This window comes from Cohnella sp. OV330, assembly GCF_900112065.1.
In the GTDB taxonomy this organism is placed as follows: Bacteria; Bacillota; Bacilli; order Paenibacillales; family Paenibacillaceae; genus Cohnella.
The window spans coordinates 1-57468 of the sequence record NZ_FOKE01000015.1 but is presented as its reverse complement, the minus strand read 5'-3'; the positions used below and the strand labels follow the sequence as shown (position 1 = coordinate 57468).

Below are 57468 nucleotides of genomic sequence, written 5' to 3'. Positions count from 1 at the left end.
CAGCTCGGCGAGGCGTCGCTGCGGTAAAAGCCGGGCACCGTCTCGACGGCGCCGTCCGGCGTCCGTACAGTCGCCCGAACGTCGACCTCCTCGGGGTCGAAGGGGTTGGCGTACGCGCTGCTCAGGTTGAAGGCGAGCTCCAGCTTGCCGTTCTGCGCAGGCGCGGTCGTGTTCAGCGTCACGTCGCGAATCTCGGTCGGCGTTGCGACGACCTGCTGCGCGAGCGAAACGGCGGAGGCTGCATTGACGAAGTCGACCGGCGCCGCCGGGGAAGCGCTTACGGCATTGGCCGAAAGGGACCACGCCAGCGCAAACGCGAGCAGCGCGACAGCTAGCCGCAGTGCAGCGCGAGGGGGGAGCGGCTTGCGGCCCCTTTTTGTGCGCGTCGCTTCGAGGGGAGGATGGTGCGGAGTGCTGCTTGGCATAGTGAGCATGAACCTCCTTGGTCGCAAGTGGACCGGTTTCCCCTCATTCTCGGATCAACCGGCCTCGGCGACAACCTTGCAAGTCCGAGATTAACACCCTTCTAATGCGAGATCGGCCATGAAAAAACCGCCAGGGCGTGCACCCTGACGGCTTGGATGGGCTTCTTGCCGCAGTTTTTGCGGTTGCAGCTTTACTTCGCTTGCTGTGCCGGCCTGTAACCGCAGTTTTTGCGGTGACAGCCCCGTCACCCATACACTTCGTCTCAGTAACGTTGCTTTTCTCGCTTACAGCGCTGCGCCGCCGTCGCAGCGTTGAATTTCCTCGCTTACAACATCCGCAGTCGCCTCTCTCATCTTGCCGGCGCCAGGTAGCCGGCCTCCAGCTCCCCCGCCGGCATCGGCCGGTCGATATAGTAGCCCTGCGCGATGTCGCAGCGCAGCTCCCGCAGGCGCGCCATCTGCGCGTGCGTCTCCACGCCTTCGGCGATGACGCGGAGCTCCATTCCCTGCGCCATCTGGATGATCGCCCGCGTGAGCGCCTCGCTTTTCGGGTCCGTGGTCAGCTCGGCCAGGAAGCTCTTGTCGATCTTCAATATATCGATGGGCAGCTGCTTCAAATAGCCGAGCGCCGAGTAGCCTTTGCCGAAGTCGTCGATCGCGATGCGGAAGCCCGCCGCCTTCAGCTCGCGCAGCACGGCGATCACCGGCTCCATATCCGTGATGCCGAAGCTCTCCGTGATCTCGAGCACGAGCTGACGCGGGTCGCAGCCCGCCTCGCGAACGATGCCGCGGATCGTCTCCGCCAGGTCCGGCGCCATGAACTGTCTGCCGGACAAATTCACCGCGACCGCAGGCACCGTCCTCGACTCCCGGTCCCATTCGCCAAGCTGCCTGCATGCCTCCCCGAGCACCCAGCCCCCGATTTCCCGGATCAAGCCCGTCTCCTCCGCGATCGGGATGAACTCCGAGGGCGGGATCATGCCCAGTTCCGGATGCCGCCATCTCAGCAGCGACTCCATGCCCTCCAGCCTGCCGCTGACCAATCCGATCTGCGGCTGATAGACGAGCTGAAGCTCGCCGCGTTCGGCCGCGAACCGAAGCTCCCGCTCCAGGCGAAGCTTGCGCAGAAAAGCGCTGCTGATCCCCTCGTTGAACACCTGCGCGCCCGTGCCGAGCGACTTGGCCTCGTACATCGCCAGGTCCGCATGCCGCATCAGCGATTCCAGGTCTTTGCCGTGATCCGGATACAGGCTGATGCCGATGCTGGCCGTCATGTAGATCTCGTTGTCCGCCCCGTCGAACGGGCGCTCCATCAGCTCCGTGATCCGCCGCGCCGACTCCAGCGCTTCTTCGAGGCGCTTCAGGCTCCGAAGCACGACGATAAATTCGTCGCCGCCGAGCCGGGACACGACGTCCTCCGCGCGGACCGCCCGCTTCAGGCGCTCCCCCATTTGCCGCAGCACCTTGTCTCCCGCATCGTGGCCAAGCGAATCGTTGACGGACTTGAACCGGTCCAGGTCGATAAACAGCACGCCGAGCCGCTCTCCCTTTCTCCGGCAGCCTTCCATCACGTCCGGCAGCATCTCCTGCAGCAGCGTCCGGTTGGGCAGTCCGGTCAACGTATCGTAGTGGGCGAGATACTTCAGCTTGTCCTCCGACTGCTTGCGCTCGGTGATGTCCTTGAACATGCCGATGTAGTTCGTGACTTCGCCATGCTCGTCGCGCAGCGTCGTGATCGTGAGGAACTCGGGATAGAGCTCCCCGCCCTTGCGCCGGTTCCAGATCTCTCCTTGCCACCTGCCGGTGCCGCGGAGGCTCTCCCACATGCGATCGTAAAAGTCGCGCCCGTGCCTGCCGGACCGAAGCAACGCGGGCGTATGCCCGCAAGCCTCCTCCTCCGTATAGCCGGTGACTAAGGTGAAAGCCTGGTTGACGGATAAAATCTTGAGCGAGGTATCCGTAATCATGATCCCTTCGCTCGCGTGGCTGAACACCTGCGCGTGAAGCCTGAGCTTGGAGGCGGCGCTCTTGTACTCGCTCAGATCGAGGAACATCGCCATATAATTTTGAAGCTGCCCGGCCTCGTCCTTGACGGCGGAGATCGACAGCCATTGCGGGTAAACTTCGCCGTTTTTGCGGCGGTTCCAGATCTCGCCCTTCCATTTGCCGTCGAGATGAATCGCCGCCCACATCCGCGCGTAAAAATCGGGCGACTGGCAGTCGGACTTCAGCACGCTCGGCGTGAGCCCGACGACCTCGCTCTCGTCGTAGCCCGTAATTCTGGAGAAGGACGGATTCACTTGAATGATTCGGGCGTGCCCGTCCGTGATCATGATCGCTTCCTGCGAATCGCGGTAAATTCGGGCATAGAGGGGCCATAAGGACTCGTCATGCTTCATGCCGCCCGCCGATGCCAAATATCCGCTCATGCCAATGCCTCCCTGATGCCGCTTCCCAATGTGGTTTTAACGCGAGGCCAATCCGACTGCGCCGAGCTTCGGCCCCAGCCAAGCGCCCGCGTTTTTAATCTCGAAAGTCGCTCCGATGTCTGCGGACAGATTTCTCAAAGCCAGCAGCAGGCCGAGCCCCGAGCTGTCCAGATCCGCGACCTCGTCCATCCGAAGCAAGACGCCCAGGATCCCCGCCGTTAACTCAGGGAACAGCCTATGCCGGAGTTCGACCGCTTCGGCTACGCCGATCCTGCCCGACAGCACGACCGTGACCGTACCGTCCTCTCGCCTGATATCGCACTTCATGACGAACCTCCCGCGGGCGTCGACAGCCGTGTGACCCGAACCGACAGACACCGGCATAATTAGGTAACTTTTTCTTATATACACCCAGCCGGGAGCGCTGTATGTGACAAAAATCACACTCATGATTCTTCCAATCGACACGGGTCGGCGGCAGCAGGTAGAATTGTAGCAAGAGCATGATCGTTGAAAAAGAAGGAGTCGGAACGATGAAACTGGCGTCATGGAACGTGAACGGGCTGCGTGCCGCGGTGAATAAAGGGTTTGGCGAGTACTTCGAAGCGCTGGACGCGGACCTGTTCTGCGTGCAGGAGACCAAGCTTCAAGAGGGCCAGCTCAGCCTGGATCACGGAGAGCGGTACACCCAATACTGGAATTATGCGAAGCAAAAGGGTTACTCGGGCACCGCCGTGTTCACGAAGCGCAAGCCGCTGTCGGTGCGGTACGGGATCGAGGAGGATGCCGAAGAGGAGGGCCGGATTCTGACGCTGGAGTTCGAGGGGTTTTACCTGGTCAACGTATACACGCCGAACGCCCGCCGGGACCTGTCTCGGCTGGAGATGCGCATGACTTGGGAGGACCGCTTCCGCCGTTATCTGACGGAGCTGGACGCGGTCAAGCCCGTCGTCGTCTGCGGCGACCTGAACGTCGCGCACGAGGAGATCGATCTGAAAAACCCGAAGCCGAACCGCGGCAACGCGGGCTTCACGGACGAAGAGCGCGCTAAAATGAGCGAACTGCTGGAAGCGGGATTCATCGATACGTTCCGCCATCTGTACCCGGACCGGGCCGACGTGTACTCCTGGTGGTCATACATGCCAGGCGTCCGCGCGCGCAACGTCGGATGGCGCATCGACTACTTCCTCGCATCCGCGCGGCTCGCCCCCTTCGTGCGGGAAGCCTCGATCGACTGCGCCGTCATGGGCAGCGACCACTGCCCCGTGCTGCTGGAGCTGGACGATGCGGTCTGGGACGGCATCTGACAAAGCCGCCGCCTTGCTACGCCGTGATCTCGACGGAAAAGCTGACGATTTGCACCATCACGGGCGTGCCGGCCAACAGCGTCGATCCGTCGAGGTCGATCGTCACGGCCGTGGAGGTCAGCGCGTAGAGGTCCTGTTCCTGCGGCACGCCGTTTAGGTACAGCATGGAATAAGCGTTCGGGCCGAGTCCCTCGAAGCCCGCCGCAGGCGCGCCGTTGACCGTGAATTCGCCGGCGTCGATCGTGACCGGGCCGCCGCTCGTATCTTCTTGCATAAAAGCAAGATACAGCGCGCTGCTCGGAAGAACGGCGATGCCGGCGGGCAGCGGACCAGCGGGCCCGGGCGGACCGGCAGGGCCTGCCGGACCCGCGGCGCCTGTCTCTCCCATCGGCCCTGCGGGACCTGTCGCACCGGTTGCCCCGGTCGCACCGGTCGCACCCGCAGCGCCTTGAGGGCCTTCAGATCCTGCCGTGCCTGCCGGCCCCACCGGACCTGCCGGACCTGGCTGACCTATCGGCCCCGCAGGTCCCGTTGGCCCGGCCGGCCCAACCTCCCCCCGAACGCCTTGAACGCCCTGCGGTCCCAAATCCCCTTGCGGGCCTCGCCCGCCGAGCTGCCCTGGCAATCCGTGTGCTCCCGGCACCCCGGGAGTCCCCTGAACGCCGTGCGTGCCGCTTTCTCCCTGCGCCGGCCCCCGCCTGCCTCTGCCTTGCGCCGACCTCCGCCTGCCTCCGCACGGCGTTCGCGCCGCTTGCTTTCCAGGATCCGTGCCGTGCAGACACTTCGCGCCGTGCCTGTCTTTTTTGCGGCAAGGCCGCCCTGCCCTGTCCCTCTTGCCGCCGCACGCGCCGCGAGAGCGGAGGCGACGCCTTCTCCGTGAGGCGCGGCCGACCGCTTTCGTGACGCGCTTGCACCGGCTGCCTATCATCCCCATCGGAATCCCTCCTCCCGCTAATCGCCGCAGCGATATTGCTTTCGTCAGCGCTCAATATTACCCGCATCTTGCCGTTAAGCCTATCATATGCCGCGCCCGCCGATTCGCATTGGGCCGCTGGCCGGGTGGTCGCGCGATTCGCCTCTTTCCTTCGTCAAGTTGAGCCGGATGACGCAGTCGATGCGCCGTACCGCATCGGCTTGCAGAAGCATGTACTATATGGAGAGCCGAGGCTCCCAAGCAGTCCGCTCGGCACGGGGAGGTGAATGCGCATGCCCGTCATTAAACCGGTTATTGTCGCGGTCTCCAGCGCGCCGGTCTCCACCGGCGGCGTCATCGCGACGACCGTCAGCCCGACCGTGGCCCGTTTCTACGCCGCGATCACCGCCGCCATGATCGCTGGCGGCGTGACGACCATTCCCGCAGCCAGCTTTCTCGACGACGCCGACGCGCCTGTGGCCGCACTGCCCGTGCCGGCAGCCAACGGCTACTACAACGTCTACATTAACGGAATCCTGCAGCAGGGAGGCTTGTCTACGTTGACTGCCGTCAGCCTGGCGCTCGCTTCGGGGGATTTCGTGGAAGGCACGCCCGTCCTGCTTGAAGTAGGCACTTTCGGCGGCGACTCGACACTGACGACGCAGCCGACCATATCGGCGCCGACGATCACGATCATCTCCTGATCCAAAGCGCGCAAAAAAGGCCGGAGCCCTCAAGGGGCCGGCCTTCTTGCCTACATACAAAGTCGAGCGAACGGCTGCGTCCGACGGTGGTATTCCGCGCAGCCGAAGGAGCCGCTAGCGCTTCTCCTTGAAGTCCAGATGCATGTATCCCCATCCGCACATCGTGGTTAGTACTTGATCCAGCGTCTTGCCGTGATCGGACAGCGCATATTCGACCTTCGGCGGGATCTCCGCGTAGACCCGCCTGTCGATGAGGCCGTCGCGCTCCAGCTCCCGCAGCTGGGCTCGTCAGCATGCCTTGCGTGACGTCCGGCAGCCTTCTGCGCAGCTCCCCGAATCGCTTCGTGCCCTCCTCGAGCAGCAAAAACAAGATCAAAGGCTTCCACTTGCCCCCGATCGCGCGCAGCGTCGCCGATATACCGTCGGTGGCAACTTCGCGCCGCTTGTCGTCGGTCATCGTCGGCGCCCCTTTCTTTGCTTCCTTTGAACACGTCTTTTTTCCACTTTAACAGAGGACACGGAGGAGCGATAGGGGCCCGCCGAGCGAGCAGACTCCGGGTCAGTACGGTTTAACGGACTATGTACGAAAAAACGGCGTACTGTGCAGTCGGATGCGCGCGGTCCATAATGAAAGAGCCATCCGGATGAGCGACAGACGAAGGAGAGAACGCAACAGATGAACATTTCGTTAAAAGGCAAATCTGCCGTAGTCACGGGTGCGAGCCGCGGTATCGGACTGGCGTCCGCGAAGCTGCTGGCCGATTCGGGGGCCGGCGTCGTGGCTGTCGCCCGCAGCGCGTCGGACGAGTTGAGGACGCTCGCCGCGGCGTATGCCGTGCATCCGGTCGAAGCGAACGCGGCTACCAGCGAAGGGGCTAGAGCGGCTGTCGAAGCCGCAGTCTCGCGATATGGGAAACTGGATATTCTCGTCAACAACATCGGCGCCACGGACGCGCGCGCCGGGGAAGGCTTCCTGAAGCTGTCCGACGACGATTGGGCGGAGATGTTGGAGGTCAATCTGATGAGCGTCGTGCGGTCGACCCGCGCCGCTCTTCCGCACATGCCGGCGGGAGGCGCTATCGTCAATATTTCGTCGATGAACGCGGTCATGCCGAACGCACGCATCATCGCTTACAGCGCATCCAAGGCCGCGGTGACGAACCTGTCGAAAAATCTGGCGCTTGCCTACGCGCCCCAAGGCATACGCGTCAACACCGTGGCGCCGGGCCCGACGGAGACGGCGATGTGGGAGGGCCGCCTGCCCGCCGACGAGGAAGAAAAGGGCCGGATGGCCAAGGAAATCGGCATCGCGCTCGGCCGGTTCGCGCAACCGGAGGAGGTCGCGGAGCTCGTCGCTTTCCTCGCGTCCGACCGCGCTTCGATGATTACGGGCGCGGATTATATCATCGACGGCGGCTTGGTGAAGACGATTCACTAAAGGGCGCGGGCGCTGAACGCAAAAAGAAGGTGCAGCTACCTCAGAATATGAGGTACTGCACCTTCTTTTAAGGCTTCTTCGCTATCAGGGACTGATGAATTGCTGCGTCCAATAGCTGCGGTAGTCGGAGTCCGTATAATAGGCGTAACCGATGCCGATCTGGGCGTAGTCGCCCAGCATGTTGGCCAGATGTCCCGGACTCTGCTCCCAGCCGGCCACGACGGCCTCGGGCGTCTCGTGTCCCGCGGCGATATTCTCCGCCGCCGCCCGGTACGCGATCCCCTTGCCGCGCATCATCTCGAACGGATCGCCGTACGTCGGCGATTCGTGATCGAAGTATCCTTGCTCGCCCATATCCGCGGACTTCAGGCGCGCGACGAGCGACAGCGGCACGCTGAGCGCGAACGGCTTGGTCTTGCCGTGCCGCGCGCGCAGCTCGTTCGTCCGGAAGAAGACTTCGATCTCCTCGTTCGACAGCTGGAACAGCTCGCCCGCCAGCGCGTACTGCTTGAACGTCATCTCCGGCTCCGCGCCCGCGTCAGGCTGCGAGATGACGGCGGTCCTGGAAGCCTGCCGCCATTCGAGCGCATGCCCCGTCAGCTCCGCGCTCGCCCGCAGCGGAATCATCGTGCTGTCCGACAGGAGCTGCGCGGCCACGTCCAGCTTCACGACGTAATCGGACGTCTTGCCGGAAGCGTCCGTCATCGTCCGCTGAACGTACGGCGAGCCGATTTTCAGCTTCAGCACGGTCCCGCCGCCCTTCGCCTCCTGCATCGTCGCCGTCACGACTCGCGCGTCCGGGTCCCACGTCATGCGCGCGCCCATCGCTTCGAGCAGCGCGCGTGCGGGCACGAGCATGCGCCCGACCTTGATGACCGGCGCCGCCTCCGCGAAGACGACGGGCTTGCCGTCTACGATCGCGTTCGCGGCGGCCCCTGCCGCAGATACGGAACCAACGCTTCCGGGGGCCGGCGCAGCCAGCCCGATCGCCAGCAGCGGCGCCAGTCCCGCCTTGCTCATCCAACCGTATCGCCTCATCCGGATCGCCTCCCTCTATGGTGTCTATCTACCCGTTTGCTAGAAGGCCCTATCCCGGATCGCGCTTCTACCGCTCGCCCAGCAGAATCCGCGTATACGGCGAATCCGCGGGCAGCATGATGACCGGCTCGCCCTTGAACGTCGTCGTGTAGCTCTGCAGCGTGCGGTACAGCTTGTAAAACTTCGGATCCTTGCCGTACGCCTCATTGTAAATGCGCGCCGCTTCCTTCTCTCCCTCGGCCACGATCTTCTTGGCGTCCGCCTCGGCCTGCGCGATCAGCTCTTGCGCCTGACGGTCCGCGTTGGAGGTAACCTTGCGCGATTGCTCGTCGCCCTCGGACAGGTAGCCGGCCGCGATCGACTGGCGATCCGAGATCATGCGGTTATACACGCTCTGCTTGTTCTCCTCGGGCAGGTCCGTCTTCTTGATGCGCACGTCGATGATCTCGATGCCGTAGCTCTGATTTTCCGCGACGTCCCGGACGATCTGGGTGATCTCGTCGTTGATGTCGCCCCGCGACGTCGTCTCGCTGATGATGCTGCCGTATTCGATCTCGGACAGCTTGCGCCGAACCGCATTATAGACGGCATCGCCGATGCGCCCCTCGGCCGCCGACACGGTCTGCAGCGAGCGCAGGAAGCGGTGCGGGTCGTCGATGCGCCAAACCGAATAGTTGTCGACGATGATCGGCTTCTTGTCCTTGGTCAGGATCGTCGTCGGCTGGCTGTCGTAGATGCGTTGGTACTTGGGGAGCGTGCGCACGGATTCGATGAACGGGATTTTAAAATGAATGCCTGGCGACTGATGGATGCGCGTCGCCTCGCCGAATTTGAGCACGACCTTGTACTGTCCCTCGCCGACGACGAACATGGAGCCGGAGAGGAGGATGATGAGCAATAGCGCGCCTGCGCCGGTCAAGATCCATTTGCGGGTATTCATTGTCCGGCACCTCCCTGAGCTGCATTAGGCTGTGTCGTCGTACCGCTCGGAGTGGTCGTCTTCGCGCCGCTATTCTTGAGGAAACTGTCCAGCGGCAGGTAGTTCACCGTGTCTCCGCTCCCGTCGGTCACGATGACCTTCGCGTTCGGCAGAATCTGCTCGAGCGTCTCGAGCACGAGGCGGTCGGCGGTGACTTCCGGATTTTTAGCATATTCATTGTAAACGGCATTAAATTGCGCGACGTCGCCCTGCGCGTTCAGGATCCGCGACTTCTTCTGCGCCTCCGCCTGCTCGATGAGCGCCTGCGCCTCGCCCCGTGCCTTGGGCAGCCGGTCGTTCACGTACTTTTGCGCCTGGTTGATCTTCGTGTTCTTCTCCTCGCGCGCGTTGGTGACTTCCTTGAACGCCGTCTGAACCTGGCCCTCGGGCGGCTCGATGTCCTGGAACTTCAGGTCGATGATCTGGATGCCCGTGCCATACTTCTCCTGAATCTCTTCGAGCTTCTTTTTGACGTCGGTCTGGATGACCGTCTTGCCTTCGGTAATCGCGTAGTCCAGCTTGGTCGCGCCCATGACCGAACGGATCGCCGCGCTGGCCGAGTTCCTGAGGAACTGTTCCGGATCGTCGATGTTGTACAAATAGTCGCGGATATTAGCCACCTTCCACTCGATGACGGCGTCCGCGGACACGATGTTCTCGTCGCCCGTAATCATGAGCGCCTCGGACTCGACCGGCGTCACCTTGCCGCCGCTGTCCTCGCGGTAGCCGATATGCAGCTTCTGCGTCAGGTTGGCCGGCACCTTCACGACCCGCTGGATCGGCGAAGGCAGCTTGAAGTGCAGGCCCGACTTCTCCTGCGTCGCCGTGTATTTGCCGAACGTCAAGATCGCCGCCTGCTCCTGCTCCTGCACCGTGTAAAACGTCGTCGAGCCGATCCAGATCACGATGACCGCCGCGATGCCGATGGCGATGAGCCGCCAAGTTCGCTTGGGCAGCTTGGGCATCTGGTAAACCTTTTGCGTATTGCCGCCTTGAAAGACTTCCATGCGCAATCCCCTCCCATAGGTGTGTAGGAGTACATACGCCGAAAGACGTAAGCGGTTGCTAAGGATTGCGGGGCCGGCTGAAGTTATTGGAGTGGGAGCGGCTCGGAAATGCGCTTGGCGGGGTGTTACGGCGGAATAGCGATGTGGAGCAACCTTATTTACATAAAAACCAAGCATCCTGGCGGATGCTTGGTCCCACACCTATTATCCGAGCTAACCCTCAGACCGTCTCTCGCTTCAGATCGAGCCAATCCATCTCTTCCCTCGTCAGCGCGAGACGCATCGCTTCGTCGCACGAGCGGAGCTCCTCCGCGTTACGGGCGCCGATGAGCGCGCAGGCGGGGAATGGCTGGTTCAGCACGTAGGCAAGCGCGATCTGGATCGCGGTCACGCCCTTGTCGGCGGCGAGCCGTTCGGCGCGCGCGAGACGCTCCCAGTTGTCGTCGCTGTAGAATACGCGCACCAGGTCGGCGTCGCTCCGGTCGTCCGGCGAGAAGCGTCCGGTGAAGAAGCCGCGCGCCTGCGACGACCAGGAGAGCAGCGGAAGCTGGTGCTTCTCGTGCCAATCGATGGTCGCTTGATCCGCGGAGACCGCGTCCTTCCAATACGGCTCCTTGGCCTTCGCGAGACTCAGGTTCGGGCTGCTGAAGGTGAAGCCGACAAGGCCGTGCGCCGCGGCGTACTCGTTGGCCTCCTGAAGCCGCTGCCACGTCCAGTTGGAGCCGCCGATCGCCCCGATCGCGCCGGATTCGATATGCGCGTTCAGCGCTTCGACGATGACGCCGACATGGACGTCCGGATCGTCGCGATGCAGCGCGTACAGCTCGATGTGATCCGTCCGCAGCCGCTCGAGGCTTACTTGCAGATCGTCGGCGATCGCCTGCTTGTTCACGCGCGGGCCGTCCTTGTCATGGTGCGCGCCCTTGGTCAGGATCGCGATCCGGTCCCGGTTGCCTCGCTCCTCCATATACCTGCCGAGCACTTCTTCGCTCTGCCCGCCGCAGTAGATGTGCGCGCTGTCGACGGCGTTGCCGCCGAGCGCCAGATAGGCGTCCATATTGGTCGCCGCCAGCTCGTACGAGTGGTGGTAAAAGTAGTCGGTTCCCTTGATCAGGCGGGACACGGGCAAGCGCGATCCCGGAATGTCGATGTAATCCATGCGTGCAGCCTCCTTCGATTAAATGACGATGCGCGCGCGTTCGGATGCCGACCGCAGCACCGCGTCGATGACCTTCATGTTGCGCACCGCGTCCTCCGGTTCGAACGCCGGCGCCTCGCCGTCCAGTACCGTCCTGGCAAATTCGTCGCCTTGCAGCGCATATTGGTTGCCGCGCGGCACCTCGATCTCCCGTCTGCCGTCTTTGGAGACGACGAAGAAGTTGTATCCGCCGTCCGGTCCCGAGACGAAAGCCGACGGCACTTCAATGCTCGCCTTGGTGCCCAGCACCTCGAGCGTATTGCGCGAGGACGCCCACATGCCGCAGTCGAAGGTCAGCGCCGCGCCGCCCGCGAACTCGACCAGACCGGACGCCATCATATCGACGCCGTCGTGCTCGGGCGAAAAGAAAGCGTGCGCCGTCGCCGCCTCCGGCTCCTGCCCGAGAATGAGCCGCGCCGCACTGATCGGATAGCAGCCGACGTCGTAGACCGAACCGCCTCCCCAGTCGCGCCGGTAGCGGATATTCGTATGGTTCGCCGCGTTGTTGAATGTAAAGGTGCCGTGAATCCCCCGTACTTCGCCGATCTCGCCGGATTCGACCATTTGCCGGATCAGCCGGTAGCGCGGATGATGACGGTACATGAACGCCTCCGCCAGATGAACGCCCTTGTCTTGGCAAGCTTCGACCATGCGCGCGGCTTCGGCCGCGTCCAGCGCGATCGGCTTTTCGCAAAGGATGTGCTTGCCCGCCTCCGCGGCGCGGATCGTCCACGGCAGATGCAGATGATTCGGCAGCGGTATGTAGACCGCGTCGATCGTATCGTCCGCGAGCAGCGCCTCGTAGCTGCCGTAGGCGCGCTCGATGCCGAGTCGCTCGGCCGTTTCCTTTGCTTTGTCCGCATCCCGGCTCGCGATGGCCGCCACGACGTTCCGCTCCGACTGCTGCAAACCGGGAATAACCGCGCGAACCGCGATGCCCGCGCACCCTAGAATGCCCCATCTCAACTTGCGTTCCATTTGACCGCAGCCTCCTTGCCTATACTTGATTGATAAGATATTGTCAGTATAATAACAACCAAATAAAATGAAAATGACAGCTTATTGGCCATCATTAAAACAATATTGTCGCAGAGGAGACGGACTGTGAGAAGACAAGCGCATCTGCTGACGCTAGCCGGCAGCCCGTATCTCGTCATGCCTGAATCGGTGGGCGCCTACCGCGATTTTCCCGACCATTCGGTGCTGCGGGAGGCCGGCGTGCTCAACAATTTCAACATCCATTATGTCGCGGGAGGCAAAGGCTACGCGGAGACCGAGACGGGCGTGCACGAGCTGCGGGCCGGCGATGCCGTCCTGTATTTCCCGCTGCAGCGACAGCGCTACTATAGCAGCGAGGACGAGCCGTGGGACGTGCGGTGGGTTCACTTTTACGGGGAAGAGCTGCGCGACTATCTCGTGCGCCTTGGCTTCCATCAGTCGGCGGTATGGTCCCTCCGGCAAAGGGAGGCTTGGGAATCCGCCCATCTGGCGCTGCTTGAGGAGGCGGAGGCGCATCAACTGCTGCGTCCGGTGCGCTTGTCCATGCTGACCTACGCCCTCTTCTCGGAATTCGTGCAGCAGGCCGTCCCGGTCTCCGACGTCAAGTCGGCGGGCACCGGCCGCCGTATTCTGGACCTGCTGCCCGACATGCAGCGGGAGGCTTGCGCGCCCTTCGTTCTCGAGGATTGGGCGGCGCGCGCGGGCGTGAGCCGTCATTATTTTTGCAAGCTGTTCCGGCAGGCGATGGGCTTCTCGCCCATGGACTTCGTCACCCGCTGCCGGCTCCAGGCGGCCAAGCAGTGGCTGCTCGAGCACCCTGCGCTGCCCGTCGGGCGCATCGCGGAGGACGCCGGGTATCCGAGCGCGAGCTACTTTAACAAGCGTTTCAGCGAGCATGAAGGCGTCACGCCGACGGAGTATCGGCGGCTGTTCGGGAAGGCTTAGGAGGATCGCAAGGATCGCAGCCCCGATGTATGCCCAAGCTGCAACGCACAAAGGCCGGAAGCCCCAACGAGGCGTTCCGGCCTTTTTTGCGCAGAAGCAGTACGAGAACCTCTTCCTGTTCGTCAGCCGTGCGAGGCGTCTTGGTGCAAGGCATCGTACGCTTCCCGCGCCTCGCTTACGGACGCATAGTGTGCCGAAGACCATTCCTTCAGCATCCGCAAAAAGGGAAGAAGCGTCATTCCTAGCGGCGTCAGCGCGTATTCCACGACGGGCGGGACGACAGGCGTTACTTTTCGAACGACAAGGCCGTCGCGCTCCAGCTGCTTCAGCGTCTGGGTCAACATTTTCTGCGAAATGTCCGCGATCCGGCTCTTGATCGAGCCATACCGGATCGTTCCGTCTTCCAGGGCGTAGATGACGAGCGCCGTCCATTTGTTCGAGACGATCTCCAGCACCCGCCTGTAGCTGCATTCCACGATCGAGATATCGGGCTCCCTCACGCCGCTGCCTCCTTTACGCACCCTGAGGTTCGCATACCACGTCAAAGTGCCTTCTTACTTAATTTTAGTAAATCAATTATGGTATGTCTATTCCCATCTCAAGGAGAGTGGCATTCATGAAAGCATATGTCGTTCGAGGCGGCTTCGGCCTTGATCATGTCGTACAGGTCGACCGTCCGATTCCCGAGCCGGGTCCGGGCCAGGCGCTCGTCCGGCTCAAGGCCTTGTCCTTGAATTCCCGCGATATCGGCGTCATCGAGGGCTTCTACAATCCCGAACGCACCGAAGGCCTGATTCCCGTATCCGACGGCGTCGGCGAGATCGTCGCCTTGGGCGAAGGGGCGGCCCGGTTCAAGCTCGGCGACCGCGTTTGCGGCATCTTTACGCAGAGCTGGATCGACGGCGAGCCTACGCCGGCGAACTGGACGTCGACGCTCGGCAGTCCGCTGGACGGCCTTCTGGCCGAGTACGCGGTGCTGCCGGAGGAAGGGCTCGTCCGCGTCCCCGATCATCTGAGCGACGCGGAAGCCGCGACATTGCCGTGCGCGGCCGTCACCGCCTGGCATGCCGTCGTCGAGGAAGGACAGGTACGCGCCGGCGACACGGTCGTCGTGCAGGGCACGGGAGGCGTCTCCATGTTCGCGCTGCAATTCGCCAAGCTTCAGGGCGCGCAGGTCATCGTCACCTCCGGCAGCGGCGAAAAGCTTGAACGCGCGTTGGCGATGGGCGCCGATCACGGCATTCATTATACGGAAAACGCGGATTGGGAAAACGCGGTGCTGGCTTATACGCAAGGGCGCGGCGCGGACCATATCGTCGACGTGGGCGGCGCGGCAACGCTGAACCGGTCGGTAGCGGCGCTGAGGGTCGGAGGCAGGATCAGCATCGTCGGCTTGCTGTCCGGCGCGGCCGTCGAAGATTTCGCGATCGTCCCCGCCATTCTAAAGAAGGCCAGGCTGCAAGCGATAAACGTCGGCAGCCGCGCGATGTTCGAATCGATGAACCGCGCGATCGCACATAACGGGCTGCGTCCGGCCATCGATAGCGTATTCCCGTTCGCCGAGGCGGTCGACGCGCTTCGGCGCTTGAAAACGGGATCGTACTTCGGGAAGATCTGCATTACGCTTTAAAGAATGCCGTAAGCATGGGAGTCGCTTCTTTAGAGCGCAGCGGCGAGTTGCCGCCGATCCCGGCTGGGGAGGCACGGTCATACCGCAAGCGTCAGTCCGCAGCCCCCGCCGGGATCAGCGATGCAGCGCGTAGCGGTTCGCCTTGCTCGCACCGCGGATCGCTACGAGCTCCGCGTCCGAGAGCGGCGGCACCTCGGCGGCCGCGAGATTTTGCATCAGCTGCTCGCGGCTGCTGGCTCCCGGGATCGCCGCGGCGACCGCCGGATGCCCGAGCGAGTAGCGGATCGCGAGCTGCGAGAGGCTGCGCGCCGGCGTCGTCAGCCGCTGCAGCTCGCTCCGCAGCGTGACGAGCTCGTCCAGCTCGTAATCGAGCACGCCTTTCGCCGGCTCGCGTCCGTCCGCCAGCGCCCCGCTCGCGACGGGTCCGCGCGCGATGACGCTGATCCCCTTCTCCTCCAGGAGCGGAAGCACCGTCTCTTCGGCCCGGCGGTCGACGATGCTGTATTGGTTCATGACGCTCGCGATCCCCGAGCGCGCGGCATACTCGCGGATGACGTTCGGCCGGATCGAGGAGATGCCGTACGCCCGGATGACGCCCTCGCGCTTCAACTGCTCGAACGCCTCGATCGTGTCGTCGATCGGATCGTCCAGCGTGCCGCCATGCAGCTGATACAGGTCGATGTAGTCGGTGCCGAGCCGCTTCAAGCTATCCCGGACCGCCGACAGGATGTACGCCTTGGAAGCGTCCCACGTCCAGCCTTCTTGGCCCGGTATGCGCCGGTTGCCCACCTTGGTGGCCAACACGACCTGTTCGCGCTTGCCCTTGATCGCCTTGCCCACCAGCTCCTCGTTGCGTCCGCCGTCGTACAAATCCGCCGTATCCAGCAGCGTGACGCCCCGGTCGAGCGCCTCCCCGACCAATGCGACCGCCTTGGTCTCCTCCGTGCCCAGCGACATGCAGCCGAGGCCGATCTCGCCGACGTACAGCTCGGAAGCGCCCAATCGATTTTTCTTCATAAGTCCGATCCCCTCTCTTCGTTCAAATGCAAAGCCTGCCTACAAGCCGAGCAGCGCGCGCTTGCCCGCGGCCGGATCCGACACGGCCTCCGGCGCGTCGACCGCCCCGAAGATCATCGTCATCCGCTCCGGCTCCCCATAGGGCGGCCACGCCAGCTTCGCCGTATCCGGCGATCCCGCCTTCGCAAATGCAAGCCACGCCGCCTGCATCTCCCCGGCCAGCCGCCTAGCGTCCGGATCCAGCGTCGCGCCAAGCTGCCGCTCCAGCACCTGCAAATTGCCGAAAACAAACACGATCTCGCGCGTGTGCACCGCCCGCGCCAGCGACGGATGAAGGGTCGAAGTCCAATCGAACCGGTACATCCATACCGGCGCATGGCGGGCCTGCGCATGGGCGAGCCGGACCGCGGCGCGCCAGAAAAACAAATCCGTCATGATGTCCGCCTGCCCTTGGGCCGTATGCGGATACGTACGCACGAGCGATGCCGCGTCGGCGATGTCCGTCATGAGCTCGACGCCGAGAATCGCGCCCTCCAGAGGCATTGGCGCGGACCCTGGACGGATGAAGTATTCGCCTTCGTCCTTGTTCGTGCCGACGAGCAGCGACACGCCGCTCGCGATGCCCGTTCGAACCGCCTCGAGCGGCTCGACCGGCAGCGTGGCCGCTTCGACGACCGGCTGAAAGAGCATCGCCGGCCCGCCGCCCAGCATCCGCCCCATCTCCTCGGCCGCCTGCATGATTGCGGACGCGGGAAGCGTCTTCAGCAGATGCGCATCGGACCGTTCGATGCCGAGCAGCAGCAGGATGCCCGCCACGACCTGCTCGGCTTGCTCTTCCGGCAGCGTCTGCGCGGCCCCGCTCTGCAGGATCGCCCGCGCGAACAGTCCCTTCGCGTCGGGCATCGCGAGCAGCGCGGCGATGCTCATCGCGCCGGCCGACTCGCCGAACACGGTGACCTGCGCAGGATCTCCGCCGAACGCGGCAATCTCGGCGCGGATCCAGTTCAGCGCCGCGATCTGGTCGAGCAGCCCCGCATTGGAGACGAAGCCCTCTCCGAGCGGCGCGAGGTGAAGAAATCCTAAGGGGCCGAGCCGATAATTGACCGTAACGGCGATCACGCCCTGGCGGGCGAAGTTTGCGCCGTCGTAGGCCGGATCTGCGCCGGTGCCTGTAACGAAAGCGCCGCCGTGAATCCAGACCATGACGGGCAGCGGCTTTTTGGTTCGTTTGGCTGGCGCCCATATATTTAAATACAAACAATCCTCGCCAGGAGGCGGCACGTCCGCCGGAAGACCGTACTTCTCCGCGGTTTCCCCGGGCTGCAGGCACGGCGGGCCGAACGTTTTGGCCGGCCTGACGCCTTCCCAAGACGCCGGCCGTTCAGGCGCCGCGAATCGCCGTTCTCCGGCCGGCGGCCTCGCGTACGGAATCCCCTTCCACGTTCTCGCGCCGTTCTCCGCCTGTCCTTCCAACCATCCCGAGCTTGTCTTGATTCGCAAGTCGTCCACGGGCGCGCACCCTTTCCTATCAACCTTTCCTTATCTTATTATCAACGCTGGCGAAGTGATTTTCCAGTCGCTGGCCCAAGCCGATGACGGCGAACTTCATAAGCTGTACCACATGGACCAAAGCCGGCAAACGGCTCCCGTGAGCGGAAAGGAGTGGCGAGCCCCATGGCATCGACCAAATCGAGCGCAGGAAAGACCGGCCCTCGCATCGACGTGCTGATCCCCGCGATCGAAAAGGATCTGGGCACCCTGCCGCACGTGATCGACGGCATCCGCAAGCAGGTGAAGCATCCGATCGCCAGCTTCATGATCGTCTCGCCGAACAGCAAGCGGATCCGGGCGCTCTGCCGGAGAAAAGGCTGCAAGTTCGTCGACGAGCGGACGGTGCTGCCGATCGGCAAGAAGGATATCCGCTACGGCACGAAACGCTGGAATCGCGCGGGCTGGCTTTATCAGCAGCTGCTGAAGCTCGCGGGCAGCAAGCTTGGCGCGGCGGGCCACTACCTCGTCGCCGACGCGGATACTGTTCTCATTCGGCCGCATCGGTTCGTGACGGGCGGCCGACCGGTCTTTTACTGCCGGAGTTGGAGCCAGGGCGAATACTTCCGCACGTACCGCAAGCTGCTGGGCACCAAGGCTTCCGCCCCCCGTTCATTCGTCACGCACTATATGCTGTTCAACAAGGCGAAGGTCAGACAGTTGAAGGGAACAATCGAAGCGCGCCACGGCAAACGCTGGTATAAGGCGATCATCGGCAGCATCGACAAGACCCGGCAATTCGGCTTTTCCGAATTCGAGACGTACGGCAACTTTCTGCACGGCCGCAATCCTCGCGGCATCGTCATGAAGTCCGCGCTGAACAAAAGCCTGCACGCCTCGTTCTCGTCTTTGTCTCCGGCGCGGCTGCGCAAGCTCGCGGGAAAATACCGGTCGATCTCGTTCCACAAACGGAAGATCTATTCGAGACCCGGCTTATAAACGCTTTGGAACAGCCCGAGCGCGTGCGCTCGGGCTTTTTGCCGCCGCCGGCACGCAGCGGACATACATAAGTTCCCATTTATATATTGTATAATTCCAGTCGGAATGATAGTGTATATAAAAAACGAAGGAGCGGATATCATGAGCAAGCCGTTGTTGGTCGTAGTCGGGGCGGGGGCGGGCGTGAGCGCCTCGGTCGCCAAGAAGTTCGGATCGGAGGGCTTCAAGATCGCGCTGATCGCGCGCCGAACCGCCTCGCTGGCAGCGCTGGCGGAGGAATTGACGGGACAAGGCATCGAAGCGTTCGCCGTCGAAGCGGATGCGACCGTCCCGGCTGCCGTCGAGGAAGCGTTCGCCCGGATACGCGCGAGCTTCGGCGAGCCGAGCGCGCTGCTTTACAACGCGGCCGCGATCACAAGGTCGACGGTGTCGAGCTTGGACGAACAGCAGTTGATCGACGACTTCAAGGTGAATGTCGTCGGCGCGCTGACGAGCGTCAAACAAGTCGTGCCGTCGTTCGTCGAGCGCAAGCAAGGGACCATCCTCGTCACGGGCGGCGGTCTCGCGATCTCCCCGAACCCCGCTTACGCCTCGCTGTCCATCGGCAAGGCCGGCGTCCGCTCCCTCGTTTACTCGCTGGCCGAAGAGCTGGCTCCGCAAGGCGTTTACGTCGGCACCGTCACCATCGGCGGCTACGTGTCAAAGGGCACGTTCTACGATCCCGACCGGATCGCCGAGTCGTATTGGCAGCTGCATGTGAAGCGCGACCAGGCGGAAATCATTTTCGCGGAAAACTGATTGCCCGCATGCCTCCGGCCGGCCGTCGCCCCGACGCTTGCCCGAACGCGCCTTCTGGGCTACGATACATGCGAGGCACGTCCGGTCCGCCGCGACTCCAAGGCAACAACGCATCCCAGAACGCGGAAGCCGGCTCCTACATATATCGGCTGGAGGAATCATACATGACCAAGATCGCCATCATCATCGGAAGCACGCGCCCCGGGCGCAAAGCCGAGGACGTCGCCAAGTGGGTTTACGAGATCGCCGCGCAGCGGGACGACGCGTCGTTCGAGCTCGTGGACATCGCCGACTACGCCCTGCCCCTGTACGACGAGCCGATCCCTCCCGTCATGGGCAACTACAAGCACGCGCACACGCTGGCCTGGTCCGAGCGGATCAAGGGCTTCGACGGCTTCGTGTTCGTCACCCCCGAATACAATCACTCGACGTCGGGCGCGCTGAAGAACGCGATCGACTTCCTATACCACGAGTGGAACGACAAAGCCGCGGGCTTCGTCGGTTACGGCAGCGCGGGCGGCTCCCGGGCGGTCGAGCATCTGCGCCAGATCGCGGGCGAGCTGAGGATGGCGGACGTTCAGGCGCAGGTCTCCCTGTCGCTCTTCCACGACTTCGAGAACTTCAGCGTCCTGCGTCCCGGCCCCAAGCAGGAGGCTTCCGTGAACAATATGCTCAGCCAAGTCGTCGCGTGGAGCGGCGCGCTCAAGACGCTGCGGGCGTAAGAAATGAAAAGAGAGGCCAGACTGCGGCATTTGAACCGCGGCCTGGCCTCTTGGCATTCGCGGGACGCGGAGGCTCAGCTTTTTGAAGCAGCCGCGGCAGCGTTCGGCCGTTTCTCGCGGACGCCGCCCTTTGCGAAGGAAACCAAGCCCGCGGACAGCGAGAGCAGGCCGAACGCGAGCGCCGCCCAGGGATGATAGCGCACCGTGGACGATGCGTCGGCGAGCAGGCCGCCGGTCAAAGATCCGATCGCGACGCCAAGGTGAAGCAGCGACGTGTTGAGTCCCAGCACGATGTTCGCCGAATCGGGCGCGATTCGGACGAAGTACGTCTGGATGGCCGGAATCGCTACGGAGTAAGCCAGCATCCAGGCCGCGGAGACGGCGATACCCGACGCGAGGCCGCCGGCCGCGGAGGAGAAAGCGTAGGTCGCGAGCGGCATCAGCGCCAAGGCCAGCGTCATCGCGGCCAGGCTCCGCACGATGACTGCGGACGGCCCGCGCTTGTCTGCGGCGCCGCCGCCGAAGCGCGTGGCAACCGTGCCGGCCAAGCCGAGCAGCAGCATCGTCAAGCCCGTATAAGAGGCCCGCAGCCCGAGGACGTCCTGGAGAAAGGGCACGAAATAAGTGTTCAGCAGCGCTACGCCCGACGAGAACAGGAGCGACATCGCCAGCCCCGCGGCGAGCGCGGGCCGGCCGAGCACGGCGAACTGACGGCCGAAGCCGACCGGAGCGTCGCCTTCCGTATCGGGCATGAGCCGCAGCACGGCCAGCATCACGAGCAGCGCGCCTGCGCCGAGCAGCAGGTACATCCCCTGCCAGGACCAGCCATCGGCCAAGGCGATGCCCACCGGCGCGCCCAGCACCGAGGCGGCGCCGAACGCCATCATGACGGTGCTCATGGCGCGGCCGAGCCGGTCGGCGGGCAAGAGCTTGGGCAGCGCGCCGAGCGCCGTCGTGAGATAGACGCCCGCGCTGGCGCCGAGCACGGCGCGGAGCGCGATCATCGCGGCATACGCGTCGCTGAAGTACGAGAGCAGGCTGCCTGCCGCGAAGACGAGCAGCGCGGCGGCAAGGAGCCGCCGCCGCGAGATCCGCTGCGTCAGCGAGACGAAGATCGGCGTGCCGACGGCGAAGCCGAGAGAGAAGGCGGCGACGAGCTGGCCCGCCTGTGCGATGCTGATCCCCGCATCCCGGGAGATGATCGGCAAGATGCCGACGACGGCCAATTCGGCGAATCCCGTCAAGAAAGTGCCCAACGTGAGCATATACAAGATCGTGCGATTCATTTTAACCACCTCTTATATTTGTCGGGGAGCCGCGCGGCCCTTGTAGCGACAGTATAAGCGAGTTACTATATAAAAGTAAGAACGCAAATCGTTTGGGGATAATCCTAATCTATGGACTTACTAACTTAATTAAAGCGAAGCGAATTTGCCGGGGAGGCGTTTATGATGTCCGAACGGGAGAAGGACGAGGATAAGCCGATCTGCGAGGTTCTTCAAGTGCTCGGGGCGAAGTGGTCCTTCGTCGTGATCGCGGAGCTGCAGAAAGGACCGAAGCGGTTCAACCGGCTGCAGCGGGATGTCGCGATCGTCGGCACGCAGTCGCTCACGGATACGCTGCGGCATCTGGAGCAAAGCGGCATCGTGCGGCGGGAGGTCTATCCGACGGTGCCCGTGACGGTCGAGTACAGCCTGACGGAAAAGGGCTTGGACTTTCAGTCGACGCTCGCGGAGATGGAAAAGTGGGCGCTGCGCTGGCGCGGCAAGCCCGCTGGCGGGGACGCCCCTGAATCGAATGCAGACGCGGTGTGACAGGCGAATGACGCCTCTTCCAGCCGCCGTTCACGGAGCCGCCGCTGACCGAGCCGCCGCTTAGGAGTTACAGCGAAGCGGCCAAGTGGACCAGCAGCGGCAAGTACAGGAAGCTCGCAATGGTCGAAAAGGCGACGTTCATCGCGACGAGTTCCTTGTCGCCGCCGTACCGCTCCATGAGCACGAGCGAATTGATCGCCGCGGGCATACAGGACTGAACGAACAATACCGCGGCGGTCAAGCCGTGCAGGCCAAGCATCGCGATCGCGGCGTACGACAGCAGCGGCACGATAAGGATGCGCATGCCGAGCGAGATCCAGATCTCCCGGCGCAGGCTGCGGCGCCAGTCCGTCTTGCGAAGCTGCATGCCGAGGAGCAGCAGCACGACGGCCGGATAGGCGCCGCCGACCAGCTCGAGGCCCGACGAGAGGCTCTCCGGCAAGCGCACCTTGAACAGGAACAGCGCGATGCCGACGGCGGCCGCATAGACGAGCGGCGTCTTCGCGATCTGACGGAACGCCTGCCTCGGCTTAAAGGACGCGCGCGCCGCCAGATAGAAGCCCAGCGTATTCACGAGAATGACATGCGTCACGACGTTGGTCACCCCGATCGCGAAGCCCTGCGTGCCGAAGGCAAGCAGCAGCAGCGGCAGGCCGTAATTGTTGGAGTTGGAAAAGATCGTCGTCAGCTCCATCGCGCGGCGGGAAGGCTCGCTCATCCGCAGCAGCCTTCCCGCCGCGGCGGAAGCCGCCCAGCAGAGCGCCGTCTGCAAGAGCGTGTAGATCGCGACCGTCCCCAGCGTGCCGGTCTTCAGGTCGCTGCCGGCGAGCGCCGATACGATGAGGCACGGCGAGAGCACGAACAGGCTGAGATCGGCCAGCAGGCGCGAATCGGGGGTTTTGTACTTTTGATATAGGTAGCCCAAGCAGCAGGCCATCAAAATGGGGATGCTGACGTTTGCGAACGTATGGAAGTATGGCATAGCCGGGTCGTCTCCTAGCCCCTCGGAACGGGCGTTTAATTTGATTCTCTAATCATAAGGCGACCCGGTCTATTGTTTAAATATATATAATAAATAAGGTCTATAGATATCGACTATTAATAACCGGACAGAAACTTATCCGAGCCATCGGACTAAGCTTCTGCTGTTTTCCCGTCAGCCGCTTCAAGCCTTGCTTATGCTGTATAAGCAGGTTTCTTTTTCCCGGTTCCGCTTGTTGAAAAAGTGTTTTTCGAGCTTCATTCCCAGCTTTTCCGCCACTTTTCGGGATCCAAGGTGGTCCGTCGGCATGTTCGCGCACAAGCGGCCTAGCTCGAGTCGATCGAACCCATATCGAAGGCAACCTTCGGCGGCTTCATATCCGTATCCTTTTTGCCACTCGCTCGCGTGAATGATATAGCCGAGGTCGTTCTCTATCGTGCCGTCGATCTCGCTCGTCACGATGCCGGCATCGCCGATCATAACGCCATCCTCTTTTCGGATCACGGCCCACCTGCCGTACCCTTTCGCCCTATAGGAATCGATCTGGCGGCGGATCCAATTCTCGGTTTGCTCGTACGAAAAGGGAGCCGGCCAAAACGCCATCGTGATCGCATCCGACTGTATCGCGTACAGCCTGTCGACGTCCGACTCGGCATGCTCCCTTAGAATCAGCCGCCTCGTCTCTATTTTCTCCATGCTCGCAGTCATCCTTTCGCTCCGGTTTGGGTCTCGCAAGCTCGGCATAAAATGATCCCTGATGACTCCTTTTCTAAATATAAAATGGGTGCAAGCGGCACAAAAGAGCCCGATCGGCACCGAGGCTGATCGGACTGCATCATGGTCATCATAACGAACCTTTACCGTCTTTTACCAGCCAAGATCCAGCGTCTTGCCCGTCTCGACGTAGGACTTGATGTTACTCAGGATAATCGGCCAGCTTTGCTGCGTGCTCTCGTACGAGGGATGCCCCTCCGGCCACCGGTCGTTGACGAACGTCACCTTCGTGCTCGCGCCCATCGGCTCGAGCTCCATCGTGATGCGCGTCTCGAGCTCCGCATGATTCTCCCGATAAGACGGCCCCGGATGCTCCGTGTAGCTCATCAAGCGATGGGGCTCGAACGTCAGCACCGTGCCGTAGACATGAACGGTCCGGTCGCCGTCGTTGCCCGGTCCGACGTAGGCATAAGGGGCGCCGGCTTCGAACGTAGACTCCAATACGCTGCCGAAGAAGATCGCGCGCGTGCCCTCCGGCGAGACGAGCGCCTCCCATACCTGCTCCGGCGTGCCGCCGATATAGATCGTATACTTCAAGTCTTCCATGCGATTCCCTCTTTCCTGACTCGATTTAAATTGCGGCGTTTGCTGCGGACTGCTAGTATCGATTGTATCGCAATATCGGCACCCTGTATTGGAAAAACGCGACAAAGCCTGGAGGTCGATTGCCATGAAGCCTATCGAGCGTCCTTTCGACAAGGCCATCCTCAAGCCGGAGGAGGCCGCGCGCAAGTTCGACCTGAAGCTGTACGCGCCGTCGGCCGAGCTCGCGGGCTGGATCGAGCATTACTGGACGCTGACCTGGGATCTGCGGGGCGACGCCCCTTTCAGCCAGAAGGTGCTCTCCTATCCGAGCATTAATCTTACTTTGGAAAACGAAAACGGCGCCTCGCACGCCGAAGTATACGGCGTGCCGCGCGGTACCTTCACCCGTACGCTGACGGGGTACGGCGAGTGCTTCAGCGCCAAGTTCCGGCCCGGCGGCTTCTATCCCTTCTGGCGCGAATCCGCCTCCCGGCTGACTGGCCGCAAGCTCCCGCTCGAAGAGATATTCGGCGCGTCAGGGGAGGCGCTGGCCGGCCTGCTGTCGGCCGTGCCCGCATCCGAGGCGAGGCTCGCCGCCATGGAGCGATGGCTGCTCGGCTTTGCGCCCGAGCGGGACGGTTCGGCCGAGCTGGCCGGCCGCATCGTACAGGACGCGGCTTCCGATCGCAGCCTGCTCCACGTCGAAGCGATGGCGAGCCGGCACGGCATGAGCGTCCGTACGCTCCAGCGGCTGCTCGGCCGGTATATCGGCGTATCCCCGAAGTGGATTCTGCAGCGTTTCCGCCTGCAGGAGGCGGCGGAACGCATCCGGCAGGAAAAGCTGCAGGATTGGGCCGGGCTGTCGATGGAGCTGGGATATTACGACCAGGCGCACTTTACACGCGACTTCAAAGCCGTGGTCGGCGTGCCGCCAGAGACCTATGTGCGCGGGCTGGGCTGAGCGGGCTGGCTGAACGGGCGAGCGGAAAGCATAAAACGGCTACATTTTTTGATCGGCCAGCCATTCCTTCAGCCCGCGGAGCGGAGCGCCGACGAGCTGGCTCAAGTCCGGGGAGACCGCAGCCGTCTCGGAGAGCGGCAAGAGTGAGTAGACCATGCCCTTCATCCCCGGATCGGTGCGGTGAACGACAGGTCTGCCTGATCGTTCGGCGAGCGCGCGGGCCAGATCGCCCAGGCGCCACGGACGCGAGGCCGTCAGCTCATAGACCCGGCCTTCATGCCCGCTCTCCGTCAGCACTGCCGCAGCGGCCGCGGCTAGATCTTCTCTGGCGGCGGTATTAAAAATCCAGTCGCCCGGAGGACTCAGCAGCACGCCGCCGGTCAGCGCCTCCCGCCAGCCCAGCATCTCGACGATGTCCATATAGTAGGCATTGCGCAGGATCGTGTACGCGAGTCCCGACTCGCGGATGAGCCGTTCGGTCGCGAGGTGCAGCTCATGCAGCGGCAGTCTCCCCCGTTCGGCGTATGCGATGCTCGTGTAGACGACCCGACCGACCTTGGCTGCCGCCGCGCCTTCCACCGCAGCCCGGTGCTGCCGCAGGCGCGCTTCTTCGTCCCGCAGCGGAGACGAGACGAACAGCAGCCGATCCGCATCTCTGAATGCCTCCGGCAACGAGGCCGGCTCGTCGTAATCCCCGTACCGGACCTCGACGCCCCGGCTGCGCAGCGACTCGGCCGCTTCGGGCCGCCGCGTCACGATCGCGATGCGCGCTGCCGGCAGGCGCCTGAGCAGTTCCTCCAATACCAGCGAACCGAGATGTCCCGTGGCACCCGTCATTACGATTTTCATACAATCTCCGCCTTTCTCGTCAACGTAGTTAAATGTTTAACCAATTGAGCATAATGAGCCGTTCACAGACAACCGGCTGGTCGATCGATGAACCGTCGCACCGGGCCCGGACATCCCGGGCGCCGGACTGGCGCGAGCCCCGCGACAGCCATTCGCGCTCAACCGCCCGCCAGCTTGGCCAGGAGTCCGAGCAGTTGGCGGATCTCCGATTCCTCGAGCCGGCCCATCAGCGTCTCCAGCACTTCCCGATTGCCCGGCAGCGCGTCCAGCAGCAGCCGCTCTCCCGCCTGCGTCAGCGACACGCGCCGCCGGCGTCCATCCTCCGGGTCTCCGGCGATCCGCACGTATCCCTCTTTGGCAAGGGGCACGAGCAGCACGCTGATATTCGCTTTGGTCACGCCGATTCGCTCGGCCAGCGCGGTGGGCAGCAGCGATCCGCCGGCCTTGGCGATCTCCACGAGTATGCGAACGCGCGCGCCGTTCAGCCCTCGCGACTGCCAGTACTTCTCGGATACGCCGATCAGGCTCGCCGTCGTCTCCACCAGCGCGAAAAAAGCGCGCACCTTGGGCGGCTGCTCCGACACGTATCCATGCAGATCGTCCATGCTATCTTCTCCAATTGATTAAATACTTAACTACTTGGAGAATACGACAGCCGGCTGAGGATGTCAATCGACGCTTCTCCGAAAGCGCTCTCCAAACGCTTAACCTTCCCGATTCGCAGAATCCGCCTTTTGAGCCAAGCCTCAGATATCGGACCGGCTATCGTGCAAAAGTACACGATCGAGATCAGCACTCGCTCATCGTTCTGTCTATCGCGCAAAAATGCAGGATTTTCACCCGAAATACACTCGATCTCGCTCAAAAAGGCGAGCTATCGTGCACTTTTGCGCGATGGATCGCACAAACCCGCCATATCAGTCTTGGATGATGTACTTTTGCAGCATAGCTCTAGGCAGGAATGACGATCTATGCTATCATCGATACGAATTGTATCACATCTGAGGAGCTGATCGTTTTGTTCGCACGTTTTATGCCAAAAGCATCTCTGTTCCTGCTCGTCTTCGCGATCCTCGCTTTTGCCTCGCCCGTATCGGCTTCCGCCGCAGGCGGCTCCCACATCCTGTTAACGCTGGACAAGATCAGCGGCGATAGCACGGTCGACGGCGCCAAAGGGGCGATCGACATCTCGTCCTTCCAGTTCGGCGCCTCGAACGCGGCGCCCTCGCAGGGGAGCGGCAGCGGCAGCGGCGCCGGGAAGCCGATATACTCGGAATTCGTCCTGACCAAGCTGCAGGATTCGGCCTCCATTCCGCTGCTGCAGAGCCTGACGACGGGCAAAGCGATCAAAAGCGGAACGATCGCCTTCTACAACGGGCAAGGCAAGAAGCCTTACTTCACGATCAAGCTGGAAAACGTCTACGTCACTTCCGACGCGTACAGCGCAGGCAGCGATGGAAGCCGGATCTCGGAGTCTTTATCGCTCCAGGCCGGAAAAGTGACGTTTATCTACCAGGGCGTCGACGCCAAGGGACAGCCGTTGCCGCCCCAATCCTTTGAATACGATCTGAGCCAAAACGCCGTCAAATAACGTTATTTCCTGCGAAAAGGAGCTGTGCCGCATGAGCGAGACCATCAACGAAAAGTCCAAGCTGCCTTGGGACGCGCCGGCGCTCGAGACGCTGCCCGTCAAGGATACGATGGACGACGGCAGCCTGTGGGGATTTACGCCGAAGGACGATTTCTACCAACGCAGCTTGCTGCTGGACAGTTGATCCCCGACGCACGACGGAGCCGTTCGCGGGCATCCGCCGATAAAGGAGTAGATCGATTTGCTCGCTAGATTAATGAAATGGGTCCTGATCGCGGCGCTCGTCCCCGGGATGCTGCTTCTCTCGCCCTCCAGGCAATCCGCCAGCGCGGCGGAAGCCGAACTGCCTTCGATCCTGCTGACGCTGGAAGGCATTCCTGGCGAGTTCGACGGCAAGGACAAATCAATCAAAGACGCGATCGTCGTCAACAGCTTTCAATACGGCGTGACGGCGGAAGCCCCGCGGGATGGCAGCGGCACAGCGGGCAAGCCGGAGCATTCTTCGGTCTCGGTATCCAAAGCGTTCGATTCAACCTCGCTGCCGCTTCTTCGCGCGCTTACGGAGGGCAGAACCATAAAGGACGGCTATCTGTACTTCCAGACGCGCAGCGCGGGCCAGAGCCGGATTTATATGGTCGTGCATCTGACGGATATTCGGGTGACCGGCTATAGCTCCTCCTCGAGCAGCCAGCGGCCGGACGAGTCGATCTACCTGAGCGCGCAATCCGTGCTGTTCAAGTACATGCCCGAGCATCCGGGCGGCGGGACCGATCCGAATCCTGCCGGCGAGGTGCTGACCAAGTATCATTTCGATCCGATACAAGCCGTCACGCCCAAAAGCAATCCATACGTAAAAGGCTTCAAAGTCTCGCTCCGGGCAGACGGGACCGACGGCGTCCCGGCACAGACGCGCTACCGCGTGAACGGCGGGGCCTGGATCGACTATACGGGTCCGTTCGAGATCTACGCGGCGGATACGCATACCGTCGAATACTACAGCGTCGGCGGGGACGGCCGCGTCGAAGCGACTAACGTGATGAACTTCGATCAAGGGACCTTTACCGGCCACGGCTCCTACTAATTCACGCGGTCGGATCAAGCTTCAACGCCAGAACCCCGCGCAGCCGCGCGGGGTTCTCTGCTTGCGTTCGTCTACGTTCGTTTCATACCGGATCGGGCAACGCCCATACCGACACGCTGCCGCCGTTCGCCGGGAAAGTGCCGAAGCCGTCCTCGCCGATCGCGATCTTATCGTCGCGCGTCTGCGTGAAGTCGACCCACTCCTCGCCGGCGCGGTGCTCGCCGACGTACATTCTTTTCTCGCCGCCTTCGCCCGTGCAGACGACGACCGCGCAGCCGGAGCGCTCGATCTCGGCGACGCCGCGCCGTACCCAGCCGATCAGGCATGGATCGTCGAAGTAGTCCTCTTGCTCGCCGTACGCCTTGTGATGGCGGCTGTAGAGCAGCGGGTCGATCGCCATTTTCTTGCCTTCGATCTCCTCCTCGTCTCCCCCGATGTGAAAATAGTCGCCATAGAAGACGCAAGGATAACCGCCTTCCCGCAGCAGGACGAGAGCATACGCGCTCTGCTTGAACCAGTCCGCGATCCACGACTCCAGCGCTTCGCCGGGCTGAGAATCGTGATTGTCGACGAAGGTGACGGCGTTGGTCGGGTTCGACTGCACGAGCGTATCGTCGAACAGCTTGGTCAGGTCGTAGTCGGCCCCTTTTTCCGAGGCTTCGTGCAAATTGTAGTGCAGCCGCACGTCGAACAGGCTGATGCGGCCGCCGACGGCCTCGAGGTAGCGCTGGCACGCGCCCGGATCGCTATTCCAGAACTCGCCGACGATGAAGAACTCGTCGCCTCGATCGGCGTACAGCGCCTCGGCGAACTCCCGCACGAAGGTATGGTCGATGTGCTTGATCGCATCAAGCCGGTAGCCTGCGCAGTCCAGCGTATCCGCGAGCCATTTCCCCCACTCGATCATCTCCCGTCGCACGTCCGGATGGCGGTAGTCGATATTGGCGTACATGAGATAGTCGTAGTTGCCGAACGCGTCGTCGACGTTTTCGTTCCAACGCTTGCCTTCTCCTACGATCCGGTAAACGCCCTGACGATCCTCGCGCGCGTCGCAGTCGGTGCCGTTGAAGTGCTCGAAGTTCCAATGGAACGACGAATACGCATTCCCGCGTCCCGGAAAATCGAACTTCGTCCAGCCCTCGATGTCGAACGGCTCGGAGATCTCCTCCAGCCGGTTGTCCGCCCGCACCTCGACGACCTGAAACGTCTCGGTCCCGTCCGCACCCGCCTTGTGGTTCATAACGAGGTCTGCGTAGATGGCCACGCCGGCCGCCCGGCAAGCCTCGATCGCCTCCAGCAGCTCTTCCTTCGTGCCGTACTTCGTACGCACGCCGCCCTTCTGGTCGAACTCCCCCAGATCGTACAAGTCGTACGCCGCATATCCCGTATCCTCGGGTGACACGGCCTTCGTAGGCGGCGGGATCCAGACGGCGTCGATGCCGCGTTCCTTCAGCTTCGGCGCGAGCTTCGCGAGGCGGCGCCAGTGCTTGCCGTCGGCTGTGACGTGCCACTCGAAAAATTGCATGATTGTATGATTGCGTTCCATACGGCGGCCTCCATTATATGTAAGTACGTGGTTGTCCGGCATTGATTCGTTCCTCCAATTGATTTACCTCAACCGGCGCGCGCGTAAACAAATCCGGGCGTAGCGGACTTGGCCTCAGCACGTTGAGATCGGGGCCCGATTCGTATATGATGATGGAGAACTTAAGCGGCATCCGTTCAATTCCTAGCAAAGCGAGCTGAATCTCTTGTTCCCACGAGACCTCCAATATAAAATGCCCGCCGAATGGGCGCGGCACGAACGCACCTTTATGTCCTGGCCCGTCCGGGACTCCATGGTCTATCCGGACGATCACGAATCCGTCTGCGGCGGCTATGCGCAGGTCGTCCTAGCGATCGCCGAGTTCGAGCCCGTCAGCGTGCTCGTCAACGAAGCCGACCTGGCGATCGCCAAGCGCCACCTGGATGCTCCCAACATCGAGCTCGTGCCGATCGCGCACAGCGACGCCTGGCTGCGGGACAACGGCCCGACCTTCCTCGTCGGCCGGGACGGCGAGCTGGCCGGCGTCAACTGGCGCTTCAACGCCTGGGGCGGCAAGTACGCGCCTTGGGATCTGGACGACGCGGTCGCGCCGCAAATCCTTGAGCGCGCGGGCGTGCGCCGGTTCGACGCGCCCGTCGTGATGGAGGGCGGCTCGATCCACGTCGACGGCGAAGGCACGCTGCTCACGACCGAGGAGTGCCTGCTGAACGTCAACCGCAATCCCGAGCTGAGCCGGGAGCAGATCGCCGAGCTGCTCGCGCAGTACGTCGGCATCGACAAGATTATCTGGCTGAACCGCGGCCTCGCCGGTGACGAGACGGACGGGCACGTGGACAACATCGCCTGCTTCGCGGCGCCGGGCAAGGTGATCATCCAAACCTGCTACGACCCAGCCGACGAAAATTACGAGATCACGCAAGAGAACCTGCGCATTCTGCGCGAAGCGACCGACGCGAAGGGCCGGAAGTTCGAGATCGTCGAGCTCCGGCAGCCGCCGCTCGCGTCGTTCGAGGAGAGCCGGCTCACGCTGAGCTACCTGAACTTCTACTTCGTCAACGGCGGCATCATCCTGCCGGTGTTCGGCGGCGCCGCCGAGGAGACGGACCGCGAAGCCGCGCGCATCCTGGCCGAGACGTTTCCGGAACGCCGCATCCGCACCGTGGACGGCATGGCGATCATCAAGGAAGGCGGCAATGTCCACTGCACGACGCAGCAGATGCCGGCGCGAAGCTGAGCGACGCCCTGGCAGACGCGTACGCTCAGTCCATCCCGCCGCGAGACGGCCATAGCTGCCCGAATGCCGCTTCTTCGCGTTGTGCGGCTATTCGGCTGCTGAGATAGATAATGGTTAAAAAGCATCTATTTCGTCTCGTGCCGACAGCTCAGTCGAAATAATTGTTTAAAAGCATCTATTTCGCCGAAATGGCCGCAGGTCCGCGTTTTGCTTGCCCATTAACTGCTTTTTAACCGTTATTCTTGATTTCTTCCGCCGCATGGCGATAAATAACTGCCTTATAACAACTAATCTCTGCCAGGCTGCGAGGATTCGCATACAAAAGGAGGAACTTCCGAATGAGAAAAGTCAAAGTGGCGGCTACCCAAATGAGCTGCTCCTGCGATATCGACGAGAACATCGCCAAGGCGGACAAACTCGTGCGCGAGGCCGCGGCCCAAGGCGCGCAAATCATTCTGCTGCAGGAGCTGTTCGAGACGCCGTACTTCTGCCAGAAGGAGAAGTCGGACTACTACGTCTACGCGACCGAGCTCGAGCACAACAAGGCCGTCAACCACTTCAAGGCAGTGGCCAAAGAGCTGCAAGTCGTGCTGCCGATCAGTTTTTACGAGAAGAAAAACTACGCCCGCTACAACTCGCTCGCGGTCATCGACGCGGACGGCGAGGTCCTCGGCCACTATCGCAAAAGCCACATCCCGGACGGTCCCGGCTACGAGGAGAAGTTCTACTTCAACCCTGGCGACACCGGATTCAAGGTCTGGAACACGCGGTATGCCAAAATCGGCGTCGGCGTCTGCTGGGACCAATGGTACCCCGAAGCCGCGCGCTGCATGGCGCTCATGGGCGCCGAGCTGCTGTTCTACCCGACGGCGATCGGCTCGGAGCCGCAGGACGGCTCGATCGACTCCAAGGACCACTGGCAGATGTGCATGAGAGGCCACGCCGCCTCCAACCTGATGCCGGTCATCGCCTCCAACCGCATCGGCCGCGAGGAAGACGAGGATTCGTCCATCGACTTCTACGGCTCCTCGTTCATCGCCGGCCCGCAGGGCAACATGATCGAAGAGGCTGGCCGCACGGAGGAGACGGTATTGACCGCCGAGTTCGATCTCGATCAACTCGAGATCCAGCGCATCGAGTGGGGCATCTTCCGCGACCGCCGGCCCGAGTTGTACCGCGTCATCGCCTCGTACGACGGCAGCACGACGATTTAGCACGCGGCAAGCCGCGGGAATCAAAAGAACCTTCATCGGCGCTTTACGCCAATGAAGGTTCTTTTTTTCGGCAAAAGGGAGGAAAGAAAATATCGCTTAGGATCACGCCGACCAGATCTGCGTCTGCGAGACGACGGTCTCCCCGCTCTTCGCGGCCTGCTGCATCAGCAGTCCGAGGTAATGATCCTGGCACGCTTCGGCCAGGCTATAGAAGCCGGGCCCGCCGGCAACGTAGCCCGCCATCCGCGCCAGGCATTCGGCGATAGCGAGCTCGTCGTCGGCCAGCCTGCCGGGCGCGAATTCGTTGCGATATACATATTCGTCGCCGCACAGGATGGCCTTCAGATGGAAGCCTTCCAGGTTGCCGTCGTGACCCGCGTGGACGCGTCTGAGCTGCGTCTCCACCGGGCTTCGGTAATCGCGCAAATAACGGACTTCGAAGTTGTTGATCTCGCCCGCCTCGCCCCTGACGAGAAGACGCGGCGACCGGATCCAGGAAAAATACTGATCTCCGGCAAAATCGTACATGCCCAAGCGGTCGCCGAAATCGAAGAACGCGATCGTCTGCGTAGACTCGACGATACGGTGGGTGTCGGGCGCCCCGTCCCGGCCGGGTCCCTCCGTGATCGGCGACCGGAAGGACAACCCGCGGATGGCGGCGTTCTCGAAGCCGATGCCGAGGAACCGCCGCAGCAGCACGATGCCGTGATAATCGTGCGCGGCGGACACCTCCGCCAGCGTGACGCGGCCGAGCTTGCCCGAGCCAGCCACGGCAAGGCGGGCCGCATGGTTCGGCTGGAACGGATACTGCTCGGCCACCTGGATCCGAGCCTGGCTGCCGACCGAGCGATACAGCTCGGTCATCTCCTCCAGCGTCTCCGCCGGCGGCGTCTCGCACAAGGCGGGCATGCCGGCCGCGTTCAACTCGCGCAGGACGTCCGGCGCGACGCTCCGCGGCACGCTGACGACGACGAACGCGGCATCGACGGCCCCCAGCATCTCCTTCGTCGAGCCGAACGCCGGGACGTTCCACTTCCGCCTGAACGCCTCCGCTTTGTCCGGACTGCGTAAGACGACGCCCGCGACTTCGAACCGCTGCGGCAGCGCCGCGGCGATTCGCAAGAAAAATTCGGCGCGCCATCCGCCGCCGACGATGCCGAACCGAACGGCGGCGCTCACGGCAGCCTCCGTCGGCGGTCTCCAATAACTGCGGTAGTCCATTTATTCATGGATATATGCTCCTTTTACGAACGTGATCGCGACACGGTCCATGCGTTACGAAAAGTATACAACATCGGCATGGCGCGGGCCACGCCACGCTTAAAGGAGCTGCTCCGCCGCCGCCGGCAGCGGGCCCGTGTAGCGGGATTGAGGCCGGAAGATGCGGTTGTGGCCGGCCTGCTCCAGCATGTGCGCCGTCCAGCCGACGACGCGCGCGGCCGTGAACGTTGGCGTGAATAGCGCCGTCGGCAGCGCGATCGCCTTCATGATTGCGGCGGCGAAAAACTCGACGTTCGTGTGCAGCCGCCGCCCCGGTTTGTACTCGGCGAGCAGGCGCGTCGCCGTCTCTTCCACGTGCAGGGCGAGCGCGAACGCCGGATCGTCGCCGGTCAAGCCGCGCGTAACAGCGCGCAGCGCCTCGGCCCGCGGGTCGACGGTCTTGTAGATGCGGTGGCCGAAGCCCATCAGCCGGCCGCCCCGCTCCAGCACGTCGCGCAGCCAAGGCTCCGCCCTGTCGCGCGTGCCGATCTCCTCCAGCATGGCGATTACCTCGCTCGGCGCGCCGCCGTGCAGCGGCCCGCCCATCGCGCCGATCGCCGCGCTGACGGCGGGATACAGGCCGGCCTGGGTCGACAGCGCGACCCGGCCCGCGAAGGTGGAAGCGTTCATGCCGTGCTCCATGCCAAGGACCAAATACGCGGTCAGCGCCCGGGCATGATCTGGCTCGGGCCGGCGGCCCGTCAGCATATACAGGTAATTGGCCGCATGATCCAGCCCCGCCTCAGGCTCCACGGGCTCGAGCCCCTGCAGGCGGCGATGCCGATACGCGATGATGCTTGGCATCAGCGCGGTTATCCGCTCCGCCTGGTCCGCCCGCGGCGGCCAGGCGGGCTCGGCCCCGTCCGCCAATGCGGCCGCCGCGGCCTGCAGGACGCCCATCATCGGCACGCCAGCCGGCAGCACGTCGAGCAGGCGCCGCAGGTCGTCCGGCAGGACGCGCGCCGCGGTCAATCGCCCCTTCAACGCCGCCAACTGCCGCTCGTCCGGCAGCTGTCCGTACCACAGCAGATGCGCCGTCTCCTCAAAACCGCGGCTCACCGCCAGGTCCTTTGCCCAATAACCCCTGTATACGAGATGTCCGCGCTCGCCGTCGACGTGCCCGGTCTCGGTTTCCGCCGCCACGACGCCTTCCAGTCCGGTTACGCTAGCCATTCGACCACTCACTCCTTTGCTTGTTAATTTCAATATACATCGCCGAATCAATTGTGTATATTTATTGTATTTTTTATGGATGAAAGATTTAATTTATCACTATGTGCTCTAATAACCGATTTTAATCGCACTTATTAACTTTTTTCATCGATTGTGTTGACAGGGTTTGCCTATACCCCTTAATATAGCCATTATCTCATCAGAAAGGAGGCCGGCCGACATGACCGCGATTCGACTCCCACGCCGCTACGACGCATGGACGCAACTGAATATGCCGCTCGATGTCCGCCGGCCTCTACGGGCCGCTTCAGGAGTCAGCCCCGGATAATGCGCGTTCCCGCAAGGGAAGCGCGACGAATCCAGGGTGTTGTCTTGACGTATCCAGGGACCGCGAGCGAATCGGCTTGCGGTCTTTTTTGTTTTCCTAAAAATCCAATTCGATAAGAGGTCAAATTGAACTTATGATACCGAACGAATCTTATTACCGGCGCATCGATCTGCCCGCGGGCGATCTGCACGTCTATGCCGGGGACGCGCTGTTCCGGGCCATGGGCGCCAAGCCGCTCGAGATGGCGAACAACAATCTGCAAATTCCGAACATCCGCTACATGAGCTACACGCCCGACGCCCACGTCGGGGTCGGCACCTGCATCGGCACGACGGCCGTCTGGCAGGCGGACGAAGGCTTTGTATCACCTACCATCGTCGGCAGCGACATCGGCTGCGGCATGCGGGTGCACCTGACGAACCTGGATGCGGACGACCTGAAGGACGTCAAGCTCAGGCGCAAGCTGGTCAAGGCGATCGAGAAGCGGATCCCGACGGAAAATCACGCACGCGGACACTTCTCCGACATTCGGCTCGAGGACGTGCTCATCAAAGGGCTCCACGGACTGCCGGGCAAATACGTGCCCGACGCCTACACGCCCCGCCGGGCGACCTCGCTCACGCATGTGGAGCACGCCCGCTTCCGCTATGACGAAGACGCCTTGAACCGCATTCCCGAGCATCTGTGGCACCGGGCTCATCGCCAGCTCGGCACGCTCGGCGGCGGCAATCACTTCGTCGAGCTGCAGGCCGTCACGCTGGACGAAGCCAATCGGGCCGTCGGCGAGAGCTGGGGATTGCGCGACGGGCAAGTCATCGTCATGATCCACTCGGGCTCGCGCTCGTGGGGCGGCGCCGTGAACCAGCACTGCGGCTCCGAAGTCGTCAAGACGATGCGCAAGCTCGGCCTCGGCACGGCGGACCCCAAGCTGGCCTTCGCGCCGCTGGACAGCGAAGCCGGCGCCGCGTACGTCAACCTGATGTACGCCGCGCTTAACTTTGCCGTCGCGAATCGCCATCTGCTCGCCTACGCGGTACGCGACGCGCTGCGCGACACGCTTGGCCCGCAAGCAGAGACGCGGACGCTGTACGACCTGATGCACAACTACGCGCGGGCAGAACGCCATAACGAAGAGGCGCTGTTCGTGCACCGCAAGGGCGCGACCCGCTCCCTTCCTCCAGGCCATCCGGACAATCCGGAGCCGTACCGGGAGACCGGACACCCGGCGCTTATCCCCGGATCGATGGGAACGGCCTCCTACCTGATGGTCGGCATGCCCTCCGGGGAACGCAACTACCACTCGATCTGCCACGGCGCCGGCCGGGTCCGCTCGCGCAACGCGACCAAGCAGCTGGTCACCGTGGACGAATTCGCGGCATCGCTTCGCGTAGGCCAAGCGGACGAGGTCGTCGTCAACCATCGCGCGCTCGAGGCGATCATCGACGAATCGCCGCAGGCCTACAAGGACGTAGATCAAATCATAGAAAGCGTTGCGGGCGCAGGCCTGGCGGCCGTCGTCGCCAAGTGCCGGCCGCTCGCGACCGTCAAAGGAGTATAAAACACAAAATGACACTGTTAAATGAAAAAGCGCTGCGCCCCTTCCTCATCCGGCGGGACGACTATGAAGCCGAGCCTGCCGGCATGGAAGCTTACTTCGACTACACGATGGCCGTGCGGCGCATCGCGGATTGGCTCTGCGAACGCTACGGCTGCGCCTTCCACCTGTATTATCAGGAAGACAGCGACGACGCCTGGGACGGACTGGAGGACGACATCCGTAGCGGCTATGCAGGCGTGGAGCACGCAATCAGCCTGTTCGATCTTGTCGAGACGCGGAGCTTCAAGTATGCGTCGGACCCGGCGCCCGACGCAGGTCGCGACAGCAAGCCGGACGCCGGCGGTAAGTCCGCGGGCCCCGCGCGCGACATACGCATGGCCGTCCGCAACAACGTATTCGTCTATCCAGCCCATCGCGTCGCTTTTGCCCGCGTGCCCCGGCTCGCCCAGTACGGGCTGGGCTACGAAGATTTGATCTTCGCGGAGAGCGATGCGCAGCTCGCCGGCTTCCTGGCGGAGCTGCGCGAGCGGCAGCTGGCGGACCGGCAGCTGCTGGTGTTCACGGATACCCGCGACGGACTGGAGCGCAGCCGCGAGACCGCGGAACGTCCGGTCGACCGGGAGGGCGTGTTCATGGACGAGTCCCTGAAGGAGCAAATCTTCCGCTCCGTGGATACCTTTTTCGCGGACGACCGCAGCTTCTATCAGACCTACGGCGTCCCCTACAAGCGAGGCATCCTGCTATACGGCAAGCCGGGCAACGGCAAGACGACGCTCGTCAAATCGATCTCCGCCACCGTGAACGCGCCGGTCGCTTACTGGCAGATCACCGAGTTCACCGGCAGCGAGTCGATCCAGCAAGTGTTCGACGCAGCCGTGAAGCTGGCGCCGATGGTGCTCGTCGTCGAAGACATCGATTCGATGCCCGAGTCGTGCCGCTCGTACTTTCTCAACACGCTCGACGGAGCGACCTCGCGGGAGGGCATTTTCCTCATCGGAACGACGAACTATCCGGAGAAAATCGACCCCGCGCTCATGAACCGGGCCGGGCGCTTCGATCGTGCCTACGAGGTCAAGCTGCCTAACGAGCCGCTGCGGCTGGACTATCTGACTTACAAGGGGACGGGACGGCTGACCGATGAGGCGGGGATCGCCGAGATCGCTCGTCTGACGGAAGGGTTTACCTTCGCGCAGTTGGCCGAGCTGTACGTGTCCGCTGCGCTGGAGCTGCATCAGACCGGTGCGACGGACTGGCAGCGGCTGATCGCGGGCATGAAAACCGATCTGTCCAAGGGACGGAGCCGGGAGTGGATGAGCGAGGGCGCCGGGCGCAGAATGGGGTTCTCGGCGGGGAACTAATGCTATCCTGCAAAAGTGCATCATCCATGGCTAGTATGGTGGTTTATTGCGATCTATCGCGCAAAAGTGCACTTTAGCTCGCCTATTTAAGCGAGAACTCGTTTGTTTGGGGAAAAATCCTGCACTTTTGCGCGATAGACGATACGACGAACGAGTGCGGCTCTCAATCGCGTACTTTTGCGCGATAGCCTAACGCAGGCCGCTTCATTTTTACTCGATTGATGATGTACGCTGTGATAGATTAATCATCTTAAACGATCGCTTGCCGCAGGACGGCGCAAGGCAGTGCGAAGAGGCGGAGCGCCGGCGGCGGCGGCTTTTGGTTACGCGCTGGCGCTTCGGAACCCGGTCAGGCCGCGCTCAGGCGCCCGACGTCTCCGATTGGGGCAGCACCGCCCGCCCCGCTACGGGGGAAGACAGAATCACCGACGTATTCAGCATGCCGCAAGGCAGAAGTCGTTCGACGAGACGGTTCAACGCGTTCAGATCCGTCACGGCCGCCTTGAGGATGAACGTGACCGCGCCCGTAACGCGATAACACTCCAATATGTCGCTGTCTTCCGCGATCCGCCTCTCGAACACGAGCGGAGATACCTTGAGCTCGCTGACCTGAATGATCACCTGTACGCCGCGTCCGACGGCCGGCGCCGACACGACGGCGCAGAAGCCCGTGATGACGCCCCGCTCCTGCAGGCGCGCGAGACGCTCCGAGACGCTGGGGCGGCTAAGCGACAGCCGCTTGGACAGCTCGCTGACCGTCATTCGGCCGTCCTCCTGCAGCAGTTTGAGCAGGCTGATGTCTATGCGATCCATGTAGATTCACCCTCACCTTCAAATTGCAGGACATCCGGCGCTTATGGTTCCAATGTGAGATTAAGTAACGCAAAAGAGCTTCACTTCAGCATTTCTTGGCGCTTCTCCGCTGCGTATCATGGAATATAACATCACTTCATGGTAGGCAATCAGAAGCGGAGGCGTTTGTCATGAATCATATCATGCAACAGCGACGCAGGGAATGGCTGCTCATCGTACTGGGCTGCATCGTCACGGCCATAGGCGTATCGCTGCTGAAGGAAGCCCGGATCGTCACCGGAGGCAGCGCCGGTTTGGCGCTCAGTCTCTCTTACATGCTCCATCTGAAGTTTCCGGTCCTGTTTATCCTGATCAACCTGCCCTTCCTGCTGTTTGCCTGGGTCAAAATGGGCCGCTCGTTCACGGTCCGAACGATCGGAGCCATCGCCCTGCTGTCCGGCTTGACCGCCCTCGAAGGGCTGCTGCCCGAATACGGCATGCCCGTCATGGGCGAAGCCGTCGCCGGCGGCGCGCTTGTCGGCATCGGCATCTGCATCCTGTTCAAAAACGGCGCATCGTTCGGCGGGTCGACGGTGCTGGCGCGCTATCTGCAGCTTAAATACGGGCGCGATCCCGGCAAAACCGGCTTCGCGTTCGACCTGGTCGTGATTCTGACGAGCCTGTCGGCCATCTCCCTCGCCGGCGCGCTGGTCTCCGCGCTCTCGCTCGCGATCACCGGCACGGTGATATCGCTGTACAAGGGACGCCTGGACGCCTCGCGACGCCAGACCGCCTCCCCCTCCGCTTCCACCGCTGCCGCAGGATAAAAATCGCCATAGAAAAACACCGAACGACGGAGTCCGCTCGGTGTTTTCGTTGTCTTATCGCATGGACGGCGCGGTCGTTCGCCCGGCACAGCGGCCTCCTGAGACCGGAAGCCTTGTTTATTGATACACGGTCATCGGCTGGTGATGCGGCACTTCCCGGTAGATCTGCCCGACCGTCTCCATCAGGTTGCCCGTCGCGGGCACGATCGGGTACCAGCTTTTGCGGCCCATATACGACCATACTTCGTGCGCCTGATGCGAGCACATGCGGAACGCGTCTTCGAGAAACGCGCGCAGCTGCGGCGTCCCGCATTCGAAGGCGGCCCACGCATACTCGCGGCCCGCGCGCTTCAAGGTCAGCAAGTACGAGGTGGCGATCGCCCGGTCGTCCAGCTCGGCCAGCTTCACCTGCGGCTCTATGGACGGATACGGCGGCGCAGGCACGGGCAGGAGCGCCGTCATCGACAGGCCGGGAACGTTCAGTTTGTCCGTGGAGCCGGTCATTTTTTTCACGAATTCGATCTTCATATTATAATCCTGAACGTGGACCGGGTAATGCTTCCCGATCATCTCCTTCAGTTCGGGATCCTTGGCTTGGTTCAGGAACAGCGCCATCGATTGAATGGAGCTCGTGCAGCTCATGAGCAGTTCGTTCAGCTCAAGCGCCTCATGGGTACCTAGATTCAACTTGGAAAACCCTCCTTCGATTGGATACGTGCCGCGAGTAGTATGCCAATCGGGACGATGGATATGCGAATCGCAGTGCGATCAAGGCCTTTGGCATCAATTATCCGGGAATGGTTTGCGCGACCTTTCCAATTATTTCTATACTAAGATTGCGTATTCGCAAATGAATGCCATGGGAGCGTGAACTGATTGAAGAAAAAGCTGAGTGCAGCCGTCATCGGGCTGTCCATGGTCGCCAGCATGGGAGCGGGCGCCTACGCCGCTTCGAACCTGACGCCGATCAAGGCCTATCTCAATTCCGGACTGAGCTTCAAGGTGAACGGCAAGCCGTTCCAGCTGCGCGACGGCAACGGCGGCACGCTGGCGCCGATCACTTACAACAATACGACCTACCTGCCGATCCGGTCCGTCTCCGACGCGCTCGGCGTCGCCGTGCACGTGGACAACAAAGGCCTCATCCAACTCGGCGAAACGGTCGACGGCATCTCGATCGCGACCGGCTTTAACGGCGACTTCCATACGAAGGACCCGTCCAAGACCGTCTATGACGGCAAGGACTACAAGGAAGTGTACCTGAACAACAGCAGCGGCACGCGCGGCGCATCGTTCATGCTCTATCCGAAAAAGAAGTACCAGAAGCTGTACATTCAGATCGCCGCGATCGGCAAAGACATCAAGGAGTTCGCGGTTCAGGACAGCGACACCGATATCGAGCTGAAGACGACGCCGATCGCCATGAGCGACGGACTCGTCACCGTGGAAGTCGACATCGGGGGCTCCGACGCGCTCTACGTGCGGGCCGAAGCGTCCGACGGCGGCTCGGTGTTCATTCCGCTGACGACGTCTTACTTCAAATAAACGGATGCGCGAGAGCCTGAGAATCGCGCAAAAACCCGTCAGCGATGCGTCGCTGACGGGCTTTTTGGCATCTACGCTTATTGCGACGATTCGCCGGCGTCGCGCAGCCGGTCTTCGTATTGCGAGAGCAGCTTGCGCAGCGCGCCGCAGCTGTCGGCGAGGCTGCTCTCGCGGTTGCGCGCGCGCCACAGCCGCTCGAACTCGCGGATAGTCTCCTCCAGTTCGCTCTTCATCTGGACCAGCCAGTGGCGACGCGATTCGACATCGGGCAACTGCTGCTCGAAAACGTACCGGTGCAGCCCCGCGCCCTGGCCGATCAGGCGCAGCGCGTTGGCGAGTTCGGCACGCGTGATGTCCGCGTCGGCTCCTTCAAGCGCCAGCGCTTCCAGCTCCTTCTCTCGCTCCGCCAGCCAAGCCTCCGCCTCCGGGTAGCGGTAGTCGAGCTCGAACGGCGTGCCGCTGCCGCCCATCAGCCGCTGAATCTCGACGTTGACGGCGAGCTGCCCTTCCAGCTCCACCCGCGTCAGCAAGCCGCGTCCCAACAAATAGCTGGTGTACGTCATATTTTCTGCCGAGCTCCGTTCGAGCAGGTAATAGCGTCCCATCTCGAGCAACAGGCGCGCGCCGCCGCCGCTTCGCTCCCGCAGCATTCGGCGGGAGACGTGCCGCTCCAGCGGCGCTATCGCTTCGAGGTTGGCGTCCGCCTGCCAGGCCGCGCCGGCCGCATAAGCATAGGCGGGATAGCTCGCCACGAGCGACTGCCAGTGTCCGCCGTCGCCCCAATCGCACACGATAAGCCCCCCGGCGCCGTAAGCTTTGCCGTTGCTGGCAGCATCGGCGATATTCGCGAGCATATTGTCCGTGCGTCCCGTGATTGCCGACCAAGTGCTCGTGCCCGGGCAGACGTAATACGGCACGCCGCTCTCCTGCAGCCTGCGGCAGTGCGGCTCGTAAGGCACCGGCGCATCGTAGTTCCAGTGCAGGACGGTTACGTCGCCCGGCAATTCCGCGGCAATTTCCGGATGATGCGCGAGCACGTCGCCCCACATGAGCGTTTTTTTGCCGTGGCTCCGCACGATCTCGATCATGCGCAAGGCATAGTCGAGATAGAGCCGTCCGACGCCGATCTTGTCGGCATTCGCCTTGCTCGCGCCGGTGCCGAGTCCGAACGGCTCGTCCAGATTGATATTGGCGTATTCGGACCAGAAGTTCGGCAGCAGCTCGTCGAACAGATCCTTCGCCAGCGCGACGGATCCCGGGTCTACCGGGTTCAGGGTGAGCGGCGGGATCTTGAACGGGATCGGCGGCGGCGCCGGCATCCCGTCCGGATGCTCGGCCAGCTCGCGGAATGCCGGCTTCGCGAGCCAGGGCCCCATATGACCGAGACAGTTCTGGTTCGGCACGAGGTCGATGAACCGGGCTGCTGCGTAAGCATCGAGCGCCTGGAATTCCGCGGCGGTAACCGGCGTAGTGTCCGGGAATTGATCCGCATACTTGCGGTAGTCGAAGGCGAATCCTTCCATATAAAGCTGCAGATGGTTGAACTTGAGTGCGGACAGCAGGTCGACCAGACCGTACAGCGTGTCCATCTTCGGAATCTTGCCCCGTCCGATATCCAGCATGACGCCGCGCACGGGGAAGTCGGGCTCGTCCCGAACGATGCAGTGCGCCCACTGCCCCGCCTCGCGCTGGCCCTCGATCATCTGGGCCGCGGTCAGCAGCGCGTAGTGCAGCCCCTGCGCCGTCGCGGCGGCGAGCCGTAGGCCGGCCGCATCCCAGCTTAGCTCGTAGCCTTGCGGATGCAGCTGCGGGTCGAATACGATCCGCGCCGTAGCTGCCGGGCTGTCTGCAGGGTCTGTCAGGCCGTCGGCCTGGCCATCGTCTCGTGACGCGGGAGCGACTGCCGCGCTCAGGCGCTCGGCGGCGCCCGCCGCCTCCGCCATGCGGGCAGCGGCATCGTCTGCCGCCATTGCTTCGATGCGCTTCGCGGCCGGCGAGGCGCCGCCGCTTGCTACATACTGTCGTGGCTGCGGAAATAAATACACAGGTGCCGTCATCGTGCCGCCTCCTCTATCTCGTTTAGCTTGCGCAGCGTCGCCTCGAGCGCTTCCTCGGTGAACCTGCCTCCGCTGAACGAGAGCAAGCCGCGCAGCGGCATATGCGCCATGAAAGCCTTCAGCATGGCCGCATGCTCGGATTCGAGCGCCGAAGCGAAAGGCAGCGCCGCGGTCAACTGCTTGACGAAAGCCGCGCCGGCCTCCGTCCGTTCCAGCTCGGACAGGGTCGAATTCCGGTGATAGACCGCAGGACGCTTCGCCGTCGACCGCACCTCGACGGCGCCGGACAGCGCGATATCGCGCGACGAGCGGCCGATCAAAATCTCGAATCTCCCGGAATCGACCGTCCAGTCCTCCGCTTCCGCGTCGTAGTAGGCGAAGCTGCGTTTGTCCAGCTTGAAGGCGACAGTCTTCGATTCTCCCGGCGCCAGTGCGATCAATTCAAAGCCCTTCAACTCCTTGTCGGGCCGGATGACTGCGCTATGAGCGTCGCGCACGTACAGCTGGACGACCTCCTGGCCGGTGCGCGCGCCGTCATTCGTCACCTCGACCGACACCGCGAGCGTGTCTGAATCAAGCATTTCCTGGCGATCGAACGCCAGGTTGGCATAAGAGAAGGTCGTATAGCTTAAGCCGTGACCGAACGGGAATAGCGGCTCGATCCGCTTCTTGTCGTAGTAGCGGTAGCCGACGAAGATGCCTTCGCGGTATTCGACGCGGTCGCCTTCGCCCGGGAAAAACAAATAAGACGGATTGTCCTCCAGCCTTGCCGGGAAGGTCTCCGCGAGGCGGCCCGACGGATTGACGTCGCCGAACAGCAGATCCGCGATCGCGCCGCCAAGCGCTTGGCCGCCCAGATAGGCCTCCAGCACGCCACGGGCCGAACCGAGCCAGGGCATCTCAATCGGCGCGCCGTTGCTGAGCACGACGACCAGATTCGGCTGCGCCGCGGCGACCGCCTCGATGAGCGCGACCTGATTGTCGGGCATCCGCAGATGCGCGCGGTCGAAACCCTCCGACTCGTAGCGCTTCGGCAGCCCGGCGAACAGCACCGCGACTTCGGCTTCCGCGGCTGCGCGCGCGGCCTCCGCCGCCAGCGCCTCGTCGGGCGTCTCCGCGTCCAGCGCGTAGCCTTGCGCGTAGACGAGCGCCGCGCCTTCGCCCGCCGACTTTTTCAGCTCCTCGTAAATGTCGTCGAGCCGCGTCGGGTTAATCTGCGAGCTGCCCGCCCCTTGGTAGCGGGGCTCGCGGGCCATCGCGCCGATGACCGCGATGCGGCCCCCTTTGCGAAGAGGCAACAGATCGCCTTCGTTCTTCAGCAGCACCATGCTCTCGCGGGCGACCTCGCGCGCCAGACGGTGATGCGCTTCGACATCGAAGGACGCGTCCGGTTTGCGTGCATCCACCGCCTTGAACACGATCCGCAGCAGACGCGCTACGGCCGCGTCGAGCTTCGTCTCGGGCAGCGTGCCGTCCATTACGGCGTTCACGATCTTCCGTTCGCCCTCGCCGTTGCTCCCCGGCATCTCCAGCTCGAGTCCGGCGGCCAGTCCCCGGGCCCGCTCGTCGACCGCGCCCCAATCCGAGACGACGAATCCCTCGTGGCCCCACTCCTCTTTCAAAATGCCGGTCAGCAGCCGTTCGTTTTCCGACGCATACTCGCCGTTGACCTTGTTGTACGCGCACATCACCGTCCACGGCTGCGCCTGCTTGACCGCGCCTTCGAAGCTCGCCAGATAGATCTCGCGCAGCGTGCGCTCGTCGACGACCGAGTCGCTCGTCATCCGGCGGTGCTCCTGGTTGTTGGCCGCGAAGTGCTTGAGCGAGGTCCCTACGCCCTGGCTCTGCACGCCCATGATATGGTGCGCCGCCATCTCGGAGGACAGGTACGGATCCTCGGAAAAGTACTCGAAGTTGCGTCCGCACAGCGGGGAACGCTTGATGTTGGCGCCCGGCCCGAGCAGGACCGCCACCTCTGCCGCCTGGCACTCCCGCCCGAGCGCCTCGCCCATGCGCCGGATCAGCCCGCGATTCCATGAGCTGGCGACGCCCGCGGCCGAGGGGAAGCACGTTGCGGGCACGCTGTTGAACATGCCTAGAATATCCGCCGACGCTTGCTGCTTGCGCAGTCCGTGCGGGCCGTCCGTCAGCATCACGGACGGAATGCCGAGCCGCTCGATGCCTCGCGTGTGCCACGTATCCGCGCCGGAGCAGAGGCTCGCTTTTTCCTCCAGCGTCATCTGCGCGATCAGTGTTTCGATGTCGCGTGTCTCTACCATGTCCGAATACCTCCTTAAGTAATTAATTTAGTCAGGCGTTGGGCGATAGCGGGAGATGGTTCCGTTAATCGTTCGATAGGGCGCGCTTCTGCGAGCGATAGCGGGAAGTAGCTCCGTTAATCCTACGATAGGGGGCGCTTCTGCAGGCGATAGCGGAAGAAAGTTCCGTTAATCCTACGAGAGGGAGCGCTTCTGCAGGCGATAGCGGAAAAAGGTTCCGTTAATCGTTCGATAGGGCGCGCTTCTACGGGCGATAGCGGAAAGCAGTTCCGTTAATCGTTCGAGAGGGAGGGCTATCTCTGCCATCACGGCTCCTCCAATTCGAACGAGGCCGTCCGGACGTCGCGGCTGTTCGGGCCGACCATGACGCGGAATTCGCCCGGTTCGGCCGCGTAGCCGGCTGCCGGCGACCAGAAGACGAGGTCGGACTCGCCGATCGCAAAGACGATCTCTCGGCTCTCGCCAGGCGCAAGCGCGACCTGCGCGAAGCCTTTCAGCTCCTTAACAGGGCGCACGATGCTGCCGCACACGTCCTGGATGTAAAGCTGCACGGTCTCGACGCCAGCGGGACCCAATGCGTTCGTCACCGTCACGCGCGCTTCGAGCTTGCCGCCCGGCTTCAACGTGTCTGCGCCGAGGCACAGCTCGCCGTATTCGAACCGGGCATAGCTCAAACCGTAGCCGAACGGATACAGCGGTTCGTTCGGTCCGTCGAGGTACTTGGAGATGAACTTCTCGCCTGCGTTGGCCTCCGTTAACGGCCGGCCCGTGCGAAAATGGTTGTAGTACACCGGCACCTGGCCTTCGTGCAGCGGGAAGCTCATCGTCAGCCGGCCCGATGGATTGCAGGCGCCCGTCAGCACGTCCGCGATCGCACGGCCCGCCTGCGAACCGAGGAACCAGGTCTCGACGATGGCGTTCATATGCGCGTCGAACCAGGTCAGATCCAGCGGCCGTCCGTTCGTCAGAACGAGGACGACGGGCTTGCCCGTCGCCGCGACGGCCTCGGCCAGCCGCAGCTGCGCGTCGGGCAGCGCGATGCGCATGCGCGAGGCGGCCTCGCCCGACATGCCGCTGTCTTCGCCCAGCGCGAGCAGGACGATGTCGGCCTGCACAGCCCGATCGACGGCGGCTTCAATGCCGCCGTCGATCGGCGCGCCGACGCCGCTGCCTTGCGCGTACAGCAGCCGGTCCTCGCTATAGCCCGCGGCGACGAGCCCCTCGTACAGCGTGACCGTCTCGTGCACGTAACGCGAGAACTGCCATGGACCGAGCAGGTCCTTGCTGTCGGCGAACGGTCCGATCAGCGCGAGCTTCCCGCGGCCGCCGGGGCCGCAATCCCGCGATGCGGCCGAAGGAAGGGAGGCCGCATCGCCAGCCCCCTCGAGCCGACCGCTCGCGCCGGATGCGCCGCCGAGCGGCAGCGCGCCGTCGTTCTTCAGCAGCACGATCGACTTCGCCGCCAGCGCCCGGCTCGCCGCGAGATGCGGCTCGCTGAAGTGCAGCTCCGCCTCCCGCTCTGGCCGAATGTACCGGTAAGGATCGTCCATGAGGCCGAGCCTGTACTTGAGCGTCAGGATGCGGCGCACCGCGTCGTCGAGCTGGGCCTCGGACAGCTTGCCCTCCGCGATCAGCTGCGGGAGGTGGTCGTAGGCCCGCGTCACCATCTCGATGTCCATCGTCGCGTCGACCGCCTTTTTCGCAGCTTCCTTGGCATTCCGCGCATGGCCGTGCTGTACGATCTCGTCCACCGCGCCGTAGTCGGAGATGAGGACGCCCTCGAAGCCGAGCTCGTCGCGCAGCAGCTCCTTCAGCAGCGGAACGCTCGCCGCGACCGGCACGCCCTGGTAGATATTGAAGGCGTTCATGACCGACCCCGCACCCGACTCGATTCCCGCCTGAAAAGGCGGCAAATAAACGTTGCGCAGCGTCGCCTCGGACATGTCCACGGTGTTGTAGTCGCGTCCGCCTTCGGCCGCGCCGTAGCCGACGAAGTGCTTCAGGCAGGCGACGATCGTATCCGGATCGCGCAGCGAACCCTGCCCGCCCGTGCCGCCCTGGAAACCCTCGACCTGCGCCTTCGCGATGAGCGCGCCGAGATACGGATCCTCGCCGGCGCCTTCGACGACGCGGCCCCAGCGCGGATCGCGCGAGATATCGACCATCGGACCGTGGTTGTAAACGATGCCCGAGGCCGCGGCCTCGCGCCCCGCGACGGCGCACGCTTCGCGGATCGCGTCCATGTCCCAGCTGCATGCCCAGGCGAGCGGCACCGGAAAGATCGTCTGCGCACCGTGGATGATGTCGTTGTTGAAAAGAAGCGGGATGCCGTGCGGCGACCGCTCGACCGCAATCCGCTGAAGCTCGAACACGCGCCCCAAGTCAAAGGCGCCGAGCACGGAGCCGGCGCGGCCTTCGGCCACGAGCTTCTCCGGCGGGTCGGACGCGACCGCGCCGCCGAAGGAGAAGTTCGAAGCCATGCACTGGCACATCTGGCTGACCTTGTCCGCAAGCGACAACTTGCCGAGCAGCGTCTCGACCGCTTCGCGGATCTCCGCGTCGCCGCGCGCCGGAACGTCCGCCTTGCGGCAGGCCGCGATCTCGTCCGCCAGCGATGCATACAGCGAGGGACCGCGCCCTCGGATGCCCGCCAGCGCGAACGCGCCGAAGGACGGCAGCCGCAGGCTGCCCTCGAACGCGTCCTCCGCGAATCGCAGCTCTACGCTCGCTTCCTCGTCCGGCTTCCAATATGCGCTGCCGGTCGCGCGCAGCGTGCCGCCTTCGGCCTCTACGCGATCGAACCGCACCGGCAGCGGGAACGGCTCCATCGCCATGTCGAGCGCGTATACGGCCTTTTTCGCCACCTTGAACTGGAGCTTGAGCTTCAGCCGGGGCGTCTCGATAAATGCATGCCATAATCCGAGCATTGAATCTTGCCTCCTCGTCGAATGCGAATCCGCGCGCCTATTTTTCATCTCGCCAATCGCGTCGATCGCGCGTCAGCGGCCTCAGCCCTTAACCGCGCCGATCGTCATGCCTCTGACGAAGTACTTCTGGAAAAACGGATAGGCGATCAAAATCGGCACGACGCCGATGACGGCGATCGCCATGCGGAACGTCTCGCTCGGCAAGGCCGCCAGCGCCTGGCTGCTGCCCGCGCCGCCGCTCGTCGTCAGGAACTGGATGTCGTTCATGATGCGATTAAGCACGTTCTGCAAGCTGAACAGGTCAGGCTCGGTCACGAACACGAGCCCGTTGTTCCAGTCGTTCCAATAGGCGAGACCCTGGAACATGCCGACCGTCGCCAGAATCGGTAGCGAGAGCGGCAGGACGATCCGGTAGTAGGTCTTAAACTCTCCGGCGCCGTCGATGCTCGCGGATTCGAGCACGGCAAGCGGCACGGTCGTCTGGAAAAAGGTACGCATGAGCAGCACGTTGAAGCCGTTCAAGAGCAGCCAGGGGAGCAGCAGCGCCAGCAGCGTGTTTTTCACGTCCAGCACCTGGGTGTACACCATGTAGGTCGGCACGAGGCCGCCGTTGAACAGCAGCGTGAAGAAGACGACGAAGGCGATAAACTGGCCGCCGGGCAGATCCCTGCGCGATAGCGGGTAGGCGAGCAGCGACGTAATCACGAGGCTCGCGAACGTGCCGATCACGGTCACGAGCACGGTGATCCCGTACGCGTGGAAAATCTGGTTCGACTGGTTCCACAAGTATTCGTAGGCGCTGAAGCTGATGCGGGACGGGAAAAACGAGTATCCGTTCGATACGATCGTTTTCTCGTCGGTAATCGAAGCCATAAACAGCAGGATAAACGGCAGCACGCAGGCGAGCGACAGCAGGATCAGGACCGCATGCGCGGCCCATTGCCACTTCCGGTTTTCGACGTCCATGTCGGTCCCTCCTTAGAACAACGCGTTTTCTTTGTTGATTTTGCGAACGATAGAATTAGAGATCAGCACGAGCACGAAGCCGACGACCGACTGGTAAAAGCCCGCCGCGGAGGACATGCCGATGTCGCCGAGCTGCATCAAGCCGCGGAAGACGTAGGTGTCGATGACGTTCGTCGTCTCGAACAATGCGCCCGAGTTTAACGGCACCTGGTAGAACAGCCCGAAGTCCGCGTAGAAGATCCGGCCGATGGCGAGCAGCATGAGCATGATGATGACCGGCGTGATCATCGGAATCGTGATCTTGCGGATCTGCAGCCACTTGGACGCGCCGTCGAGGCGCGCGGCTTCGTAATACTCGCCGTCGATGCCGATGATTGCGGCGAGGAAGACGATGCAGTTGTAGCCGACGCCTTTCCATAGATGCACGAACGTCAGAATGTACGGCCAGTACTTGGGCTCCGTATACCAGGCGATCGGCTCGATCCCGAGGGCGGGCAACAGCGTCTTGTTGAAGAAGCCGGTATCCGTGCTCAGCATCGCGTACACGAGGTAGCTGACGAGAATGATCGAGATGAGAAACGGCAGGATGATCACGCTCTGGTACAGACGCGAGGCGAACCGGTTCTTGATCTCGTTCAGCAGGATGGCGACCGCGATGGCGAGGCCGAGCCCGAGCACGATGAAAACCGCGTTGTACAGCAGCGTGTTACGGGTGATGAGGAGCGCGTCGCTCGTCTTGAACAGATACTCGAAGTTGTCGAAGCCGATCCAGTCGCTGCCCCAGATGCCCTTGCTGTAGTCGATGTTCTTGAAGGCGATGGACAGCCCGAACAGCGGTAAATAATTGTTGAGGACCAGGTACGCGAGTCCCGGCACCAGCATGAGGTACAGCGGGACGAACCGGCGGAGGCTGCGGCGTTTTTTGCGGTGCGCGATCGTGGCCACCGTATTCTCCCCTTTCTTGTCGACGGCGTATCGTGCCGCCGCGCTATGAATCGATTGTATCGGAGCGGCGAACGCCCCTACTACCGCTGCGGCGACTTCCGCTTTGCGCTTTGCCGACCACCTGCCGGGCCGTCTTCCGCCACTGCTTGCCGAACGGCAAAGAACCCGGCCAATGCAGGATTGGCCGGGCAAAGATGCACGCGTGCGCGTTGAATTAAGGAGCCGGATTGGCCTTCGCCCATTCGTCCAGCTGCTTCTGCTTCTCGGCGACGATCTTGTCGATGCCCGCCGACTTCAGCTTGGCGATAAACTCGGGCAGTACCTTGTCCGGATCGACGCTGCCCGTCTCGAGCGGCAGCTTGTATTGGGTGACGACGTTGGACACCGCCGCGAACTCCGTCTTGACCGGCGTCGCGTCGAAGGCGAAGCCCATTGCCTTAGAGTGCTGCGCGCTTTTGTTGAACGCGTCCATCTTGTTCCAGATGTCGGCATCGCCGCCTTCCATCGTGTAAGAAAGGAACTGGTTGCCGAACATCCAGCCGAGCGGCATGTTGTAGGTCGTGCTGGCCGCGTCGACGCCGTCCGGATACTTGATGACGCCGTCCTTGCCGTCGACCTTGGCGTAGTGCTCGCCTTCGATGCCCCAGTCGAGCAGGTTGACGATATCCTTGTCCGAATACATCAGGTTCAGGAACTTCATCGCCGATTCGCGATGCTTGGAATTGACGGGGATGCCCCACATCGCGCCGGTGACCGTGCCGGTCCTGGCGATGACGGGCGTCAGCTCCTTGGCGACGACTTCGGTGCCGGCGGCCTTCCCTTCCTGCTCGGCCATGCCCGGCTTAAGCGCCGCGAAGTAGGCGAAGCCCTTGCCGGAGCGAAGCAGCTCGAACGTCGACGTCTTGTTGGTCGAAGCATCCTTCAAGATATAGCCGTCCTGGTACCACTGGCGGAACTTCGTCACGAGCTCCTTGTATTCCGGCGTCTCGTACAGATCCACGACCTTCAAGCCGTTGTCGTAGTTCGGCAGCACGCCCAGCGAGTCGCCCAGGTTGTCGTACGTCATGAAGCCGTCCAGGAAAGACATGTTGACGCCCGGCGGCACGAGCGGCGCGAAGCCCTGCTCGCCTGCCTTGACCGCTTTCAGCGCGGCTCCGAAGTCGTCCAGCGTTTTGATCGCGTTCACGTCGATGTTGTATTTTTCCACGAGGTCCTTGCGCATGATGACGCCGTAGCTGCTCGCCAGGTCGCGGACGGACGGCACCGCGTAGACCGCTCCTTTGATCTTCGGGACGTTGATGTAGTCGTCGCCGACCGACGACTTGATGCCATCGCCGTATTGGCCGAGCAGATCGTCGAGCGCGACCAGCTGGTTTTTGGCGACCATGCTGCTGTATAGGCCGCCGCTCACGTACATCAGGTCCATCGTCTCGTTGCTGGTGAACATCAGATTCGTCTGCTGCACCCATTCGCCCGAGCTGATCGCCTTCAGTTTGACGGTCGTGTTGATCTTGGCCTGCGAAATTTTGTTGATCGCCGCTTCGATGGCAGGCATCTGCGGAATAACGGTGCTGATCATCGGAAAAGTGACGGTGATCTCTTCCATCTTGCCGCTCGGCGCGGCCGAGCCGCTGCCGGACGGAGCCGGATTGCCGCTTGCCGCCGAGCTGCCGCTCGGTGCCGCGTTGTTGCCGTCGTTGTTGCCGCCGCAAGCCGACAGCGCTACAGCCGTCGCTAGCAGTAGCGAAGCCGCGGCCGTATTCTTTTTGCTCATGTTCGTTCCCCCCGCTTTGCTTGAATGGTGACTGTCTTTATTGTAAGCAAGCGCTGTCTCGGGTACTGCTCCGCTCACGACCTCGGGCTGTCACTTTGCCGACTTTGTGCCTCGCCTTGCCGGCCTATTGCGCGCTGCTGGCGATATTCGGCCGGGCCCGCGTTCATGTACTTCTTGAACATGCGCGAAAAGTGCGAGAAGTTGGCGTAGCCGATTTTGCTCGCGACGGCGCTGACCGGCATGTCCGTGTTCTCGAGCAGCTGTGCGGCGATGTCTAGGCGCTGCTGCAGCAGGTAGTCCGAGATGGACTGACCCGTATCCCGCTTGAACACGCGCGTCAGATAGTCGGGGTTGAGGAAGACGTGCGCCGCGATGTCCTCTCTGGAAATGTCCGCGTCCAGATGCTCGCGGATATACGCTTTGGCCTGCTCCACCACGCTGGGCGAATGCTCGAGCGCCGCCGCGTAGTCCATCGCCTTGCCGACCGCATGGCGGATCCAGGCCAGCGCGTCTTGCGCCGACCGGGTCGCGCGGGCGTACAGTTCGGACGAATCGCGATCGCCGAGCAGCCGGTGCGCCTGGATGCCTTTAACCTGCAAGACGTAATGGACGGTCTGTTGAAAATCCTGCACGAACGCGCCGAGCAGCGAAGGCGTCAGTCCGCCGGATCGCAGCCGTTCGCCGATGTACGCTTCGGCGGCCTGCAGCACCTTGTCCCGCGCGCCTTCCTTCAGCAGAACCGCCCAGACGCCCATATCCGGCAGCGAATGCGCGCGCGCGTCGGCCGGCTGCTCGCCTGGGAAGAACACGCGGCTGTCGTACGATACGTTGTTCGCGTCTCGCTCGAGCAGCCGCCGGTAGCCCTCCGCGATCTCGTGAACGTGCGCGGGCTCGCCGATATAGCAAGCCACGTCGCAATAAAAATACCGCGGACACGCCGCTATATACGCTTCGCAGGATGCTTTGAGACGCCGCGGATCGACCGCTTCCCGGCCGTCCCCGCCCAGGACCGCCAGCATCGTCTCCTCTGTCGGCGAGAGCAGCAGTCCGCTCTCGTGCCGCTCCATCACGAGCTCCTCGGCGGACTTGCGCAGCGCGTAGGACAGGATCTTTTTGTCCCGAAGCGTGAACGCCTTGTACCATCTCCGAATCCGGATCAGGACCGGGAGGAAGACCAGCTCGGCCGAATACGGGATATTGCGCGCTTCGGCGGCTTTGGAGACCGCCTCCGGCTGCGACGGAATATCGTGGTTCAGGATGTCCAGCCAGAACCGCTCGACGAGCAGCGGCTGATGCTGCACCCAATACTTGCCGTACTGGCTGAATTCGCTCAGCTCGCTCTCTTCGTCCAACTTGATCAGCGCTTTTCGCACCGAAGCTTCCAGGTCCGCGTACGGAATCGGCTTCAGCAGATAATCCAGGCTGCCCAGCTGAATCGCCTGTTTGGCGTATTGAAAGTCGGCGTGGCAGGTGAGGAAAATCGTCTGCGTCCTCGGGTAATGCGCCCGCACCCATTCCAGCAGCTGCAGGCCCGAGCCTTGGGGCATCTCGATGTCGCACAGCAAGACGTCAACCGTTTCCTCGCCGAACGCGGCCTTGGCCTGCTCCACGCCATGCGCGGTCAGCACGCGGCCGATGCCGATCGCGTCCCAATCCACGCCCGAGCGAATGCCCTCTACCGCGAGCGGTTCGTCATCTACGATCAAGAGCGTATGCATCGCCCTTCCTCCCCTTCCCGTCCGCGTTCAGCGGCACCGCGATCTCCGTCACCGCGCCGTGCGGGTCGTCGTTGTAGCATTCCATCCAAGCTTGATCTCCGTACTGGAGGCGAAGACGCTCGCGGGCGTTCCACAGGCCGATATGATCGCCTTCGCCGTCCGTCGGCACGCGGCCGGACCGGAAGTCCGCCAGTGCCCCTTCCGAGTAGCCCGGCCCGTCGTCCCGAACGGTCAGGCACACCATGGGCTGCTCGGCCAGATCGTCCAACGCGGCTTCGATCGTCAGCGTCGTCCGTCCGTCCGCCCGGACCGCGTGCTTGATCGTATTTTCCACGATCGTCTGCAGCAGAAGCGGGGGAATGCGCGTCTCGCCGAGATAGTCGGGCACGTGGATCGCGCATTCCAGCTGCCCGGCGAAGCGCATCCGCTGGATGCGCAAGTAGTTGCCGATATGGCCCAGCTCGTCCTGCAGCAGCACGAGCGACCGGCCGCTCTGGAACATATAACGGAAGTACCGGACCAGGGACATCGTCATTTCCTGGATGAGGCCATACTGCTTCACCTGCGCCAGGTTGTATAAAATGTTCAGCGAGTTCATGAAAAAGTGCGGGTTGATCTGCAACTGCAGCTGCTTCAGCTCGGCGCGCTGCTTGCTGATCTGCTCCTCGTACACGTTGATCTTGAGCGTCTCGATCTGGGAGATCATCAGGTTAAAGGTTTGATTGACCAGCTGAAATTCGTCCGGCGCCGGCCGCTCCTCCATGCGCATGCTGAAGTTGCCCTGGCCGATCAGCCGCATGGCCGCGACCATCTTGCGGAGCGGCAGCAGCAGCAGCTGGCGAAGGAACCAGAAGCCGAGCGGCAACATCAGCACCGCGAGCGCAACGACGATCGCCGTCGCCCGCTTGAGATACGGCAGGTTTTCCAGAATCGAGCGGTCCGGGATCGCTGCGGCCAGGCCGAAGTCCCCTTTGCCCGACGATTCGCCCACGATGAGATGCGAATGGCCGCGGCCCGACAAATAATACCCGTCGCCGAATCCGCGCGAGAAGTCGAGCTGCGCATCGTCCAGCCGCTGCGTGCTGTACAGCTGCTCGCCCGCCGCGTTTACCATGAGGACGGCGCTCGCGTCGCCCGCTCGCGTGCTTCGCAGCGGCTCTACCAGCGAGGCTACCCGTACCCACGCGCCGATATAGAGATTGCCGTCGCCGAAGACGCGGACGAGATGGTACGGTTCTCCGATACGCTCCGTCTTCCATGCGGCGTTCGTATATTCCGGTTGTGCGATCAACGTATTCACCTTTTGCTCCATGGCTTGGCGCATGGCGACGAGCTCCGCGTAGGTGAACGAGCCCCGGAACGCCTCCACGATATCCCGCCGGGCCGCCGAGTAGACGAAGAAGCCGTCGATATACGGGTAGACGGTCAGATCGGAAGACAGCTTGCGCGAAACGGCGCTCTTCGCCAGCATATAGGCATCCTCCGACGCGGACTCCCCCATCGCCTGCACGTTCGGGTCCGTCGTCTGCAGGGCGACCATGTGCCGCTCCGCCTCGGTCAGCTGTCCGTCGATCTGCTTCATATAGATGCGGATCAGATTCTCGTTCGACATCGCCACCTGGTTGTGAACGACGCCCACGCTGTATTGATTATTGTAGATCAGCAGCGCGATCAGCGGCAGCGTAACGGCCAAAAGGCCAAGCACCAGCTTGACCCGGATCGAGCGCCAAGGAATATTCGCCAGTCGGCTGAACATGCGGGTTCCTCCGATCGGTGAAGACGCGTTTTTCTCCAGCTTACCTTTACCTTCAAGTATTGACTACCCCTGCGGCGACTAATCGCTTGCGGTTTGACGACCTGGGGTGGTATAGAAAAGGTCGCCCCCGGCGCCGAAGCGTTGTCGAGGACGACCTTTTTCTTAGGATTGCGTTAGATCAAGCCCGATTGCTGAAGCAGCCTCTCGATAAGCTGCGCGACCTCGGCTCTAGTCAAATTCGCCTTCGGCGCGAGTTCCATCGCCCCTCGGCCGGTCACCAACCCCGAGCGGATGCTCGCAGCAATGCCGCTTTTCGCCCAGTCCGATGCCTCGTCGGCGTCGCCGAACGCGTTCAACACTTCATCGTCGGTCGAGCTTGTCGGATCCACGGGAAGTCCCGTCAACGCGATCGCCTTTCCGAGAATAACCATCGCCTGCTCGCGCGTAATGCGGTCGCTCGGATGGAACGACCCGTCCGGCATCCCGCTGATGAGCCCATAGCCGACGGCGGCCTGCACCGATGAGGCGTACCACTTGTCTGCTCCCACGTCGGAGAACGTGGCGCTGCCGCCTTCCGACTTGAGCCCAAGTCCCCGTACGATAATCGCGGCGAATTCGGCTCTGGTGATCTCGCGACTCGGGCTGAACTGCCCGTCCGCCGTGCCTTCGAGCACCATTCGCGCCCCTAAGTCTTTAATCGCCGCGCTGGCCCAATGACCGGCAACGTCCGCGAACGATACCGGATGTCCGACGACCGCATACGTACTGTTGGTTAAACTGCTGATCAAGGCATAGCTCTTGCCGACATCCTTAACGATCTTGGTAGGCACTTGGCGGACCGTGCCGTTCGGGTCAACGACGATCGCGGTCGAGATCTTGCCGGGATCGGTGCCCTCCGGCAGTGCGATCGTCCGCTGCACGTACGCGTTGAACCTCGACACTTCCACGGTTTTATCTCCATAAGACGCCGTAATGGAAAACTCAACCGGCGGCGCGATTTCCAAGAGCCCGAAGCGAGCCGCAGCATCTCCAACCGCTTTCTTGACAGTAGCCGTCGGGACGGAAATCTCGATCCGCACCTTGAGGCCATTCAGGTCCGAGGATCCGCCGAGCGATGCGGAGAGAGCAGCGAGATTCAGCTGCTTCGCCGGCAGCGTGAAGGAACCGATCGAGGTTCGGATCTGCAGCTTCGCCTGCATCTGCTCCATGATTTTAAACATATCGCCGCTGAGTTCCCCGATCACTACATCGGATTTGCTATCGTCGAGCGACAGGGTAATCGTCGCTCCGATGCCCGCCGCGGTTAGTTTCGACGCCAGTGCCGCCCGGTCGATAACTACGGTTTGAACCGTTTGACCGTTGCGCTCGCTGTTTACGATTTTGCCCAAGTCAGTACCGACAGGCGGCACGACAACCGGCGGCAGAATCACTGCATCCTGCTCGAACTCGGCCGTTACGGCGAGGTTCGCCGTCACGTTCATGTCCGTGCGCGTCGCGCTCGGATTGTTGTCGCTCCACTTCACGAAGTGGTAGCCGCTTGCGGGAACTGCCGTTACTGCTGTACCATCATCGCCCTCGTTCACCGTCTGCGGTGAGTT

General features: G+C 62.6%; 51 protein-coding genes and 1 pseudogene (1 of these 52 only partly in view). 19 read left to right on the top strand and 33 right to left on the bottom strand.

The window, feature by feature from the left end; genetic code table 11:
- The 3 genes from BM235_RS28270 to BM235_RS28260 all read right to left on the bottom strand — a co-directional run.
- Positions 1-425, bottom strand: partial view of a fibronectin type III domain-containing protein gene (locus BM235_RS28270; RefSeq protein WP_158543966.1) — the 5' portion only. Its footprint begins 3532 nt before the window's first position; 425 of the gene's 3957 nt are visible here — the first part of the coding sequence; its start codon is at positions 423-425; its stop codon lies beyond the left edge, outside the window.
- Between the two features lie 350 nt (positions 426-775).
- Complete coding sequence (locus BM235_RS28265) at positions 776-2854, bottom strand: EAL domain-containing protein (protein ID WP_090117617.1); 2079 nt, start codon at positions 2852-2854, stop codon at positions 776-778.
- A 36-nt stretch (positions 2855-2890) separates the two neighbouring features.
- Positions 2891-3181, bottom strand: a complete 291-nt coding sequence (locus BM235_RS28260) for an STAS domain-containing protein (protein ID WP_090117616.1) — start codon at positions 3179-3181, stop codon at positions 2891-2893.
- Between the two features lie 206 nt (positions 3182-3387).
- Between BM235_RS28260 and BM235_RS28255 the strand changes: the two genes are divergently transcribed.
- Complete coding sequence (locus BM235_RS28255) at positions 3388-4161, top strand: exodeoxyribonuclease III (RefSeq protein ID WP_090117615.1); 774 nt, start codon at positions 3388-3390, stop codon at positions 4159-4161.
- A gap of 16 nt (positions 4162-4177) precedes the next feature.
- Here the strand turns inward: BM235_RS28255 and BM235_RS32880 are convergent, their stop codons facing one another.
- The gene (locus tag BM235_RS32880; protein ID WP_218161362.1) at positions 4178-4786 is read right to left on the bottom strand and encodes a DUF4183 domain-containing protein; all 609 of its coding nucleotides are present in this window, start codon (positions 4784-4786) and stop codon (positions 4178-4180) included.
- A 581-nt stretch (positions 4787-5367) separates the two neighbouring features.
- On the opposite strand from BM235_RS32880, the gene BM235_RS28245 reads away from it, so the two are divergent.
- A complete protein-coding gene (locus BM235_RS28245; protein WP_090117613.1) occupies positions 5368-5778 on the top strand; it encodes a DUF4183 domain-containing protein in 411 nt (136 codons plus the stop codon).
- 114 nt (positions 5779-5892) lie between these two features.
- Here the strand turns inward: BM235_RS28245 and BM235_RS28240 are convergent.
- Positions 5893-6235, bottom strand: a pseudogene (locus BM235_RS28240) (winged helix-turn-helix transcriptional regulator).
- 219 nt (positions 6236-6454) lie between these two features.
- On the opposite strand from BM235_RS28240, the gene BM235_RS28235 reads away from it, so the two are divergent.
- Positions 6455-7216 (top strand): SDR family NAD(P)-dependent oxidoreductase, encoded by a 762-nt coding sequence (locus BM235_RS28235; protein ID WP_090117612.1) that lies wholly within the window; start codon positions 6455-6457, stop codon positions 7214-7216.
- Between the two features lie 84 nt (positions 7217-7300).
- Here BM235_RS28235 and BM235_RS32770 read toward each other — a convergent pair whose 3' ends face one another.
- The 5 genes from BM235_RS32770 to BM235_RS28210 all read right to left on the bottom strand — a co-directional run bounded on the left by BM235_RS32770 (position 7301) and on the right by BM235_RS28210 (position 12416).
- Positions 7301-8254 carry a stalk domain-containing protein gene (locus BM235_RS32770; protein WP_090117611.1) on the bottom strand — a complete coding sequence of 318 codons (954 nt, stop codon included), beginning with the start codon at positions 8252-8254 and terminating at the stop codon, positions 7301-7303.
- A gap of 67 nt (positions 8255-8321) precedes the next feature.
- Positions 8322-9194 (bottom strand): protease modulator HflC, encoded by an 873-nt coding sequence (gene hflC, locus BM235_RS28225; protein ID WP_090117610.1) that lies wholly within the window; start codon positions 9192-9194, stop codon positions 8322-8324.
- A complete protein-coding gene (gene hflK, locus BM235_RS28220; protein WP_090117609.1) occupies positions 9191-10240 on the bottom strand; it encodes an FtsH protease activity modulator HflK in 1050 nt (349 codons plus the stop codon). The genes hflC and hflK overlap by 4 nt, the downstream gene beginning before the upstream one ends.
- Positions 10241-10460: 220 nt before the next feature.
- Positions 10461-11399: an aldo/keto reductase gene (locus tag BM235_RS28215; RefSeq protein WP_090117608.1), complete on the bottom strand. Its 939-nt coding sequence runs from the start codon at positions 11397-11399 to the stop codon at positions 10461-10463.
- Between the two features lie 18 nt (positions 11400-11417).
- The gene (locus BM235_RS28210) at positions 11418-12416 is read right to left on the bottom strand and encodes a Gfo/Idh/MocA family protein (RefSeq protein ID WP_090117607.1); all 999 of its coding nucleotides are present in this window, start codon (positions 12414-12416) and stop codon (positions 11418-11420) included.
- 126 nt (positions 12417-12542) lie between these two features.
- On the opposite strand from BM235_RS28210, the gene BM235_RS28205 reads away from it, so the two are divergent.
- On the top strand, positions 12543-13382 hold the full coding sequence (locus BM235_RS28205) for a helix-turn-helix transcriptional regulator (RefSeq protein WP_090117606.1): 840 nt from the start codon (positions 12543-12545) through the stop codon (positions 13380-13382).
- Positions 13383-13504: 122 nt separating this feature from the next.
- Here BM235_RS28205 and BM235_RS28200 read toward each other — a convergent pair whose 3' ends face one another.
- Positions 13505-13882, bottom strand: a complete 378-nt coding sequence (locus BM235_RS28200; protein WP_090117605.1) for a winged helix-turn-helix transcriptional regulator — start codon at positions 13880-13882, stop codon at positions 13505-13507.
- Between the two features lie 116 nt (positions 13883-13998).
- Between BM235_RS28200 and BM235_RS28195 the strand changes: the two genes are divergently transcribed.
- Positions 13999-15012 (top strand): zinc-dependent alcohol dehydrogenase family protein, encoded by a 1014-nt coding sequence (locus tag BM235_RS28195; protein ID WP_090117604.1) that lies wholly within the window; start codon positions 13999-14001, stop codon positions 15010-15012.
- A 114-nt stretch (positions 15013-15126) separates the two neighbouring features.
- Here the strand turns inward: BM235_RS28195 and BM235_RS28190 are convergent, their stop codons facing one another.
- Positions 15127-16029, bottom strand: a complete 903-nt coding sequence (locus BM235_RS28190; RefSeq protein WP_090117603.1) for an aldo/keto reductase — start codon at positions 16027-16029, stop codon at positions 15127-15129.
- Between the two features lie 39 nt (positions 16030-16068).
- Positions 16069-17538 carry a carboxylesterase/lipase family protein gene (locus tag BM235_RS28185; RefSeq protein ID WP_090117602.1) on the bottom strand — a complete coding sequence of 490 codons (1470 nt, stop codon included), beginning with the start codon at positions 17536-17538 and terminating at the stop codon, positions 16069-16071.
- Between the two features lie 165 nt (positions 17539-17703).
- On the opposite strand from BM235_RS28185, the gene BM235_RS28180 reads away from it, so the two are divergent.
- The 3 genes from BM235_RS28180 to BM235_RS28170 all read left to right on the top strand — a co-directional run bounded on the left by BM235_RS28180 (position 17704) and on the right by BM235_RS28170 (position 20036).
- The gene (locus BM235_RS28180; RefSeq protein WP_090117601.1) at positions 17704-18516 is read left to right on the top strand and encodes a DUF6492 family protein; all 813 of its coding nucleotides are present in this window, start codon (positions 17704-17706) and stop codon (positions 18514-18516) included.
- Positions 18517-18657: 141 nt separating this feature from the next.
- Entirely contained in the window at positions 18658-19314 is a 657-nt protein-coding gene (locus BM235_RS28175; RefSeq protein ID WP_255374641.1) for an SDR family NAD(P)-dependent oxidoreductase, read from the top strand.
- A gap of 164 nt (positions 19315-19478) precedes the next feature.
- Positions 19479-20036, top strand: a complete 558-nt coding sequence (locus tag BM235_RS28170) for an NADPH-dependent FMN reductase (protein ID WP_090117600.1) — start codon at positions 19479-19481, stop codon at positions 20034-20036.
- 74 nt (positions 20037-20110) lie between these two features.
- Here BM235_RS28170 and BM235_RS28165 read toward each other — a convergent pair whose 3' ends face one another.
- Positions 20111-21322, bottom strand: coding sequence for an MFS transporter (locus BM235_RS28165; protein WP_090117599.1), 1212 nt, complete (start codon positions 21320-21322; stop codon positions 20111-20113).
- 162 nt (positions 21323-21484) lie between these two features.
- Here BM235_RS28165 and BM235_RS28160 point away from each other — a divergent pair, with 162 nt between their 5' ends.
- Positions 21485-21850 (top strand): winged helix-turn-helix transcriptional regulator, encoded by a 366-nt coding sequence (locus BM235_RS28160; protein ID WP_090117598.1) that lies wholly within the window; start codon positions 21485-21487, stop codon positions 21848-21850.
- A gap of 67 nt (positions 21851-21917) precedes the next feature.
- Here the strand turns inward: BM235_RS28160 and BM235_RS28155 are convergent, their stop codons facing one another.
- The 3 genes from BM235_RS28155 to BM235_RS28145 form a co-directional block, all read right to left on the bottom strand.
- The gene (locus BM235_RS28155) at positions 21918-22832 is read right to left on the bottom strand and encodes an AEC family transporter (RefSeq protein ID WP_090117597.1); all 915 of its coding nucleotides are present in this window, start codon (positions 22830-22832) and stop codon (positions 21918-21920) included.
- Positions 22833-23015: 183 nt separating this feature from the next.
- A complete protein-coding gene (locus BM235_RS28150; protein ID WP_090117596.1) occupies positions 23016-23528 on the bottom strand; it encodes a GNAT family N-acetyltransferase in 513 nt (170 codons plus the stop codon).
- A 171-nt stretch (positions 23529-23699) separates the two neighbouring features.
- Positions 23700-24152 (bottom strand): SRPBCC family protein, encoded by a 453-nt coding sequence (locus BM235_RS28145; protein WP_090117595.1) that lies wholly within the window; start codon positions 24150-24152, stop codon positions 23700-23702.
- A 124-nt stretch (positions 24153-24276) separates the two neighbouring features.
- On the opposite strand from BM235_RS28145, the gene BM235_RS28140 reads away from it, so the two are divergent.
- Entirely contained in the window at positions 24277-25092 is an 816-nt protein-coding gene (locus BM235_RS28140; RefSeq protein ID WP_090117594.1) for a helix-turn-helix domain-containing protein, read from the top strand.
- 39 nt (positions 25093-25131) lie between these two features.
- Here the strand turns inward: BM235_RS28140 and BM235_RS28135 are convergent, their stop codons facing one another.
- The gene (locus tag BM235_RS28135) at positions 25132-25941 is read right to left on the bottom strand and encodes an NAD(P)H-binding protein (protein WP_090117593.1); all 810 of its coding nucleotides are present in this window, start codon (positions 25939-25941) and stop codon (positions 25132-25134) included.
- A 158-nt stretch (positions 25942-26099) separates the two neighbouring features.
- Complete coding sequence (locus BM235_RS28130) at positions 26100-26546, bottom strand: MarR family winged helix-turn-helix transcriptional regulator (protein WP_090117592.1); 447 nt, start codon at positions 26544-26546, stop codon at positions 26100-26102.
- A 413-nt stretch (positions 26547-26959) separates the two neighbouring features.
- Between BM235_RS28130 and BM235_RS28125 the strand changes: the two genes are divergently transcribed.
- From BM235_RS28125 to BM235_RS28120, 3 genes are read left to right on the top strand one after another with little or no spacing between them, the layout of a single operon-like run.
- Positions 26960-27532, top strand: a complete 573-nt coding sequence (locus BM235_RS28125) for an Hcp family type VI secretion system effector (RefSeq protein WP_158543968.1) — start codon at positions 26960-26962, stop codon at positions 27530-27532.
- 31 nt (positions 27533-27563) lie between these two features.
- Positions 27564-27716: a hypothetical protein gene (locus BM235_RS32245; protein ID WP_158543970.1), complete on the top strand. Its 153-nt coding sequence runs from the start codon at positions 27564-27566 to the stop codon at positions 27714-27716.
- Positions 27717-27773: 57 nt separating this feature from the next.
- Complete coding sequence (locus BM235_RS28120; RefSeq protein WP_143106745.1) at positions 27774-28613, top strand: Hcp family type VI secretion system effector; 840 nt, start codon at positions 27774-27776, stop codon at positions 28611-28613.
- Between the two features lie 82 nt (positions 28614-28695).
- On the opposite strand, the gene BM235_RS28115 is transcribed toward BM235_RS28120, so the two are convergent.
- Positions 28696-30159 carry an alpha-amylase gene (locus BM235_RS28115; RefSeq protein ID WP_090117589.1) on the bottom strand — a complete coding sequence of 488 codons (1464 nt, stop codon included), beginning with the start codon at positions 30157-30159 and terminating at the stop codon, positions 28696-28698.
- Positions 30160-30391: 232 nt separating this feature from the next.
- Here BM235_RS28115 and BM235_RS28110 point away from each other — a divergent pair, with 232 nt between their 5' ends.
- Complete coding sequence (locus BM235_RS28110; RefSeq protein WP_369803568.1) at positions 30392-31393, top strand: agmatine deiminase family protein; 1002 nt, start codon at positions 30392-30394, stop codon at positions 31391-31393.
- 338 nt (positions 31394-31731) lie between these two features.
- A complete protein-coding gene (gene aguB, locus BM235_RS28105; RefSeq protein WP_090117587.1) occupies positions 31732-32607 on the top strand; it encodes an N-carbamoylputrescine amidase in 876 nt (291 codons plus the stop codon).
- A 102-nt stretch (positions 32608-32709) separates the two neighbouring features.
- Here the strand turns inward: aguB and BM235_RS28100 are convergent, their stop codons facing one another.
- Entirely contained in the window at positions 32710-33786 is a 1077-nt protein-coding gene (locus BM235_RS28100; protein WP_255374640.1) for a Gfo/Idh/MocA family protein, read from the bottom strand.
- A 141-nt stretch (positions 33787-33927) separates the two neighbouring features.
- Entirely contained in the window at positions 33928-35040 is a 1113-nt protein-coding gene (locus BM235_RS28095) for a citrate synthase/methylcitrate synthase (protein WP_090117585.1), read from the bottom strand.
- 461 nt (positions 35041-35501) lie between these two features.
- On the opposite strand from BM235_RS28095, the gene BM235_RS28090 reads away from it, so the two are divergent.
- A complete protein-coding gene (locus BM235_RS28090) occupies positions 35502-36926 on the top strand; it encodes an RtcB family protein (RefSeq protein ID WP_090117584.1) in 1425 nt (474 codons plus the stop codon).
- A gap of 8 nt (positions 36927-36934) precedes the next feature.
- A complete protein-coding gene (locus BM235_RS28085) occupies positions 36935-38284 on the top strand; it encodes an AAA family ATPase (RefSeq protein ID WP_090117583.1) in 1350 nt (449 codons plus the stop codon).
- Between the two features lie 360 nt (positions 38285-38644).
- Here the strand turns inward: BM235_RS28085 and BM235_RS28080 are convergent, their stop codons facing one another.
- Positions 38645-39097, bottom strand: coding sequence for an Lrp/AsnC family transcriptional regulator (locus tag BM235_RS28080; RefSeq protein WP_090117582.1), 453 nt, complete (start codon positions 39095-39097; stop codon positions 38645-38647).
- 170 nt (positions 39098-39267) lie between these two features.
- Here BM235_RS28080 and BM235_RS28075 point away from each other — a divergent pair, with 170 nt between their 5' ends.
- Positions 39268-39903, top strand: coding sequence for a YitT family protein (locus tag BM235_RS28075; RefSeq protein WP_090117581.1), 636 nt, complete (start codon positions 39268-39270; stop codon positions 39901-39903).
- Between the two features lie 117 nt (positions 39904-40020).
- On the opposite strand, the gene BM235_RS28070 is transcribed toward BM235_RS28075, so the two are convergent.
- Complete coding sequence (locus tag BM235_RS28070; RefSeq protein ID WP_090117580.1) at positions 40021-40590, bottom strand: spore coat protein; 570 nt, start codon at positions 40588-40590, stop codon at positions 40021-40023.
- A gap of 189 nt (positions 40591-40779) precedes the next feature.
- On the opposite strand from BM235_RS28070, the gene BM235_RS28065 reads away from it, so the two are divergent.
- Positions 40780-41448: a hypothetical protein gene (locus BM235_RS28065; RefSeq protein ID WP_090117579.1), complete on the top strand. Its 669-nt coding sequence runs from the start codon at positions 40780-40782 to the stop codon at positions 41446-41448.
- Positions 41449-41525: 77 nt separating this feature from the next.
- On the opposite strand, the gene BM235_RS28060 is transcribed toward BM235_RS28065, so the two are convergent.
- The 9 genes from BM235_RS28060 to BM235_RS28015 all read right to left on the bottom strand — a co-directional run.
- Positions 41526-43505, bottom strand: coding sequence for a beta-N-acetylhexosaminidase (locus tag BM235_RS28060; RefSeq protein ID WP_090117578.1), 1980 nt, complete (start codon positions 43503-43505; stop codon positions 41526-41528).
- Positions 43502-45784 (bottom strand): beta-glucosidase, encoded by a 2283-nt coding sequence (locus tag BM235_RS28055; RefSeq protein ID WP_090117577.1) that lies wholly within the window; start codon positions 45782-45784, stop codon positions 43502-43504. The genes BM235_RS28060 and BM235_RS28055 overlap by 4 nt, the downstream gene beginning before the upstream one ends.
- A 305-nt stretch (positions 45785-46089) precedes the next feature.
- Positions 46090-48711, bottom strand: coding sequence for a glycoside hydrolase family 3 N-terminal domain-containing protein (locus tag BM235_RS28050; protein ID WP_090117576.1), 2622 nt, complete (start codon positions 48709-48711; stop codon positions 46090-46092).
- Positions 48712-48792: 81 nt separating this feature from the next.
- Positions 48793-49677 carry a carbohydrate ABC transporter permease gene (locus BM235_RS28045; RefSeq protein WP_090117575.1) on the bottom strand — a complete coding sequence of 295 codons (885 nt, stop codon included), beginning with the start codon at positions 49675-49677 and terminating at the stop codon, positions 48793-48795.
- Positions 49678-49689: 12 nt separating this feature from the next.
- Positions 49690-50559: an ABC transporter permease gene (locus BM235_RS28040; RefSeq protein ID WP_090117673.1), complete on the bottom strand. Its 870-nt coding sequence runs from the start codon at positions 50557-50559 to the stop codon at positions 49690-49692.
- 277 nt (positions 50560-50836) lie between these two features.
- Positions 50837-52396, bottom strand: coding sequence for an ABC transporter substrate-binding protein (locus BM235_RS28035; RefSeq protein ID WP_090117574.1), 1560 nt, complete (start codon positions 52394-52396; stop codon positions 50837-50839).
- Positions 52397-52470: 74 nt separating this feature from the next.
- Positions 52471-54114, bottom strand: coding sequence for a response regulator (locus BM235_RS28030; protein ID WP_090117573.1), 1644 nt, complete (start codon positions 54112-54114; stop codon positions 52471-52473).
- Positions 54089-55870: a sensor histidine kinase gene (locus BM235_RS31795; RefSeq protein WP_110468965.1), complete on the bottom strand. Its 1782-nt coding sequence runs from the start codon at positions 55868-55870 to the stop codon at positions 54089-54091. The genes BM235_RS28030 and BM235_RS31795 overlap by 26 nt, the downstream gene beginning before the upstream one ends.
- Before the next feature lie 173 nt (positions 55871-56043).
- A partial coding sequence (locus BM235_RS28015) for an S-layer homology domain-containing protein (RefSeq protein ID WP_143106744.1) occupies positions 56044-57468 on the bottom strand: 1425 nt, incomplete at its 5' end.

Excerpts from the sequence above, each read along its gene's own strand:
- BM235_RS28265 (WP_090117617.1), bottom strand. The coding sequence starts at position 2,854 with ATGAGCGGATATTTGGCATCGGCGGGCGGCATGAAGCATGACGAGTCC.
- BM235_RS28260 (WP_090117616.1), bottom strand. The coding sequence starts at position 3,181 with ATGAAGTGCGATATCAGGCGAGAGGACGGTACGGTCACGGTCGTGCTG.
- BM235_RS28255 (WP_090117615.1), top strand. The coding sequence starts at position 3,388 with ATGAAACTGGCGTCATGGAACGTGAACGGGCTGCGTGCCGCGGTGAAT.
- BM235_RS28245 (WP_090117613.1), top strand. The coding sequence starts at position 5,368 with ATGCCCGTCATTAAACCGGTTATTGTCGCGGTCTCCAGCGCGCCGGTC.
- BM235_RS28235 (WP_090117612.1), top strand. The coding sequence starts at position 6,455 with ATGAACATTTCGTTAAAAGGCAAATCTGCCGTAGTCACGGGTGCGAGC.
- BM235_RS32770 (WP_090117611.1), bottom strand. The coding sequence starts at position 8,254 with ATGAGGCGATACGGTTGGATGAGCAAGGCGGGACTGGCGCCGCTGCTG.
- hflC (WP_090117610.1), bottom strand. The coding sequence starts at position 9,194 with ATGAATACCCGCAAATGGATCTTGACCGGCGCAGGCGCGCTATTGCTC.
- hflK (WP_090117609.1), bottom strand. The coding sequence starts at position 10,240 with ATGGAAGTCTTTCAAGGCGGCAATACGCAAAAGGTTTACCAGATGCCC.
- BM235_RS28215 (WP_090117608.1), bottom strand. The coding sequence starts at position 11,399 with ATGGATTACATCGACATTCCGGGATCGCGCTTGCCCGTGTCCCGCCTG.
- BM235_RS28210 (WP_090117607.1), bottom strand. The coding sequence starts at position 12,416 with ATGGAACGCAAGTTGAGATGGGGCATTCTAGGGTGCGCGGGCATCGCG.
- BM235_RS28195 (WP_090117604.1), top strand. The coding sequence starts at position 13,999 with ATGAAAGCATATGTCGTTCGAGGCGGCTTCGGCCTTGATCATGTCGTA.
- BM235_RS28190 (WP_090117603.1), bottom strand. The coding sequence starts at position 16,029 with ATGAAGAAAAATCGATTGGGCGCTTCCGAGCTGTACGTCGGCGAGATC.
- BM235_RS28180 (WP_090117601.1), top strand. The coding sequence starts at position 17,704 with ATGGCATCGACCAAATCGAGCGCAGGAAAGACCGGCCCTCGCATCGAC.
- BM235_RS28175 (WP_255374641.1), top strand. The coding sequence starts at position 18,658 with ATGAGCAAGCCGTTGTTGGTCGTAGTCGGGGCGGGGGCGGGCGTGAGC.
- BM235_RS28170 (WP_090117600.1), top strand. The coding sequence starts at position 19,479 with ATGACCAAGATCGCCATCATCATCGGAAGCACGCGCCCCGGGCGCAAA.
- BM235_RS28165 (WP_090117599.1), bottom strand. The coding sequence starts at position 21,322 with ATGAATCGCACGATCTTGTATATGCTCACGTTGGGCACTTTCTTGACG.
- BM235_RS28160 (WP_090117598.1), top strand. The coding sequence starts at position 21,485 with ATGATGTCCGAACGGGAGAAGGACGAGGATAAGCCGATCTGCGAGGTT.
- BM235_RS28155 (WP_090117597.1), bottom strand. The coding sequence starts at position 22,832 with ATGCCATACTTCCATACGTTCGCAAACGTCAGCATCCCCATTTTGATG.
- BM235_RS28150 (WP_090117596.1), bottom strand. The coding sequence starts at position 23,528 with ATGGAGAAAATAGAGACGAGGCGGCTGATTCTAAGGGAGCATGCCGAG.
- BM235_RS28145 (WP_090117595.1), bottom strand. The coding sequence starts at position 24,152 with ATGGAAGACTTGAAGTATACGATCTATATCGGCGGCACGCCGGAGCAG.
- BM235_RS28140 (WP_090117594.1), top strand. The coding sequence starts at position 24,277 with ATGAAGCCTATCGAGCGTCCTTTCGACAAGGCCATCCTCAAGCCGGAG.
- BM235_RS28135 (WP_090117593.1), bottom strand. The coding sequence starts at position 25,941 with ATGAAAATCGTAATGACGGGTGCCACGGGACATCTCGGTTCGCTGGTA.
- BM235_RS28130 (WP_090117592.1), bottom strand. The coding sequence starts at position 26,546 with ATGGACGATCTGCATGGATACGTGTCGGAGCAGCCGCCCAAGGTGCGC.
- BM235_RS32245 (WP_158543970.1), top strand. The coding sequence starts at position 27,564 with ATGAGCGAGACCATCAACGAAAAGTCCAAGCTGCCTTGGGACGCGCCG.
- BM235_RS28115 (WP_090117589.1), bottom strand. The coding sequence starts at position 30,159 with ATGGAACGCAATCATACAATCATGCAATTTTTCGAGTGGCACGTCACA.
- BM235_RS28110 (WP_369803568.1), top strand. The coding sequence starts at position 30,392 with ATGCCCGCCGAATGGGCGCGGCACGAACGCACCTTTATGTCCTGGCCC.
- aguB (WP_090117587.1), top strand. The coding sequence starts at position 31,732 with ATGAGAAAAGTCAAAGTGGCGGCTACCCAAATGAGCTGCTCCTGCGAT.
- BM235_RS28095 (WP_090117585.1), bottom strand. The coding sequence starts at position 35,040 with ATGGCTAGCGTAACCGGACTGGAAGGCGTCGTGGCGGCGGAAACCGAG.
- BM235_RS28090 (WP_090117584.1), top strand. The coding sequence starts at position 35,502 with ATGATACCGAACGAATCTTATTACCGGCGCATCGATCTGCCCGCGGGC.
- BM235_RS28085 (WP_090117583.1), top strand. The coding sequence starts at position 36,935 with ATGACACTGTTAAATGAAAAAGCGCTGCGCCCCTTCCTCATCCGGCGG.
- BM235_RS28080 (WP_090117582.1), bottom strand. The coding sequence starts at position 39,097 with ATGGATCGCATAGACATCAGCCTGCTCAAACTGCTGCAGGAGGACGGC.
- BM235_RS28075 (WP_090117581.1), top strand. The coding sequence starts at position 39,268 with ATGAATCATATCATGCAACAGCGACGCAGGGAATGGCTGCTCATCGTA.
- BM235_RS28060 (WP_090117578.1), bottom strand. The coding sequence starts at position 43,505 with ATGACGGCACCTGTGTATTTATTTCCGCAGCCACGACAGTATGTAGCA.
- BM235_RS28055 (WP_090117577.1), bottom strand. The coding sequence starts at position 45,784 with ATGGTAGAGACACGCGACATCGAAACACTGATCGCGCAGATGACGCTG.
- BM235_RS28050 (WP_090117576.1), bottom strand. The coding sequence starts at position 48,711 with ATGCTCGGATTATGGCATGCATTTATCGAGACGCCCCGGCTGAAGCTC.
- BM235_RS28045 (WP_090117575.1), bottom strand. The coding sequence starts at position 49,677 with ATGGACGTCGAAAACCGGAAGTGGCAATGGGCCGCGCATGCGGTCCTG.
- BM235_RS28040 (WP_090117673.1), bottom strand. The coding sequence starts at position 50,559 with ATGCTGGTGCCGGGACTCGCGTACCTGGTCCTCAACAATTATTTACCG.
- BM235_RS28035 (WP_090117574.1), bottom strand. The coding sequence starts at position 52,396 with ATGAGCAAAAAGAATACGGCCGCGGCTTCGCTACTGCTAGCGACGGCT.
- BM235_RS28030 (WP_090117573.1), bottom strand. The coding sequence starts at position 54,114 with ATGCATACGCTCTTGATCGTAGATGACGAACCGCTCGCGGTAGAGGGC.
- BM235_RS31795 (WP_110468965.1), bottom strand. The coding sequence starts at position 55,870 with ATGTTCAGCCGACTGGCGAATATTCCTTGGCGCTCGATCCGGGTCAAG.